At 36.6% G+C, this 57671-nt stretch carries 51 protein-coding genes and 1 riboswitch (1 of these 52 running past the window's edge); of the genes, 21 read left to right on the top strand and 30 right to left on the bottom strand.

All coding sequences use genetic code 11. The features are described from left to right. The 4 genes from BW946_RS00255 to BW946_RS00240 form a co-directional block, all read right to left on the bottom strand. Nucleotides 1-40, bottom strand: the 5' portion of a protein-coding gene (locus BW946_RS00255) for a pirin family protein (RefSeq protein WP_076594254.1). 689 nt of this gene lie to the left of the window's left edge; 40 of the gene's 729 nt are visible here — the first part of the coding sequence; it begins with the start codon at nucleotides 38-40; its stop codon lies off the left edge, out of view. A 586-nt stretch (nucleotides 41-626) separates the two neighbouring features. Then, entirely contained in the window at nucleotides 627-2045 is a 1419-nt protein-coding gene (locus BW946_RS00250) for an MFS transporter (protein WP_076594253.1), read from the bottom strand. Then, entirely contained in the window at nucleotides 2045-2563 is a 519-nt protein-coding gene (locus BW946_RS00245) for a nuclear transport factor 2 family protein (protein WP_076594252.1), read from the bottom strand. Before BW946_RS00245 ends, BW946_RS00250 begins: the two co-directional genes overlap by 1 nt. A gap of 9 nt (nucleotides 2564-2572) precedes the next feature. Then, on the bottom strand, nucleotides 2573-4432 hold the full coding sequence (locus tag BW946_RS00240) for a glycoside hydrolase family 13 protein (RefSeq protein WP_076594251.1): 1860 nt from the start codon (nucleotides 4430-4432) through the stop codon (nucleotides 2573-2575). Between the two features lie 153 nt (nucleotides 4433-4585). Between BW946_RS00240 and BW946_RS00235 the strand changes: the two genes are divergently transcribed. Continuing rightward, nucleotides 4586-5509: a sterol desaturase family protein gene (locus tag BW946_RS00235; protein WP_076594250.1), complete on the top strand. Its 924-nt coding sequence runs from the start codon at nucleotides 4586-4588 to the stop codon at nucleotides 5507-5509. Nucleotides 5510-5583: 74 nt separating this feature from the next. On the opposite strand, the gene BW946_RS00230 is transcribed toward BW946_RS00235, so the two are convergent. From BW946_RS00230 to BW946_RS00190, 9 genes are all read right to left on the bottom strand, one after another. Continuing rightward, nucleotides 5584-6729 (bottom strand): hypothetical protein, encoded by a 1146-nt coding sequence (locus BW946_RS00230; protein WP_139325941.1) that lies wholly within the window; start codon nucleotides 6727-6729, stop codon nucleotides 5584-5586. A gap of 18 nt (nucleotides 6730-6747) precedes the next feature. After that, nucleotides 6748-7620, bottom strand: a complete 873-nt coding sequence (locus tag BW946_RS00225) for a hypothetical protein (protein ID WP_076594527.1) — start codon at nucleotides 7618-7620, stop codon at nucleotides 6748-6750. Nucleotides 7621-7625: 5 nt separating this feature from the next. Beyond that, nucleotides 7626-8459 carry a hypothetical protein gene (locus tag BW946_RS00220; RefSeq protein ID WP_076594249.1) on the bottom strand — a complete coding sequence of 278 codons (834 nt, stop codon included), beginning with the start codon at nucleotides 8457-8459 and terminating at the stop codon, nucleotides 7626-7628. Further along, on the bottom strand, nucleotides 8456-9700 hold the full coding sequence (locus BW946_RS00215) for a radical SAM protein (protein ID WP_076594248.1): 1245 nt from the start codon (nucleotides 9698-9700) through the stop codon (nucleotides 8456-8458). The genes BW946_RS00220 and BW946_RS00215 overlap by 4 nt, the downstream gene beginning before the upstream one ends. A 63-nt stretch (nucleotides 9701-9763) precedes the next feature. Further along, the gene (locus BW946_RS00210; protein WP_076594247.1) at nucleotides 9764-9982 is read right to left on the bottom strand and encodes a hypothetical protein; all 219 of its coding nucleotides are present in this window, start codon (nucleotides 9980-9982) and stop codon (nucleotides 9764-9766) included. A gap of 84 nt (nucleotides 9983-10066) precedes the next feature. After that, nucleotides 10067-12220, bottom strand: coding sequence for a glycoside hydrolase family 97 protein (locus tag BW946_RS00205; protein ID WP_076594246.1), 2154 nt, complete (start codon nucleotides 12218-12220; stop codon nucleotides 10067-10069). A 71-nt stretch (nucleotides 12221-12291) separates the two neighbouring features. After that, on the bottom strand, nucleotides 12292-13407 hold the full coding sequence (locus BW946_RS00200) for a SusE domain-containing protein (RefSeq protein ID WP_076594245.1): 1116 nt from the start codon (nucleotides 13405-13407) through the stop codon (nucleotides 12292-12294). An 18-nt stretch (nucleotides 13408-13425) separates the two neighbouring features. Next, nucleotides 13426-15027: a RagB/SusD family nutrient uptake outer membrane protein gene (locus BW946_RS00195; RefSeq protein ID WP_083688746.1), complete on the bottom strand. Its 1602-nt coding sequence runs from the start codon at nucleotides 15025-15027 to the stop codon at nucleotides 13426-13428. Between the two features lie 11 nt (nucleotides 15028-15038). Further along, nucleotides 15039-17792, bottom strand: a complete 2754-nt coding sequence (locus BW946_RS00190; RefSeq protein ID WP_076594244.1) for a SusC/RagA family TonB-linked outer membrane protein — start codon at nucleotides 17790-17792, stop codon at nucleotides 15039-15041. A 335-nt stretch (nucleotides 17793-18127) separates the two neighbouring features. On the opposite strand from BW946_RS00190, the gene metG reads away from it, so the two are divergent. Next, nucleotides 18128-20164: a methionine--tRNA ligase gene (metG, locus tag BW946_RS00185; protein ID WP_076594243.1), complete on the top strand. Its 2037-nt coding sequence runs from the start codon at nucleotides 18128-18130 to the stop codon at nucleotides 20162-20164. Nucleotides 20165-20228: 64 nt separating this feature from the next. Continuing rightward, the gene (locus BW946_RS00180) at nucleotides 20229-20897 is read left to right on the top strand and encodes a hypothetical protein (RefSeq protein WP_076594242.1); all 669 of its coding nucleotides are present in this window, start codon (nucleotides 20229-20231) and stop codon (nucleotides 20895-20897) included. A gap of 184 nt (nucleotides 20898-21081) precedes the next feature. On the opposite strand, the gene BW946_RS00175 is transcribed toward BW946_RS00180, so the two are convergent. From BW946_RS00175 to BW946_RS00155, 5 genes are all read right to left on the bottom strand, one after another. After that, a complete protein-coding gene (locus BW946_RS00175) occupies nucleotides 21082-21786 on the bottom strand; it encodes a class I SAM-dependent methyltransferase (RefSeq protein ID WP_076594241.1) in 705 nt (234 codons plus the stop codon). A gap of 339 nt (nucleotides 21787-22125) precedes the next feature. Further along, nucleotides 22126-23718, bottom strand: a complete 1593-nt coding sequence (locus BW946_RS00170) for an MFS transporter (RefSeq protein WP_076594240.1) — start codon at nucleotides 23716-23718, stop codon at nucleotides 22126-22128. Between the two features lie 96 nt (nucleotides 23719-23814). Continuing rightward, nucleotides 23815-24933: an HlyD family secretion protein gene (locus BW946_RS00165; RefSeq protein ID WP_076594239.1), complete on the bottom strand. Its 1119-nt coding sequence runs from the start codon at nucleotides 24931-24933 to the stop codon at nucleotides 23815-23817. Between the two features lie 24 nt (nucleotides 24934-24957). Beyond that, nucleotides 24958-26268 (bottom strand): TolC family protein, encoded by a 1311-nt coding sequence (locus BW946_RS00160; protein ID WP_076594238.1) that lies wholly within the window; start codon nucleotides 26266-26268, stop codon nucleotides 24958-24960. Between the two features lie 89 nt (nucleotides 26269-26357). Beyond that, nucleotides 26358-27203: a helix-turn-helix domain-containing protein gene (locus BW946_RS00155; RefSeq protein ID WP_076594237.1), complete on the bottom strand. Its 846-nt coding sequence runs from the start codon at nucleotides 27201-27203 to the stop codon at nucleotides 26358-26360. Between the two features lie 74 nt (nucleotides 27204-27277). On the opposite strand from BW946_RS00155, the gene BW946_RS00150 reads away from it, so the two are divergent. Beyond that, entirely contained in the window at nucleotides 27278-27751 is a 474-nt protein-coding gene (locus BW946_RS00150; RefSeq protein ID WP_076594236.1) for an Mpo1 family 2-hydroxy fatty acid dioxygenase, read from the top strand. Here the strand turns inward: BW946_RS00150 and BW946_RS00145 are convergent. After that, nucleotides 27748-28815, bottom strand: coding sequence for a DUF2891 domain-containing protein (locus tag BW946_RS00145; protein ID WP_076594235.1), 1068 nt, complete (start codon nucleotides 28813-28815; stop codon nucleotides 27748-27750). The two genes, BW946_RS00150 and BW946_RS00145, sit on opposite strands and share 4 nt — an antisense overlap. 166 nt (nucleotides 28816-28981) lie before the next feature. Here BW946_RS00145 and BW946_RS00140 point away from each other — a divergent pair, with 166 nt between their 5' ends. Beyond that, a complete protein-coding gene (locus BW946_RS00140; protein WP_076594234.1) occupies nucleotides 28982-29842 on the top strand; it encodes a DUF4349 domain-containing protein in 861 nt (286 codons plus the stop codon). Nucleotides 29843-30159: 317 nt separating this feature from the next. Here the strand turns inward: BW946_RS00140 and BW946_RS00135 are convergent, their stop codons facing one another. From BW946_RS00135 to dnaA, 4 genes are all read right to left on the bottom strand, one after another. Then, nucleotides 30160-31962 carry a lytic polysaccharide monooxygenase gene (locus BW946_RS00135; protein ID WP_076594233.1) on the bottom strand — a complete coding sequence of 601 codons (1803 nt, stop codon included), beginning with the start codon at nucleotides 31960-31962 and terminating at the stop codon, nucleotides 30160-30162. Between the two features lie 459 nt (nucleotides 31963-32421). After that, complete coding sequence (locus BW946_RS00130) at nucleotides 32422-33120, bottom strand: SAM-dependent methyltransferase (protein WP_076594232.1); 699 nt, start codon at nucleotides 33118-33120, stop codon at nucleotides 32422-32424. A gap of 63 nt (nucleotides 33121-33183) precedes the next feature. Then, nucleotides 33184-33633: a low molecular weight protein-tyrosine-phosphatase gene (locus BW946_RS00125; protein WP_076594231.1), complete on the bottom strand. Its 450-nt coding sequence runs from the start codon at nucleotides 33631-33633 to the stop codon at nucleotides 33184-33186. A 101-nt stretch (nucleotides 33634-33734) separates the two neighbouring features. Then, nucleotides 33735-35189 (bottom strand): chromosomal replication initiator protein DnaA, encoded by a 1455-nt coding sequence (gene dnaA / locus BW946_RS00120; RefSeq protein ID WP_076594230.1) that lies wholly within the window; start codon nucleotides 35187-35189, stop codon nucleotides 33735-33737. Between the two features lie 136 nt (nucleotides 35190-35325). On the opposite strand from dnaA, the gene BW946_RS00115 reads away from it, so the two are divergent. From BW946_RS00115 to BW946_RS00095, 5 genes are all read left to right on the top strand, one after another. Beyond that, nucleotides 35326-35736 carry an acyl-CoA thioesterase gene (locus BW946_RS00115; protein ID WP_076594229.1) on the top strand — a complete coding sequence of 137 codons (411 nt, stop codon included), beginning with the start codon at nucleotides 35326-35328 and terminating at the stop codon, nucleotides 35734-35736. Nucleotides 35737-36014: 278 nt separating this feature from the next. Further along, nucleotides 36015-36863, top strand: a complete 849-nt coding sequence (gene pheA, locus BW946_RS00110; RefSeq protein ID WP_076594228.1) for a prephenate dehydratase — start codon at nucleotides 36015-36017, stop codon at nucleotides 36861-36863. A 362-nt stretch (nucleotides 36864-37225) separates the two neighbouring features. Beyond that, nucleotides 37226-37936, top strand: a complete 711-nt coding sequence (locus BW946_RS00105) for a hypothetical protein (protein ID WP_076594227.1) — start codon at nucleotides 37226-37228, stop codon at nucleotides 37934-37936. 112 nt (nucleotides 37937-38048) lie between these two features. Beyond that, nucleotides 38049-40283, top strand: a complete 2235-nt coding sequence (locus tag BW946_RS00100; protein WP_076594226.1) for a DUF2339 domain-containing protein — start codon at nucleotides 38049-38051, stop codon at nucleotides 40281-40283. Nucleotides 40284-40399: 116 nt separating this feature from the next. Continuing rightward, a complete protein-coding gene (locus tag BW946_RS00095; protein ID WP_076594225.1) occupies nucleotides 40400-40837 on the top strand; it encodes a hypothetical protein in 438 nt (145 codons plus the stop codon). Nucleotides 40838-40883: 46 nt separating this feature from the next. On the opposite strand, the gene BW946_RS00090 is transcribed toward BW946_RS00095, so the two are convergent. After that, a complete protein-coding gene (locus BW946_RS00090; RefSeq protein ID WP_076594224.1) occupies nucleotides 40884-42161 on the bottom strand; it encodes a replication-associated recombination protein A in 1278 nt (425 codons plus the stop codon). Nucleotides 42162-42261: 100 nt separating this feature from the next. On the opposite strand from BW946_RS00090, the gene yidD reads away from it, so the two are divergent. Together yidD and lgt are read left to right on the top strand one after the other, a co-directional pair. Beyond that, nucleotides 42262-42513, top strand: coding sequence for a membrane protein insertion efficiency factor YidD (gene yidD / locus BW946_RS00085; protein ID WP_034695943.1), 252 nt, complete (start codon nucleotides 42262-42264; stop codon nucleotides 42511-42513). A 450-nt stretch (nucleotides 42514-42963) separates the two neighbouring features. Further along, nucleotides 42964-43812 carry a prolipoprotein diacylglyceryl transferase gene (gene lgt / locus BW946_RS00080; RefSeq protein ID WP_076594525.1) on the top strand — a complete coding sequence of 283 codons (849 nt, stop codon included), beginning with the start codon at nucleotides 42964-42966 and terminating at the stop codon, nucleotides 43810-43812. Between the two features lie 114 nt (nucleotides 43813-43926). Here lgt and BW946_RS00075 read toward each other — a convergent pair whose 3' ends face one another. After that, a complete protein-coding gene (locus tag BW946_RS00075) occupies nucleotides 43927-45444 on the bottom strand; it encodes a bifunctional ADP-dependent NAD(P)H-hydrate dehydratase/NAD(P)H-hydrate epimerase (RefSeq protein WP_076594223.1) in 1518 nt (505 codons plus the stop codon). A gap of 246 nt (nucleotides 45445-45690) precedes the next feature. On the opposite strand from BW946_RS00075, the gene mscL reads away from it, so the two are divergent. After that, complete coding sequence (gene mscL, locus BW946_RS00070; RefSeq protein WP_076594222.1) at nucleotides 45691-46068, top strand: large conductance mechanosensitive channel protein MscL; 378 nt, start codon at nucleotides 45691-45693, stop codon at nucleotides 46066-46068. 77 nt (nucleotides 46069-46145) lie between these two features. Here the strand turns inward: mscL and BW946_RS00065 are convergent, their stop codons facing one another. Beyond that, nucleotides 46146-47105, bottom strand: coding sequence for a D-2-hydroxyacid dehydrogenase (locus BW946_RS00065; protein WP_076594221.1), 960 nt, complete (start codon nucleotides 47103-47105; stop codon nucleotides 46146-46148). A gap of 86 nt (nucleotides 47106-47191) precedes the next feature. Then, nucleotides 47192-47602: an LNS2 domain-containing protein gene (locus tag BW946_RS00060; RefSeq protein WP_076594524.1), complete on the bottom strand. Its 411-nt coding sequence runs from the start codon at nucleotides 47600-47602 to the stop codon at nucleotides 47192-47194. Nucleotides 47603-48160: 558 nt separating this feature from the next. Between BW946_RS00060 and idi the strand changes: the two genes are divergently transcribed. The 3 genes from idi to gcvT are packed head-to-tail and all read left to right on the top strand — an operon-like array spanning nucleotide 48161 to nucleotide 50229. Further along, nucleotides 48161-48670 (top strand): isopentenyl-diphosphate Delta-isomerase, encoded by a 510-nt coding sequence (idi, locus tag BW946_RS00055; RefSeq protein WP_076594220.1) that lies wholly within the window; start codon nucleotides 48161-48163, stop codon nucleotides 48668-48670. After that, nucleotides 48670-49143, top strand: a complete 474-nt coding sequence (locus BW946_RS00050) for a hypothetical protein (protein WP_076594219.1) — start codon at nucleotides 48670-48672, stop codon at nucleotides 49141-49143. The genes idi and BW946_RS00050 overlap by 1 nt, the downstream gene beginning before the upstream one ends. A gap of 9 nt (nucleotides 49144-49152) precedes the next feature. Continuing rightward, nucleotides 49153-50229 carry a glycine cleavage system aminomethyltransferase GcvT gene (gene gcvT / locus BW946_RS00045; protein ID WP_076594218.1) on the top strand — a complete coding sequence of 359 codons (1077 nt, stop codon included), beginning with the start codon at nucleotides 49153-49155 and terminating at the stop codon, nucleotides 50227-50229. 124 nt (nucleotides 50230-50353) lie between these two features. Here the strand turns inward: gcvT and BW946_RS00040 are convergent, their stop codons facing one another. After that, complete coding sequence (locus BW946_RS00040) at nucleotides 50354-50710, bottom strand: arsenate reductase family protein (protein ID WP_076594217.1); 357 nt, start codon at nucleotides 50708-50710, stop codon at nucleotides 50354-50356. 121 nt (nucleotides 50711-50831) lie between these two features. On the opposite strand from BW946_RS00040, the gene BW946_RS00035 reads away from it, so the two are divergent. The 5 genes from BW946_RS00035 to BW946_RS00015 all read left to right on the top strand — a co-directional run bounded on the left by BW946_RS00035 (nucleotide 50832) and on the right by BW946_RS00015 (nucleotide 55815). After that, a complete protein-coding gene (locus BW946_RS00035; RefSeq protein WP_047423514.1) occupies nucleotides 50832-51299 on the top strand; it encodes an acyl-CoA thioesterase in 468 nt (155 codons plus the stop codon). A gap of 160 nt (nucleotides 51300-51459) precedes the next feature. After that, nucleotides 51460-51527: riboswitch (Fluoride riboswitch) on the top strand. Nucleotides 51528-51558: 31 nt separating this feature from the next. Then, the gene (locus BW946_RS00030) at nucleotides 51559-52866 is read left to right on the top strand and encodes a voltage-gated chloride channel family protein (RefSeq protein WP_170872030.1); all 1308 of its coding nucleotides are present in this window, start codon (nucleotides 51559-51561) and stop codon (nucleotides 52864-52866) included. 129 nt (nucleotides 52867-52995) lie between these two features. After that, a complete protein-coding gene (locus BW946_RS00025; protein ID WP_076594216.1) occupies nucleotides 52996-53871 on the top strand; it encodes a LysR family transcriptional regulator in 876 nt (291 codons plus the stop codon). A 185-nt stretch (nucleotides 53872-54056) separates the two neighbouring features. Next, complete coding sequence (locus BW946_RS00020; protein ID WP_076594215.1) at nucleotides 54057-54992, top strand: YeiH family protein; 936 nt, start codon at nucleotides 54057-54059, stop codon at nucleotides 54990-54992. Nucleotides 54993-55182: 190 nt separating this feature from the next. Then, the gene (locus BW946_RS00015; RefSeq protein WP_139325940.1) at nucleotides 55183-55815 is read left to right on the top strand and encodes a hypothetical protein; all 633 of its coding nucleotides are present in this window, start codon (nucleotides 55183-55185) and stop codon (nucleotides 55813-55815) included. Nucleotides 55816-55925: 110 nt separating this feature from the next. Here the strand turns inward: BW946_RS00015 and BW946_RS00010 are convergent, their stop codons facing one another. Both BW946_RS00010 and BW946_RS00005 read right to left on the bottom strand, forming a co-directional pair. Then, nucleotides 55926-56108, bottom strand: a complete 183-nt coding sequence (locus tag BW946_RS00010; protein WP_076594213.1) for a hypothetical protein — start codon at nucleotides 56106-56108, stop codon at nucleotides 55926-55928. Nucleotides 56109-56276: 168 nt separating this feature from the next. After that, nucleotides 56277-57518 carry an MFS transporter gene (locus BW946_RS00005; RefSeq protein ID WP_076594212.1) on the bottom strand — a complete coding sequence of 414 codons (1242 nt, stop codon included), beginning with the start codon at nucleotides 57516-57518 and terminating at the stop codon, nucleotides 56277-56279. Between the last annotated feature and the right edge of the window lie 153 nt (nucleotides 57519-57671).

The raw sequence follows: 57671 nt of genomic DNA, 5'->3' as shown, positions 1-57671 counted from the left end.
CATGGCCTCTTGAATCTGCTTTATGATATACTGTTTTCATTTCTGTGATTATTTATAGTACAAATGTACGGTATGCGGATGTTTAAAAAGTTGATGTAGGTTAAGAAAGGAAATTTGGAGAAATTAAAAAGGTTGAGAGAGCTCAGAAAGTGAGGATCATTTTATAGGTTAGATTACGCAAAGACGCGATTTTTTTATTTTCAATATGTTTTTAAGGCACAAAGATTTTATGTGGGATAAAATTTTATAAGGGATATTTTTTCTTCCAATGATTAAACAAGTGCAAGCATCCGTGTTATCTGTGAAAATCTGTGGGAGATTATTGCAATCTTGGATCAAAAAAATAATAAGTATACGAAGGATAGATTTTAAGTTTTGGCTAAAGCCAATTGATGAATGTTTAAAAGAAAAGCGGGCTAAAGCCCGCTCCTATTGATACTTGTTTAAACCAGTTAACTTATTCCTAATACTCGAGATTAATGATTAACAAAGGTCTTCTTATTAATACCCCTTCGACAGGCTCAGGGTGACAACCCGAATACCAACCTAAATTTTAAGCGATGTCAGACAGGGACTATCGAAACTATTATGACTAAAACGAATAGGTCAATACAACTATTTATTTTTTAAAAGTGTACCTGCTTGATTTCTTCTTCGATTTCTTTTGGAGTTTCATCTTCAGATTTTACAAAAATCATGGTTACTACAGCTCCAATCAGCATGCAGACACCTCCTACAACCACATAATCCATCGCCTGCTTTCCGAAAATCCCGCTTACGATGGGACCTCCGAACAAACCATTGATGATCTGTGGAATCACAATAAAGAAATTGAATATTCCCATATAAACACCCATTTTTCTTTGTGGAATCACCTCAATAAGCATTGCATAAGGCATTGCTAAAATACTTGCCCAGGCAAAACCTAATCCGATCATGGAGATCCATAAATTATTGACATCTTTAATGAAATACATTGAAACCAATCCCAAACCTCCACACAATAAGGCTAAAGCATGGGTTTGTTTTTTACCGATCAGTTTAGCAATAGGTGTCAGCAGAAAAGCAAACGGAATTGCCCAGAGATTATACATCCCGAAGAGCTTTCCGGTAAGATCTCCGGCATCATTAAATACCTTGGAATGAGTATCTTCCTGAGAAAGACCAAAATGATGGGTGGCCAGTGCGCTTGTTGTAAATACCCACATGGTAAATAAGGCAAACCAGGAAAAAAACTGAACAATTCCCAGCTTTTTCATTTGTACAGGAATCGCAGCAAAATCTTTAAATATATCTGAAAATTTAGACTCCTGTTGTTCTGCTTCTTTTCCATCTTCAAAATCAGCAAATTCCTGTGGAGAATATTCTCTGGTTGTCATGATGGTATACAGAATTGATATAATAAGCAATCCTGCCCCGATATAAAAAGAATAAATAACATTATCGGCGACAAAACCTGCTGGTGCTTCGTTTGAAATTCCCAGTTTTGTTAACCAGTCAGGCAAATATGAACCCAGTACTGCCCCGATTCCAATCAGAATGGTTTGTACCGAGAACCCTATTGTCCCCTGATGTTTAGGGAGCATATCTCCCACCAAAGCTCTGAAAGGCTCCATGGCGATATTGACCGAAGCATCCATCATGGCGAGGAATATTACGGCTAACAAAAGTGCATTGGCAGCAAACATTTGAGTAACAGAAGCTGCATTAGGAAGTAAAACCAACCCTATTGCACACAAGACCGCTCCAATCAGGAAATAAGGTTTTCTTCTACCCAACGGACTCCATGTATTATCCCCCATATGACCGATAATAGGCTGAACGATCAAGCCTGTAATGGGAGCTACAAGCCAGAACCAGGACAGCTCGTGAACATCTGCTCCTAAATTCCCCAGAATACGGCTGGCATTTCCGTTTTGTAATCCGAACGCCATCTGAATTCCCAGGAATCCCATGCTCATATTAATAATCTGGAGCATGGATAAGTCCGGTTTTTTTCTTTTTCCTACTGCTCCTGTATCATATTTCCCCATCATTATTGCCATTATGATTTCAGTTTTTTAATTAATGCATCTTCAATAGGTGCTTTTTCTGTAACTACTTTATCTACCACTTCATTGGGAACAGTCATGGAAAGAACATACTGTTTTACTTTCCAGCTTCCGTTGATTTTTTCCACTACCCCCGAACCTCTGCAAATTTTCATCTGGGTATCCAGTAATTCATCAAACCAGGCCAGTTTTCCGTCTTTACTGAAATAAATATTTCTTTTAAGGGCTTTAAAATTCCAGGTTTTCTTTTTATCGAAATAAGGTTTTGCCCATACCATAAATGCTTTTTTATCCCAGATTTCAGTAGCATCTGTTCCAATAAAGGTAGATTCCTCTGCAAACAGATTAAAATAGGCAATGTAATCGGCCTTTGCTGCCATAGCATTGAAGGTATCAAGCATGGTAGTGATTTCCGATTTTTCTTTTTCAAATCCGGTCGTCGATTGTGCTGTAAGTAAAGAAAAACCCATTAAAAAAAGGATTAATGTATAAGCAGTCGTTAGTTTATTCATAGGGTATTATTATTTTTCTAGTTCAATGATCAGTGGAGTTTTGGCAGGAATATTCATGCTTTTTTGTAATGAAATTTCTTTGTCTGAAATAATCTCTTTTCCTTGTGTAAATCCGTTAAGTGATTCTGCAAACCGTTTCAAATCTAACGTCTGATCTTTTTCATTATTGTTGACCACCACCATTACACTTTCTTTTTCATTATATCTGAAATATACAAAGACCCCATCCTGAGGAACGAAATTTTTAGTCTTTCCATTATGAATCACCTCTTTGCCTTTTCTCCAGTTCAGTAGTTTTTGGGTAAACCGGAAAAATTCTTTCTGCTCCGGGGTCTGAGAGGAGGGATTAAAAGCGTTTTGTGTATCAGATTTCCAGCCTCCCGGAAAGTCTCTGCGGATATCTGCATCGCCTCCCGTCTTTTTATCACCTCTCATTCCTATTTCTGATCCGTAATAAATCTGTGGAATTCCTCTTACTGTGGAAATCAGAGTAAGTCCTATTTTGTAAGCTTCCGGATTGGCGTTAAAGATTTCATTCCATCTTTCGGTATCATGATTTTCTAAGAAAACAAGCAGGTTATTGATATCCGGATACAGGAAATCGCTGGTAAAAGAGTCATAAATTCTAATCATCCCTTTATCCCAGCTTTCTTTTTCACTAAGGGCTTTAGGCATATTTTCAAAGAGCATAAAATCCATTACCGACGGTAAATTTGAATTATAATTTTCTATCGCCCCTATTTTCGAATTTTTCTGCCACGCTGCAATTTGCGCTGCTGTATACAGCCATGTTTCTCCTACGATATTGAATTTCGGATATTCATCCGTAATTGCTTTAGCCCATTTTGCCATGGCTTCTTTATCATTATATGGATAAGTATCTACACGGAATCCTCCCAGCTCAGCATATTCGATCCACCAGATTGCATTTTGGGTCAGATATTTAAGAACCAATGGATTTTTCTGGTTAATATCAGGCATGGTGGTATCAAACCAACCATCCAGTGCATATTTTTTATCTATATCAGAAGCATTGGTATCAAACTGTGTTGTCGTTTTGTAGTTGGACCTTTTAAATCCTTTTTCTCCTTCATCAAACCAGTGGATCCAGTCTTTGGAAGGCAGATCTTTAATCATCCAGTGTGACCCGCCCCAATGGTTGGTTACATAATCCATCACGAGCTTCATATTTCGTTTATTCAGCTCCCGGGATAATGTTTTATAATCTTCATTGGTTCCATAGCGGCCGTCTATTTTATAGAGATCAGTCTGGGCATAGCCGTGATAGGAATATACTTTTTCGTTGTCTTCATTCACAGGAGTAAGCCAGACAGCGGTAGCTCCCAGATTCTGGATATAATCAAGGTTGTTGATAATTCCCCGAAGATCTCCGCCATGCCTGCCATTGGGAAGGGTGCGATCTGCTTTTTCGGTAAGTTCCGGTCTTGAATCGTTCTTTTCATCACCATTGGCAAATCGGTCCGGCATGATCAGATACATAAAGTCTTTTGAAGTAAAAGACTCACGATTGGCAGATCCGGGATTTCTTTGTTTTAACTCATAGGTATATGAACCAAGATTCTTTTTATCTTTTTTAATATTGATAATAAACTTCGGAATGTTTATTTCCCGGGTATCCACCGTAACAAAAACATAGTTAGGATTATCCACTTTCCGGATGTCTTTGATCTGTATCCCATCTGAAAGCGTAATCTCGTGATTGGCTACATCTTTTCCATAAACAAGGATCTGAAGTTCAGGATTTTTCATTCCCTTCCACCAGAAAGCCGGCTCTACTCTTTCCAGATTTTTCTGGGAAGAAGCAAAGGAAGCTATCGAAAGGGCGAATGCTGCATATATTGTCTTCATATTAGTGTTCAATTTAGCATTAAATTTTTATATATGCATCCAAAAACACAACAGAAAGTGTATTTTTTTTACAATGAATACTTAAATTTTTCATAAAAAATTCATGCATAAAATTAATTTCCCACGCTTTTTATGTTTAGTTTTATAGAAAAAATGTTGGATTTCAGCAATATGTTCAAAACTGAAGGACCGGATGTTGTTTACACATGGACGATTCCTGTGTTTGCTGCTATAATTTTCCTGGAAATGGTCTACAGCCACTTTAATAAAGAGAAAATATATGAAACTAAAGATGTAGCAACAAACGTTCTTTTCGCCCTGCTTAATTATGGATTGGATATCATTATGAAAGGTTTTTCCTTATTCGTGATGATGTTTTTCTACCAACACCGTCTTTTTGACTGGCAGGAAGGCATATGGTATTGGATTGCGGTATTTCTGGCTCAGGACTTTGCGTATTATGTTCATCATTATGTAGATCATCATTCCAGGGTTTTCTGGGCGGTACATATTACACACCATAATTCTGATTATTTCAATATCAGCACAGGATTCAGAAGCCCTGTTTTTCAACCATTGTACAGATATCTGTTTTTCTCTCCATTAGCTTTCATGGGCTTTCATCCGTGGCATATTCTGGTAGCTTATTCTTCTATACAGATTTATGGCACTTTTGTTCATACCCAATCGATTAAAAGTATGGGATTTTTGGAATATATCCTGGTTACGCCTTCCCACCACAGGGTACATCATGCGTGTAACATCAAATATCTGGATCGTAATATGGGAATGGGACTTATTATCTGGGACAAAATTTTTGGAACTTTTGAAAAAGAAGACCCTGAAGTTCCTGTGAAATATGGTGTATATCCAAAAATAAAATCCAAAGATCCTGCTACGATGCTTTTCTATGAATGGAGAAGAATCGGAAAAGATATCAGACAGCCGGGAATTTCTTTTAAGGACCGGATAAAATATCTTTTTTATTCGCCGGGATGGAGGCACGACGGCTCCGGGAAAACGGTAAAGCAGTATCAGAAGGAATATAAAGAAAAGGTAAAAAACATTCCCAATTAAAGAATAAACAGTCTACAGAGCATGAACCTGTAGACTGTTTTGTTATAGTGGATTAAAAATATCAGACTAAAAATTTATTTACTTTCTATGTAAGTTACATTAACCAATTGATTAGGCTTCATATAAACGACATTTTTTTGAAAATCTAAAAATACGTTGAATCTCTTTAGTATTTCATTCCCTAAAATATTCATCCTGGTACCCGTTACTGGTCTGCTTTGAGATAATAGCTGTACAGGAATATTTTTTAGTTTTGTTTTTCCTAATGATAAAGACTGAAGATTGGAGGTCATCACCGGAATTTCATTACCCTGAGCCCCTTTCATGATTACTTTTTTAATGACCGTCATTTTACCGGCAGGAAAACCCTGTTCATTCAATAAAGGGCCGTCCAGCATGGCCGTTCTTTGATATCCTGTATCAAACAGGTACCAATCTTTGTTTTTAACCTTATCCTGCGTGATGCCTACCTGCACCAGAAAGACGTTATTAAAATATTTTATCGGAACCGAAGAATATTGAGATTTCACATCAGATGGAAGCTGAGAATGTACCACCATTAAACCTTTGTCATAATTTAATTCTACAATCATGCCATCAAACAGATCCCATCCAAACCTACCATCTGTACCATGGCCTGTAAGCTGTGCAGGATAAATGGTAAATCCCTTATATTCTCTATTTCCAATCTGCAGAATATTGGTCCCTGATTTTAATGAACTTTTGATTTTATTCTTAAGTGTTTCCTGGGTAAGGACAAGATCACTTGTACCGGTATCAAAGTTGAGCAAAAGAGTATCTGTTTTATTGAGTACTGTTTTTACGAATATGGTATTCTGCTCATTGATATGAAGCTTCATCGTATCTTTAAAAGACCTGTTACTGAAGTCTTTTGGCGGCAGAGATTCTATTCTTGTCAAAGCGGAATCTTTATCTTTTAGAAGAATGATAATATCTTTTTTTTCTCCTTTTTTGAGGTCTACGGCAAGAGAATCTATATCTGTTTTTATGATAACCCTTTTATTGGAAGTGGCTATTTTGGATACTGTATAGACATCCGGTTTAATTTTAGGATCTATATTCCAATCTGTTTTTAAGCCATTGTCTTTTTCATAAATAACGGCTTTAGGTCCATTTGCTTTCAGAACAGGTAACTTAGTCTGAGCCCATGAAAAGGACGTTAAAAATGAGACCATACATAATGATAAAAAAAACTTCATACCTCAATACTATTTAAATTAAATACAAAATTTTCCTAAATAGGTCATTACCACATCTATGGCAGTATTTCCTATTGTAGTACCGTCATGAAAACAGTTATCTGTAGGAGCAATGTAAAACTGATAAGGTTCTTGTTTTACTTTAATAACAGGATAGTCAGGATAATGCTCCAGAAAATAATCAGTAATGTTTTCATTGGTGATCTCTGCATCCTTAAGTTCTTCTTTTTCTTTAAGCATTTTATATGCCTGCTTCATGGTAAGATTAACAAACAAAAAATAGCGGGCCTGTTCTCCTAAATTAATGGTAAATCTATTCCCATACCGGTAGCAGGTGTGTAAAGTCATATCTTTGGAACTGTCTTTATGAACACCAATAAAATGAATATCCTTAAAGGTAAAATTTTCAGGCAGTTTTCTCTTGTTCAAAGAAACCACTTCACTGTTGGGATAGTTGGTTGCAATACTCATAAAGCGGTAAGGAGCCAATGAAATTTCGTCCAACACCCCATTGAGATGGGTATTTAATTCATGAACCAACTCTTTATTATTCATAAATTTCTGAAATGCGTCACCATCCGAAGTGGCTGAATGAAGATTCAGTTTATGGAACATATCTTTTAATTCTTCCGGAATTTCTCCTATAAAAACGGAGTTATAATCTTTCTTATTAACGTGATCTCCTTTCAGTGTACCAAGTTCCTGCTCAGAAAGCTTTCTCCAGTCTCTTTTTGCCAGATAGGCATTGGGCTCATATTGTGCTTTGAACTTAATGTTTTTAAATGCAATTTCTACAGGCTTCTGCTTTGAATGATGAACAAGCCCGGAATTGATTTCCAGGACCTCTTCTAAATGCTCACCGTATATTTTAATTCCTGATTTTAGTTTCATAATCATTAGTAATTATTAAATTCTCCCACAAATACCATGGTTATATCAAACTTTTTGTTTCCCAGTGTACTTCCGTCATGAATGAAATTATCTGTTGGTGCAATATAATACTGATACGGTTTTATTTCTATCCGGATAATCGGGTAATCAGGATATAATGAAAAAAACAATTCCACAATATTATCTGAGGTAATAGTAACATCCTGATAATGTTTCTTAACAGCAATATAAATTTGTTTCAGTGTTAAATTTACAAAATACAGATATCTGGATTCTTCACTGATATTGATAGATATCCTATTGTCTGATTTATAAGCAGTATTGGGGGTAAATTTTGTACTCTGATCTATATGTAAACCTGTATACTTTATATGCTCTCTGTTATGGAGATGAAAAGTAGTGGTATGCATATCCGGAAGACATCTTGTAATGCGGTGAAAATTATATCTTTGGGTATCAGATTTCTGATTTAGAAACTGATTTAAAACTTTATTAAGTTGTAGTGTGAGTTTTTCATCTTCCTGAAATTTAGGCTGAACCTCAAAAAGTGTCTTGCACTCTTCCAGCTTTACGGCTTTAAACAGCGTCTTTAATTCATTGGGAATTTCACCCAATCCCAATGTATTGAACATTTTATTCCCTTTCTCTGAATAAGAAAGAATTTTATATTCAGATTCGGTAAGATCCCGCCATTCATCATCTGGTAGATAAGCATTATCAAAATACCCGATTCCTGTATTGACAACTTTTTCAGCCACTACTCCTCTATTAATTCTAAGCTGATTTTTCCAATTAAAACAAGAATCCCCAGCTAAGTACATTCCTTTCTTCAGATTCATGTTAAACGATAATGCATTAATTTTTCTTTAACTTCGGATTCAATCATAATTTCCCCGTTGTCAAATTCCAGCTCATGTACTATATCATCATAAGAAACTTTCGACAGCTCCATTTCCTCTCGTGTTTCCTGCGGAATATCATCTATAATATCATTCTGAATGTAGGTAATAAGTTTAATCATATCGTGACAATAAATAGTGGGGTTATCAAAACCTCTTTCGTTAGAATAACGGTTTCCTAAAAATCCACCCCCGCAAAAATCATAAACAGAACAGTTAAGGCATTTCTGTGATACCATTGCGTGCGCATTCATATACACATCAAAAAGCCTGTCATTGAAAACATCCCCGATAGAATGGGTATGAATATTAATATCGTTTCTGGTAATTCCTTCATAACAAGCCCTTATAAAGTCTGCTACTTCCAAATTACCATTGGTTTCCAGTACAGCAACACCATTAATATTTTTACCTAAAATCTGATCTCCTTCATCCTCGCCCACAATAAGATCAATAAGGGTTTTAAAAAATCTTACACTCACCCTTTCCGGGTCGTTCTTCCAGATCTTAAACAGCTCTATAAGCCAGTCTGCATAGGGCGTATAATTTTTTGTATTAACCCATTCCTTTTCCATTCCGTCAGGAAGCTGATCAAAGTGGCCATCCGGCAGAAGAATATTAAGGCCTTTTACCTGAAGACTCTTCACTTCATCATAAAGTTCCTGAGGAGGAATTTTAATGTTTATAACAGACAGAACTCCGTTAAGCCCATAATTCTGTCCCAGCATAACTGCTTTTTTCACCTCATCATAAGAGCCTTTTCCGTTATGAAAAACACGGTATTTGTCATGATATTCTCTGGGACCGTCTATACTTATTCCCACTCTGATATCCAAATCATTAAAGAGTTGATACCACTCATCATCCAATCCAACCCCATTGGTCTGGATTACAAAATCAAAGTAATGACCGGGAAGTATTTCTTTGAAAATTTTAACAGATTCACGATAAAAATCTTTGGATATCAAAAGAGGTTCTCCTCCGTGAAAAACAATCTGTATATTATTCAAATTATTTTCCAGGCTATATTGATTAAGTTTGGTGGCGAAAGCTTTTATGGTATCAATTGACATGAATTTAGGCTGTTTTAAATAAGTCTTATCACCCAAATTATACATGTAACAATATGAACAGTTAAGATTGCATCTACTTGCAACCTTTAATACAAAAGATGTAATCATATCTTATCAGATAAAAAAATAGTTCTCCGCTATAGCGGAGAACTGCAAATTTTGATTTAGCGATTATAGCTTAGTGGTAGCCAATAAAAATTGATCAGCTCTGTTATAAGCTGCCGAAGCTCCAGATATAGCTGTTACTGTACAGTTATTTGGTGCTACTATAACAGTATCTTTCCCACCGAAAATAGATTTGTATAAATCTACATTTTCAGAAGACTGCATCGCTTTTTTAAGAATGTTCTTTTGCTCTAAGTTACTGGTAATTTTCAGTTTCTTTTTCATGATAAATAGTTTTGGTTAGTAAATTATAATAATTCTCCAAATATAGAAATTTTATCAAATGAAAAATAACTTTTTACGAAATAATTACTTTTTTTTAATTGTTATTGCAAAACCACCACTTCTTGCCATCTTAAATTTAATTTTTGATTTAGTTGTAATCTCTTTCTTATAGATATTATAGCTTTGAGGATTATCAATATAATCAGCATCTTTTCCATCTTCATAGATTGTTGCTTCATATTTTGTTCCTTTATCCAGGAATGAGAAGTCTACAGTATATTCACGTTTGTTCTCATCTGTAATACCTCCTACAAACCAGTTATCAGTACCTTTTGCTTTCCTTGCTGTCACCACATAATCACCAGGTTCTGCGGACAAAATCCTGGTATCATCCCAATCTGCTGCTACATCTTTGATGAACTGGAATGCATCCATATGTTTTTTGTAGTTTTCAGGAAGGTCTGCAGCCATCTGAAGCGGCATATACATGGTTACATAAAGAGCCAGCTGTTTTACCAGCGTAGTTTTTACAAAACGTGTATCTCCAGGGAAATAATAATCAAGTTTTGTCTGGAAAATTCCTGGTGTGTAGTCCATAGAACCTCCCATCCATCTTGTAAACGGAAGAACGGTCTGGTGATCCGGCTTATTTCCTCCGAACGCTTCATATTCTGTTCCACGTGCTGCTTCTGCGGAGATATAGTTCGGATAGGTACGGCTTTCTCCTGTAGGACGTACAGATTCGTGAGAATTCACCATGATTTTATAGTCATTTGCTTTTTCCGCAATTCTATAATAATGATTAATGGTCCATTGAGAATAGTGATGTTCTCCTCTAGGAATGATATCTCCTACATATCCTGTTTTCACAGCATCATAGCCATATTTATTCATTGTCTGGAAGGCTTTATCCGCCCATCTTTCATAGTTCGTGGCAGAACCTGAAGTTTCATGGTGCATGATTAGTTTAATTCCTTTCGAATGAGCATATTCATTCAGCATTTTAATATCAAAATCCGGATAAGGGGTAATGAAATCGAAAACAAATTCTTTTGAGTGTCCGAACCAATCTTCCCAACCGATATTCCAACCCTCGATCAATAATCCCTGGAATCCGTTTTCTGCAGCAAAGTCAATATATTCTTTAACCTTTGTATTGTTGGCTGCATGTTTTCCGTTGGGAGTCAGCTTTGTAAAATCTGTTTTCCCTAAGTGAACATTTTCTGCAGTAGAATACGCCCACTGTGATTTTCCAATAATCATTTCCCACCAGACTCCCATGTATTTTGTGGGGTGTATGTAAGAAGTATCAGTGTACTTTGTAGGCTCATTAAGATTGAAGATCATTTTAGAATCCATTACCTGTTCTGCTTTCGGAGCTACAATAATGGTTCTCCAAGGCGTTACCGATGGAGTCTGGATATACCCTTTCGCTCCTTGTCTGTCTGCAGTTAAATGTGTTTTAAACTTAAAATTCTGCGCATCTACTTCAAGATGTGAAGCCGGATAATCCAATACTGCTGCTTCTGCAACGTTGATGTACAAAGGTTCTTTTCCTTCTTTTTTAAGCATCAACGGAGACTGAACTGCATTTTTCACCAATGACTGTGAAGCGTTGGCATCATATGCTTTGTCCCATTTTGCCGGAATTTCAGAAACTTTTGTTTCCTGGTACTGATATTCCTGAGAGTCGTAATCTGCAACAATCCACCATGCCTTCATATCGGTAGGGAAATCAATTTCAGAATCTTCTTCTCTGATCACAAAATAATTAAGATTTTTTTGCTGTGGGAATTCATATCTGAATCCCAGCCCATCATTGAATAATCTGAACTTTACCACAATACTTCTGTCTGTAGAAGCCTGATTCAGGGTAACTGCCAGTTCGTTGTAATGGTTGATATAATTTTTCTTTTCTCCTAAAACCGGCTGCCAGGTTTCATTTTTGGAGTCTCTTTTTTCATCTGTCTTTGCAAAACCGTTGTTCAGATCGTATTTTGCATCTTCCGGTTTGGCTATTTCGGAAGCAAATTTTATGGCTGTGTCTTTAAATAATCTCAAACCCAATTTAGAATCTTCCACAACAACTGTACCATTATACTTAAGGTTGTAGTAAGGCACTCCTTCTTTCAACTGGAAATTCATTTCAAATTTCCCGTCCGGAGATTTTAAAGATTGGGCTTTCACACCTGTAAACATCATTGAGAGCAAAAGCGCTCCAACTGTAATTTTCTTCATAATGACTATTTAATTAACTTAAAAAATAAAGTGCTGCGGTAAAACAGCACTTTGCTTTATTTTAGTTTGATTTACAATTTCGTAACAGTTAGTTTGTAATATGCTGAATTGTGTAAATCCAGTTCAATTTTATAATTGCCTGCCTGTGAAACTTTATATCCAGGATCTCCTGTAACAGTTCCTTCTGAGCTTAAATAGGATTGAACACCTGTTCCTGAAACCAGAGTCTGCTCTGCATCTTTTGGCTGGAACTTTATGGCCCAGTCATCATTGGCTCTGAATTTAAATACTCCGGTATTGGATAAGGCAATAGAATTGATTACAAACGTTTTGGTTGCAGGATTGTATACAAAGTCAGTATCTGATCCCCATCCTGTAGGCGTTGCATCACCAATAACTCCGAAGTTTGCTAACACCGCAGAATAAGTATTTGCTGCCCAGTCTACTTTCATGTAATAAGTTCCTGCTGCTGCCGGAACTATATCTGAACCATCAACTTTTAGTTTTCCGGTATTAGTCCCATCATCTCCTTTATTTCCCGGCCAATCCTGATTGATCGCAAATTTATATTTCCCATTATCACCTGAAGCATCTTTGATGAAGATAAATCCTCTGTATTTATCATTTTTCTCAGGAGAGAACAGATTCGGTGAATTAGATGGAGTCCAGTTTGCATAGCCGGCTGCTCCCGCATATGCTCCCGGTACATTGATCTTTGGATACACTAAATCCGGGTTTGGAGTATAAGGGGTTACTTTAAGAGCAATTACATTGGAATAAAAAGCTGCTGATCCTACTGAAGTCTTCAATCTTACTTCGATATCGTTTACAACATCCGGAACTGCTCCAATAGCAAACATAGCAGCATTCATAGCGGCATGCGTTGCAGAACCTGAAGTCATATCATTAGAAAAGTCAATGGTAGCACTTTTTTTGAAACCATTCCCTTTCATCCCGAATTCTACTTTCTGATTGGGAACTACGGCAATACTAAATGATGGTTTTGTCCATGTAAAGTTGATTACAGCATCATTTGCATTAAGTTCATTAAGAACTATTGCACTTTTATCCGCAGCTATTTTACCAGCAGATGTCTCGTTGATAATTGCTTGATCTTCGTCTTTTTCGCAGGAAATAACTAAAAGTCCGGTAAAAACCAGGACCAATATTTTGAATAAATTTTTCATTTTAAACAGGATTTAAAATTAATACCCAGGATTCTGAATCAAATTTGGATTTGCTACAATATCTTTAGCAGGAATCGGGAAAAGATTTCTGTAGCTCTCTACAGCTTTACCATCTTTTACATTTCCTTTCCATGGCCATAAATAATCACCTGTAGTGAACTTATTGAAACGAATAAGATCACTTCTCCTAGTCATTTCCCAAGATAATTCTCTTCCTCTTTCATCTAAAATGAAATTAAGATTGATAGAAGATACATCTCCACTTGTATTTCCATAGGCACGCTCTCTCAGTTGATTAATATATCCAATTGCTGTAGCCTGATTTCCACCAACTCCTCCTCTCAATACGGCTTCTGCATACATCAGATAAATATCTGCCAAACGGTATAATGGGATATCTGCTTCAACCCAGTTTGGATGTGCTCCAATTGATCCGTTACTTTTAACATTTTTAAATTTGATAAAAGCATAACCATCTGTGAATGAACCCAAATCATTAATTTCTAAATTTTGCCCTGAAGTAAAGAATCTTCCTCTCTTATCACTTCCATTGGACGGAAATAGACCTACAAATGCTTTTGTAGTTCTTAAACCACTCCATCCTCCATTCACTCCAAAGTCAGCAGCTTTCATATCACCTCCTATGGCAGCATGAACAAGGAAAGTAGTTCCACCATTGGTTTGTGTATTAATTCCGTCAAAGTTTACACTTAAAATCTGTTCCGGGTTATTGATATTGTTATCCGCCAGGAATAAATCATCATATTTTGGTTTTAAAGAATAACCAGCTGCAATTACTTTGTTACAGTATGTGATACAATCTGTATTTCTCTGAGTTCCCGTATAAACTTCAGCATTCAAGTATAATTTTGCCAATAATGACCATACAGCTGCTTTATCTGCTCTTCCGTACTCATTGGTTTTAGGATCTTTTAATTCTCCTGCGATCGCAAGCAATTCAGACTCTATATAATTAAACAATGCTTTTCTTTCTATTCTTTGTGGTGGATTGATAGATCCAGGTAAATAGGATTCATCTACAAAAGGAACATTCCCGAACATATCGATCGCATGGTAATAAGACTGTGCCCTCAGGAAGCGAGCTTCTGCTCTCATCAATTTCGCCTGAGTAAGGTTGTCTCCTGTAATATTATTGGAAGCTAATTTTTCATCCGTTACATTTCTAAGAAATTCATTACAAAAAGCAATTTCTGTATATACTCTGTAATACATCGCAGCGATGAACTCGTTGGAAGCATCCCAAGTCATTTTGTGAAGCGTATGAAGATTACCATCATTCCATCCGATAACTGCTTCATCAGTGGTTACTACATTCAGATTATACATCAATCTGGTATATTGGGAGAATCCACCGTTGATACCATTAATATCACTATCCGGCTGATCTCCGTCTCCACTTACCTGACCTCCCATGGCAAGCCCTCCGTAAAGTTTTGCCAGAACATTTTTATAGTTGGCAAAATCCTTATAAATACTGGCCGAAGTAACATCTGTGATAGGCTCTCTTTCAAGATCTTTCACACAAGAGGTTGCTGTCAATAAAAATACTGCTGAAAGAGGCAATACTATATTTTTAAGTTTAATTCTATTTAGTTTCATTGAATTCTTATTTAAAATTGGAAGTTAAAACCTAAAGAATAAATCTTAGGCATTTGGTAGTAACCGTTATCTATTCCCCCAAAAACTTCAGGATCTACTCCAGAGTATTTAGTGATCACAAAAACATTCTGCGCCATCGCATATACTTTCAGATTGCTTCCTTTGGTGAAGATTTCTCCGAAATTGTATCCGACATTAATATTATCAAGTCTCAGGAATGAAGCATTCTCAACATAAATATCAGATTTGTACTGAGGAACCGCAAACTTATACTGAGGAGCTGTAGAGAATACGTTCTGAAGGTATTCGTTGGTAGATGCCGACTGCAGTGAACTATTTGAAGCTGCATTATTATATACATAGTTTCCTAATACTGCTCTTGCACTTAATGCAAAATCCCAATTCTTATGAGATACTTTGGTAGAGAAACCTAAAATTGCATCAGGTGTAGTAGATTTGTAATAATACATATCTTTTGTATTGATTACTCCATCTGCGTTTCTGTCTACAAAAGCTCCATCAACAGGTTTTCCGTTATTATCATATACCTGCTGATATACCCAGAATGAATTAGGTGCATATCCTACTGCATGAGCCTGAATTCTGTTTCCTGAACCTCCTTCAATTCCTCCTACTTCCATATTAAAGGATTCATCAGCTCTGTCTTTAAGCTTAGTGACAACAGGTTTATAGTGAGTAGCATTAAAGCTTACTTCCCAGGTTGTATTCTGATTTTTAACAGGAATTACTGTAATACTTCCCTCAATCCCCTCATTTTTCATATCACCTACGTTCTGCCAGCTGGCATTACTTAAACCTCCTGCGGGCTCGTCAGCATATACAAGAAGATCTTTTGTATCTTTTCTGAAGACATCTATCGATCCTGTGATTCTGTTTTTATTAAAACCGAAATCTAATCCTAAGTTTTTAGTAGTGGTCGTTTCCCAGGTAAGATTTGGGTTATAGTTAGCAGGCCTGAACATAAAATAGAATTCATTTCCGAACTGATATCCTGCTCCCTGATAACTTGGATTGTAGGCAGCAAAAGCCGGGTAATTATTAGGCTTGTTACCGTTAAGTGCAGGCAATTCCTGCTGACCTGTTTTACCCCATCCCGCTCTTAGTTTTAATGTACTGATAGAAGATATATTTTTGATGAAATTTTCTTCATTAAGCTTCCATGCTAAGGAAACTCCAGGGAAAACTCCCCATACATTATCTCTTGTACCGTTAAAGAATCTTGAAGAACCATCTTTACGAACTGATCCTGAAATAATATATTTATTAGCTATGGTAAAAATAGCTCTTCCATAGAATGAGATCAATGTATTTTGAGTTTTGAAGTCTAAATCTTGCGAGTTAATTCCTGTTCCTCTATAAGTAATAGCTCCTGGAAGATAAATATTGAAGTCCTGATAGGAGTAACCTGCAGTAATATCAACACCAGTATTAATAGCACTGATGTTTTTCACATAATTAAAATAGGTTTCCAAAAGCTTGTTTTTCTTTTCCATAGAATAGAAGTTTGAGCTTCCTTTATCTTCAAAACCTGGTCTCAGACGAGCATCTTTAAACTTGTGCCCGTCACTTTTTGTATAATCGTATCCGGCATTTACATTGAAATGAAGATCCGGAAGAAAGTGAAACTTATAATCTAACTGAATATTTCCCAATCCTCTTAATACAGAAGAAACATCTCTTACCCCATTAATCATCCCAAGAGGGTTTGAATTGGCATTTACATTATAGCCTGTTGCAGATCCGGAATCCAGCCATTCATAGTAGCCTCCATAATTAGAGTTTCCTGAATATACCGGTTGTGTAGGATCAAAATAAGTAGCCGCTTTAATAACTCCTCCGTCTACAAATCTGTTATCGGTAAATGTTCCCTTTGCATTTACATTCACTGATAAATGATTATCAAAGAATTTAGGGTTTAAGTTCAAACCTACTGAAGTTCTGCGGAAAGAATTTGATTTTACAATACCGTTCTGCTCATTATACCCTAATGATAAACGATATGGCAGACCTTTAATCCCTCCCGAAAGCGTAACGTTATTATCTGTGCCCCATGCTGCCTGATAAATTTGATCCTGCCAATCGGTATTGGAGTTTCCAAGTTTGGTTTTATAACCAGCAGGAGCATAAGTATTAACAAAATCTCTGAATTCCTGAGCGTTCAATACATCTACCTTTCCCATTTTAGTAGAAACCGAAGTAACTGTTGAGAAATTAACTTTAAACTTTCCTGCTGTTCCTTTCTTGGTTGTAATGAGAATAACACCATTGGAAGCTCTGTTACCATAAATAGCAGTAGCGGAAGCATCCTTAAGGATATCAAACGTTTCAATATCGTTCGGGTTAATTAATGATAAAGGATCAGAAACCCCATTCATTCCAACGAAATCCTGAGGAACTCCATCAATTACGATCAATGGAGAGTTTTCACCACTTAAAGAAGAAGTTCCTCTGATTCTGATTTTTGTACCAGAGCCTGGCGCTCCACTATTGTTGGTAATCTGTACCCCTGGTGTTTTACCCTGGATCAGCTGCCCGGCAGAAGTAGCTCCTCCGTTGAAGTCTTTAGCCGTAACAGAAGTTATAGAACCGGTAAGGTCAGATTTCTTCTGTTTTCCATATCCGATTAATACAACCTCGTCAATCTTCTTCTCCTGAGGAAGAGAATCTTTTTTCTGCGCATGTATTACTGTACTGGCCAGTAAAAAAGCGGGCGCAATTTTTAATACTGTTGTAAAATTCTTCACAATCTTATTTTTTTATAGTTTCGTTTTTCAGTCATATTTTGGCCTTATGCCAGACTTGCAATTTAAAAAAAAAATAGAATTATCATAAATTTAATATAATTTTAGTTAAAATTATGTATATTACGAAACCCATTTTAGTTAGTTTTTTAAATTCCAATATTTTACAACGTCTTATGTATTACATACTATTTGTTTTAATTTAAGAAAATGTTAAACAATTGTTTAACTTAATTTCATATCCAGTCTTTCAAATTTGCATTCTGGAGCATAATAACACCTTCAATAGCGGTATTCAGCAGATATTCCTTATCTTTGCAGTTAAAACTTTACTATAAATGTCAAACAGAAAGATGATTACGGCAGCTTTGCCTTATGCAAACGGGCCGGTTCATATAGGACATTTGGCAGGTGTTTATATTCCTGCGGATGTTTACGCAAGATTTCAGAGAAGATTAGGAAAAGATGTAGCGTTTATCTGTGGTTCGGATGAGCACGGGATTCCTATTACCATAAGAGCTAAAAAAGAAGGGGTAACTCCTCAGGATATCGTGGACAAATATCACGAGATCATTAAAAAGTCTTTTGCTGATCTGGGAATTTCATTTGATGAATACTCCAGAACAACGTCTAAAAACCATTATGAAACCAGTCAGGATTTCTTCAAAGTTTTATACGAAAAAGGAAAATTCACTGAAGAAATTTCTGAACAGTATTTTGATGAGCAGGCAGGAGAATTCCTTGCTGACCGTTATATTGTAGGAACTTGCCCTAATTGTGGTAATGAAAACGCTTACGGAGATCAGTGTGAAAAATGTGGTTCTACCCTTTCTCCTTCTGAGCTGATTAATCCGAAATCAATGCTTAGCGGAAATGTTCCTATCCTTAAAGAAACAAAAAACTGGTATCTTCCGTTAAATGAATACGAAGACTTCTTAAATGAATGGATCATTGAAGGTCATAAAGATGACTGGAAGCCTAACGTATACGGACAGGTTAAATCATGGTTGAATGACGGCCTTAAGCCTCGTGCCATGACCAGAGACCTGAACTGGGGTGTTCCTGTTCCACTTCCCAATGCAGAAGGAAAAGTATTATACGTATGGTTTGATGCTCCTATCGGGTATATTTCTTTTACCAAAGAATGGGCAGAGAAAAACGGAAAAGACTGGAAAGACTACTGGCAGAGTGAAAACAGTGACCTGGTACATTTTATCGGAAAGGATAATATTGTATTCCACTGTATTATTTTCCCTTCAATGATGAAAGCTCACGGAGATTATATCATGCCTAAAAATGTTCCTGCTTTTGAATTCCTGAACCTTGAGAACGATAAGATCTCGACTTCAAGAAACTGGGCAGTATGGGCTCATGAATATGTAGAAGACTTCCCCGGACAGCAGGATGTTTTAAGATATGCTCTTCTTTCATCGGCTCCGGAAACTAAAGATAATAATTTTACATGGAAGGATTTCCAGACTAAGAATAATTCTGAATTGGTAGGGATCTTCGGAAACTTCATCAACAGAGTTGCTGTTCTTATTCATAAATATTATGATGGTGTAGTTCCGCAAGGAGATGTAAACAGTCCAGAATTGCAGGAAATAAGTAAATCTGCAAAAGAAATTTCAGGATTCCTTGAAAATTATGAGTTCAGAAATTCGTTAACTGCATTAATGAACCTTGCCCGTTTTGGAAACCAGTATCTTCAGACGGAAGAGCCTTGGAAAACCATTAAAGACAATCCTGAAAAAGCAGCTCAATCTTTATTCGTTGGGGCGCAAATAGCTGTTGCATTAGCTCAGTTATGTGAACCTTTCATGCCTTTCAGCTCTGAAAAGCTATTGAATATGTTCAATGTTGAGAAGAAAGACTGGAACACTATTGAAAATCAATCTGTATTGATTGAAACTGGTCATAAAATCAACGAATCATCTCTTCTTTTCTCAAAAATTGAGGATGATGTCATTGAAGCTCAAATTCAGAAATTAGAAGACACTAAACAAAACAATAAAAAAACAAACCCTAACGCCAACCCTATGAAAGAGGAGATCACGTTTGATGACTTTACTAAAATAGACCTTAGAACAGCAACCATTTTAGAAGCTGAAAAAGTAGAAAAAGCAGATAAATTATTAAAACTTACTGTAGATACAGGAGTAGATGTAAGAACTGTTGTTTCGGGGATTGCAGAAAGTTTCACTCCTGAGGAAGTAATCGGGAAGCAGGTGATGATCCTTCTGAACCTTGCTCCTAGAAAGATCAGAGGAATTGAATCTCAGGGAATGTTATTATTAACAACAAAACCAGACGGAAAATTATCTTTCGTAACACCGGATGACAGAAATGTTGAAAACGGTATTGAGATCGGGTAATTAAAATCCTTATAAAGATCACAGGCTGTTTCATTAGAAGCAGCCTTTCTTTTATATACAGCTTATGGTCAGTAAAAATGTTTTAAGAAAGCTTTCCAATCAGGAATTGGAGGGATATTTAAAAGAAGGCAACCGCTTTGTTCCGGAGGCTGTTCAGGCAGCTTTTGAAATTCTGGAAGAAAGAGGGCGGGTTTTCAATGAGCAGGAAAAAACAGCTGTTCAGCAATTGATTCAAAATAAAAAGGAAGAAGAGCAAGCAAAACATACAGAAGAGGTTGAAGTCTGGAAAGATCATGTTACAGAAGATCCCAATGCCGTTAAGCTCCATTCAAGAATTACGATTCTTGTAGTCAGTGTTTTTTTTGGCACCATTCCGGGAGCCATTCTACTTTTTCTGAATTTAATACAATTAAAAAAGTATCCTGCCGCCATCTTGGCGCTGATATATGGATTTCTTTTTTTCATGGTGCAAAAATATGTTCTGTTATCCAATTTTGATCCCAATTCAATCTCACGGTTGAGCCCGGAAATAGGCGTTATAGCCGTAGGAGCACTTGGATTAATCATTATTTGGGTTGTGGCTACTCCAAAAAAGTTGCCATACCGCCAAAAATCCTACGTTCTTCCAGTGATTTTATGTGTAGCAAGCGCTGTTCTGATGTATTTTTATTTTCAGGAATGGTTTTCTTACTATCCGCTTGCAAGAACCATTCATCTATTCAGACAATGGTAAGGAGCTTATTCCCGCTATCCACTTTTACTCCTCGCGCCTGCCTAAATGGCTAACTCTTGCTGTGGGGTAACCGTTTCTATCGGGGCTAGGAACAGGCACAACAAAAGTCATTCCGGTGTACAGAATGACAATGTATTATTTTTTGAGATTGCTTCGCTTTCAGCTCGCAATGACTTGTTGTTAATTATTTCTTAGTAAGTTTCGCTAAGTAAGCATCTTCGTCTTTCAATACTCTTTCTATTTTGAAACCATTATTTGTGGCAGCATTTTTCAAGGTATTAAAATCAAGATACAGCCAGGTAATCGGTTCTTCGGATTCGCCTTTATAATGCACTATATACTCCAGTTCTCCGTAATACCCGCCTGCCGGAATATACACTCCTCCATCATTATCACGGTCAAACATATAAAGTATATCCGTACTGTCGATCAGAATTTGTCCTTTATCATTTAACAAGGCGTAAAGCTTCTGAAGATAAGTATCAATTTTAGCCAGACTTTCAAAAACTCCTGTACCGTTCATCAACAGTAAAATCGTATCAAAAGTCTCTCCTGAAAAATCCAGCATATTTTCGCAAACTGCCTTTTTAATCCCTCTCAGCTTACAAACCTCGATAGATTTTGGTGAAATATCCAATGCAGTTACCTCAAGATTTTTTTCATTCTGAAGGTATAAAGAATGAGAACCAGCACCCGCTCCGATATCCAGAACTTTTCCTCTGGACAAATGCAGTGCTTTTTGTTCAATATCATTCATTTCTTCAAAATCTCTGAATAAATAATCCACCGGAAGCTCATCCAGCTCAGAGATTGATGTTTCAGTCTGCAAATCTTCCGGATTTTCATTGTGGTAATAATCCCAGATCGCTCTGCCCATTAAATCTTTCATAGTGCAAAGATACAGCTTCAGAAACTAAAGTTCAAAGCTGGTGATTCACGTTTTTGAGTTACGGACTCTTGTTGTTTTTCATTATAGCGTTTGGGTACATTATTAGATCGCAATTTTTTGAAGATGCTCATACTCTTTTAAGGAAAGTTGGAAGTTTATGATGTACATCCAATAAAATTATAATAACTTCTTTTAAGATAAAGAGGTTACATAAAACAAATAGCTATAACCCGGCTTTCAGTACTTCCCACTTCCAGCATCCAGCTTCCCTCGCTAGAAAACGTAAAATCCCAGCCCAATGAAGGACCAGGATTTTACTGGTGAAAAACAAGGTATTCTTTATACTGCAGGCCCTGCAGCGTCTTTTATCTCTTCCAATAATTTTTTTCTTTCGCGAAGTCTTCTTCTTGCAATAACGGATTTACCACCAAGAACCCTTACAAGTCTGAAATACTGAAAACGTTTGGCACCAAAATGATGGGTAGCAACATAAATAAGCACTCCAAATCCGACCAGAATAATATATCCAAATATCTTTTTGGCAGCTATGATGACTGCATTGAGCTGGATGGCTTTCATATTGGCGGCTACATTCTGAGGAGTAATAGTCATTCCGTCCATATAAACTGCAAGATCACCCATTGCTGTAAGCTGAAAACGGTACTGAAACCATGAATAGAGTGTTGAAAAAATTCCTACGGCAAGGAAAGTTCTCCAAACCAATACAAGTCCGATGGCTGCCAGCATTTCATCCATTTCAAGCTTATCCAGCGTATAAAACCATACGGAAATAAACAATGAACACATTCCATAACCTTTTAAGAACATCGGCAGATACCAGTTGTCATAACTGAACTCCAACACCATTGAAAAGTACATGATAATGGCATATCCTACCATTGAGGCAAAACCGGAAAAAATGTACATTTTCAAAGGTTTTTCTTTTTTGAACCAGAAAATGGCAATGACACCGGCTAAAATAATTCCCGGAATCATCAGCAAACTCAATCTGGTATTCGTCAATTGATCATATCCTAAAACGCCTACTGCAAAAGTATTCTGAAGAGAAGCAGTTCCCAGAAACATTCCCAGCCAGAAAAGCATGAATAAGCCGTGCTGTACATTATTTTTTGTGAAAATTTTAAATGAAAGGTATGGTCGTTTTAAAGTCAGCTGACGGATAGAAAGCAGTGCAAAACTTACAAAAGCGGCAATACTCGCATTCATTATATTCTGGGAATTAAACCAATCCTGCTGTCTTCCAAATGAATATACATACGCCGAAAACATAAATGTGGAAATGAAAAGCAAAATACTCAGCCAGTCAATATAATGCAGAGGAACTTTTAACGCAAAATATTTATTATGCATAAAAATCCAGTGTATTAAAGCTAAAATAAAGCATAAAACGGCTGTGAGCAGGTAAAATTGCTGCCAGTTATAAAGAAGGGCAAACTCAGCCGCATAGTAGGTAGCTACCTGGTTCATTACCAGAACGAAGGTATAGAAAGCTCCGTAAAATATTCCCCTGTTTCCGATCATAACCATCAATGGCAGGAAAAGCTCTATGGTAACCGTCATTTTCATAAAACCAATCAATAAAGAAGTAAAAATAAAAATCATAGGCTGTAAAGTCGTCCCATTCACGTAGCTCAGCACTCCTAAAAGCATCAGGAGCACAACCATCTTATCTCTTACTTTGAATCTCATTTTGATTCTGAGAACAACAGGCATACAGGCTCCCATCCCAATGGTAGTGGCGTAATTGGCCCACATAAAATACTCTGTCATGGCTCCGGTACCGCTTACCAGAGAACTGATATTTCCGGTATACACCCCACCGATTGGCATTACCACAATAAGCAGCAATACAATCAACAGCAGCTGTACGGGTTTGGGTACCCAGTCGTTATATAATCCTTTATTGTACATTTTTTAGGTAATAGATTTCAGATATCAGATAACAGACTTTCATCATCAGCCTTATTTTTCCGCAGCATAGGTCCGGAATCTGATACCTTTCATCTTTTAGTCTTTATTAATATTCACATTCATATTCATTCCGGCACTCAGTTTATCCAGATCTTCTTTTTTGTTGGAAGCTGTAAACTCTATTCTTACAGGGATTCTCTGCTGTACTTTGATAAAGTTTCCGGTAGAATTGTCTGTAGGCACGCTTGAATACCTTGATCCGGTAGCCGCTGAAACTGCAGTCACAATTCCTTCAAATTTTTTCCCTCCCAAAGCATCAGCCGCCATGGAAATTTTTTCTCCGACTTTGATATTCGGCATCTGGCTTTCCAGGAAGTTGGCAGTTACCCACTTCTGACCATTCAAAACAATCGTGGCAACCTGCTGTCCGGGTTGAATCAACTGACCTTCAGAGATTGTTCTTCTTCCCATTACTCCATCATAAGGTGCTGTAATTACAGTATACGAAAGATTAATTTTCGCCATATCCAAAGCAGATTTTGTTCTTTTAATTTCAGCATCATTAATTCCCAATCTGCTTTTTACTTCGGTAGTGGAAAGGTTAGCAGATTGTTTTTGGTTCACTAAGGTCTCATAAGCAGCTTTTTGCGCATCATATTCAGTTTTCACCTGATCATATTGCTGTCTGGTAACTGCTTCGGCTGCCAGAAGGTTTTTATATCGGTTTAAATTCTGTTCAGCATTCCATAATCTTGCTTTTGCTCCTGCGATATTGGACTGCATTACATTGATATTGTTGGAAACTGTATTCACGGAAGAGCTGGTAGCTGTTTTTTGTGCCATCGCATTTTGATAAGCTGCTTCTGCCTGCCCCAGCTGTGTAAGAATTTCGCGATCATCAAGTATTACCAGAGTATCTCCTTTTTTAACACGCTGATGTTCAATGAACTTGATTTCTTTGATATAAGCAGAAACTCTCGTATTGATAGGGTTAATAAATTCCTCTACCTGAGCCGCTTCCGTATAGGTTTTGCTTCCGATATGGAAATATTCACGTATTAACCAGAATAACCCGAAACCGATCACCACAAAAACGATGATATTGGAGATGATAGCTCTGATTTTATTGGTTTTATTTTTCTTTTTTTTATTCTCTGCGGTGGATGCTGCCGGATTTGGTGTTGTATTTTGAGTGGTTTGTCCCTTGTTTCCCATTGTATTGATTTTCAGTTTTAAAAATTAAAGTGTTCCTGTAGATTTCAAAAGGTTGTAATACTGATACAGAACATTGATTTCAGCGTTGGCATAATCAAGCTCTGCCTGCAGTTTTTGGTTCTGCGCATCAATCATTTCTGCCTGTACAGCCAGTTGATTCAGATATTTGGCTTCCGTAATCTTATAGTTTTCTTCCGCCAGTCTTTTGGAATCATTCAGAATATCAGCCTGCTGAATCGCTTCCTGGTATTTGGTATACGCTGCATTCACCGCCATATCTACATTCTGCTGAACCAGAGTCAGTGCGTCATTCGCCTGATCCTTTTGTAGTTCCCCTAATTTTACTTTCTCTTTTGTTTTATAAAGCGTATCAATGTTGTAGCTCAAAGAAACCCCTGTCTGCCAGCCCCCTGAATACATATCCAAAACAGGATTTCTTGTCGTGATAGGTCTTTGCAGCGTATATCCGCCAAATCCGGCAAGTGTAGGTGAATTGTCTGTTTTGATGATTTCAATATTTTTATCTGCAACAGCAATGTTTTTTTGAGCAGATTTCAGTAATGGATTGCTTTCGTGAGCCAACTCTCTGTAATACTCCATACCGATTCCGGATTCTTTATTCTCCAGACTTTCCGTAGGGATAATCTCCGTATCGGAAGATAAACCTAAAGCAATGTTCAGATTATAATTAAGAATTTTTTTATTGTTGGTAAGGGTAAGAATTCCCTGATCCAGGTTTTTGATGGCCAATTCTCCACGAATGACCTCATTTCTTGTGACCATTCCCTGCTGATAGAATTTCTGGATATTTTTCAGACGTTCCTGAGCCAGTTTTTTATTATTCTGAAATACCTCTTCCTGATTAATGATTTTATAGACATCCAGATAATTGGAAATCACTAAGAATTTCACGTCCTGTTTGTTTTTCTCTAAATCCAGTTCGGAAAGCTGCTCGCGAAGCCCCGCCATTTCGATAGATTTATTTACCAATCCTCCTTTGAAGATCAGCTGCGTGGCCTGTACCGCATACGAACTTCCGTAATGCGGCATCGGAACGTTTGTAGAATTCGAAAAGTCTTTATCAATAGCGACTGCATCTCCCAAATAGAACTGACTTGTAGAAGCGGTAATCGTAGGAAGTTTCTGAAGCTTAACGACATTCATATTTTGTTTTGCTATACCAATATTCTGCGCAGAAACCTTGAGCTGCTGATGATTCTGAACAGCGAGTTCCGCCACCTCACCTGCGGTCATCTGTTTGATCTGTTGTGAAAAAAACAGTGCAGGAAAAGCTGCTATCAGTACAGATAGTGCTGTTTTTATTTTCTTTGTCATTTTACCTTGTTTTACAGATGCAAAGTTAGATCAACAACAAAATCAATCAAATGTTTGATTTTTGGAAAAAGATGTTCAAATGTAAGATTTTAATTTTCGAACTGATGTCTGTACTGTGTAGGACTTACCTCCAGATGCTTCTTAAAAAAGTGAGAAAACGAGTATTGATCACTGAATCCGAGAATAGAAGAAATCTCTGAAACCGGTTTATTGGAAGAGTTTAGGAGCACTTTCGCCTCGTTGATCACAATTAAGGCGATGATCTGGCTTGCAGATTTTCCCGTGATCGCCTTTACTACAGAAGAAAGATGTCTGGTTGTAATTGACTGCCGTTCGGCATAGAACTCAACGGTTCTCTCGGTAAGATGATGCTCTGCGAGGTCGGTAAGAAATACGAATACAATCTCTTCCTGTCTGGACATCTGGTTCATAGAGCTGTTATCTTCCTTAGAAATAATTCCTGCCATCTGATAGCAGAAAACGGAGAAAAGATGCTCCACCATTTCCTTTTTATAAAGCATTTCGGTATCAGAATCCAGAATATATTTCAGAAAATTGACACTTTTCCATACGACCTCCATTTCGTCCTCATGAAAAGGAACTCCTTTATTCATCTGCTGCCTGAAATATCGATACGTAATCAGACGGTTAAATTTCAATGATAAGGCAGAAATAAATTCTCTTTTGTAAGAAACCATCCTCGACTGAAAATCATCAGTTACTCCCACCACTTCGTAAATGGTTTGCGGATCGGTTACCATAAACATATTGGCAGAAACCTCCAGATCACTGAAGTGCTGACGGAGTTTTATAGTTCCTGATTTAATAAAAATAAAAGCAGGATTTTCGGGGCGAAACGGTTTACCCACAGCTATTCGCTCGAAAATATTATGTTCGGTAAAAATATCAACGCCAAATTTTTCCAGGGCAGACATAAGACAAATGTAAGCAATCTTACCAGTGATTACAAAATTTTATTATTTTAGCAGGAATCCAATTTCCCTTCAGCATGAGAAAGGTTGATCTATTATTTGCCGAATACAGTAAAAGCCATAGAAACGCGACTAACAAGTTCATTCACTGGATTTGTGTGCCCTTAATTTTCTGGACAATTCTGGGGTTCGCCTCCCTGATTCCCTCACCACATTTCTGCACTTCCTACTTCGGATGTGCAAGTATTATAAGCCTTTTGGTGATTACTCTGATCACTCTGTTCTATGTAAGGCTCTCTTTATTGATCGCTATTATAATGATCGTGATCATGCTTATGATGGAACATTTCATCTATCTGACCAATATTAGTTTCGGAAAACAATCATGGATGGTTTACCTTTCTGTATTTATCATCACATGGATTTTTCAGTTTATAGGCCATAAAATTGAAGGAAAAAAGCCTAGTTTCCTTAAAGATCTGCAGTTTCTTCTGATAGGACCCATATGGCTGTTAGGCTTTGTTCTTAAAAAAGCAGGAATCAGATATTAATCTTCCAGCGCATAAACAGCAAAACTGGCCAGCCAGTGATCTCCACCGTAATTTCCCTGGAAAAGCAGCGGCAATCCGTTATTTAGAAATACATCTGCTGTTTTCCTGAAATCTTTTTTCAGAGGATGATTGGCAGGAAGTGCATTGGAAATTCCTTTCATACACCATGCTTTGGAAAAAGATAATCCTACAAGGTGAACGGTCTGATAATCGCTCAGATCACTCACTACCGGAATTCTTTCAACATTTTCAAGACTTCTTTTTTCGTAGAAGGCATTCAGCCACTGTACAAATTCTTTTTGAGGAAGGACTCTACGCATCAGATCAGCAATTTCCAGACTAGGCGAAAAGAAATCCGACCCATCCGGTTCCAGATAAGCAGGCGTTTTCTGATCTTTTAAGAAAAAGTATTTAGCCTTTTCCATCAGCTGATTTTCGAATTCTTTATCTTTATTTGCTCTTGCCCAGTCTATAGCAAAAGCCATTGCAAATGCAGTGTTTGGGTGAACTCCGGTTCTGTTTGGGTAAGTTTGTTTTGGAAGATAGGTTTTCCAGGACTTCAGGATCTGATCTGTAAGCGGTTTCAGGTTTTGATGCCATATTGTAGCTTTCGGATGATCCCAGTTGGTCAGTTCTTCATCCAGCTTTAAGATCCACGCCCAGCCATAGGTTCTTTCAAAAGTTCCCGTCAGCTGATATTTTGTAAAATAATCTGCTTCTGCTTGCAGTTTCTCTTTCTGAAATGATTCGTCAAGAATTTTTTCAATGTCTTTGGCATTAGAGAGATTGGGTTTTGTTTTCAAAAGCCTTGTCAGCATCCAATGTCCATGAACAGAGCTATGCCAGTCGAAACATCCGTAGAAACTGGGGTGAAGATCTTTTGGAGTTAAAGGAACTTCGCCTGCATTATTGATGATGTGGGCCGTTTTATTCGGATATTCCTGGTTGATACAGTGAAGAGGTTTGTCAGATAATTTCATCGCCATATCGTCTGTAAGTTTCGGAGCTTCCTGGGCATACATCAGAAATGGAGAAAACACAAATGCTAAAAGACTTTTTTTCATGATTTAAAAATAAAAATAATTTATCAGTCTCAGCAATTTTCAGATCGGTTTTAGAGCTATTTATTGATTTTGTATTAACATTCTTTCGTTTTAAATTTTCATTCATTTTACAAATGGTCATTTTTGAGCACACTTTTTGATCGTATCCATAAAAAACTAACTAGCCATGAAAAAAATGATTTTCCTGTTATCAGGTCTTATCCTAATCAATTGCAGCAAATCAGGGGGTGAACAACAGGAAGTGAAAGCCGACCTGATGGAAGTTCTAACCGAAGATAAAGCCCCTTCTCCTGCAGCGGCACCTCCACCTCCACCACTTTCTGTCTCCGAAAAGCTGGTATCTGATGAAAATGTTACAAACAAAGAAACTTATATCCCTAAGAAAACAGATACGATCTCTAAAAAAATCATCAAAAACGGAGATATGAAGATTCAGGTGGGTGATATCAAAAAGACACAGAATAAGGTCTATGAGATCATCAAGAAAAACAATGCTTACATCCAGAAAGAAGAGTTTCAAAATACGGATATGGATGATAATCTAAGCCTGATTATCCGCGTGCCTCATAAAAATTTTGATGCTCTGATCCATTCATTTTCGGATGGTGTAGGAACTGTTTTGTCTAAAAATATTTCATCTAATGATGTAACGGAAGAATATACGGATATAGCCATAAAGCTGGCCAATAAAAAGATATATCTGGAAAAATACCGTGACCTGCTTAAAAAGGCAGCTACCACAAAAGATATGCTTGAAATTCAGGAAAACATACGCGATCTGGAAGATGAGATTGATGTGGCAGAAGGGAGTCTTCGTTTTATTGATGACCGTGTGAATTACAGTACACTGAATTTGAATTTATACAAAGAAAAAGTGAGAAGTTCAGCAACCTCAAAAATAGGTTTTGGAAGCCGGTTTGTAGATTCGGTAACGGAAGGCTGGAACAGTTTTGTAAGCTTTATGCTCGGAATCATTTCTCTGTGGCCATTCTTTTTGCTTATTCCTGTTATTATTTTTATTTGGTGAAAATGGAAATTAAAGAAAGAAGATTAAAATTAACTTATTAAGAATCCGGGCATCTTTGATGCCCGGATTTTCACTGCATTACCAGCATTTTATTCCGTTTCCAGTGTTTGTTTAAAATCAATAACAATGCAATAGTCTTGTTAACGGCTGTTAAATATTTTTGAAAAAAGAAATTGTCTCAAAAGTCAAACTATTTGCATTTCGCCATTCTGACGAAGGAATAGTCTTATTCACAATTTGTAATATGAGATTCTTCATTACGTTGCATTTCATTCAGAATGACACTTTTGAGACCACCTTTTTGTTTATTCTTTTTACTATTTTCTGATGGTTTTGGTCATATTTCTTCCATCTTTATAGTGGATCTTTATAAAATAGATTCCAGGCTGAAGGCGGCTGATATCCATGTTGTCTTTTTCTGGATTCATAAAAGTCATTATCTGAAGTCCATGTGGAGTAATAATATCTATTCTGCTTATTTTATCATAGAAGTTTTCAGGTGCAAAATTGATCAAATGCTCAGATACTATGATTGAAAGATCATTTTCTTTACTGGCAAGAACAGATGTTTTACAACCCTGCCCTTCATTACAGTCGCTTACAAATTTCCAGACAGCATTACTTCCCGGCGCTTCTCCCGGATTCACGTACCATTTGTTTTCCCAGATTTTACAGGCATTGAATACTTTAGTTCCTGCTGTTGAATACGTTTTTGCCGGATTATATTCCTGTGCTCCGCAATACGTAACCGGACCGCCTGATTCACAGCCAGAACCTTCTGTACATACACTTACTTCCTCCCAAACCATATTCGCTCCCGGAAGTTCTCCAGGATTTGCGTACCATTTATTTTTCCAGATTTTACAAGAGTAAAAAACTTTCACTCCGGCTGTAGGATATGCATTAGCAGCATTATACTGCTCTGCTCCGCAATAGGATTGCCCATTTCCTGGTGTAACTTTTTTTGTTCTGACTTTTAATTCATTACCCATATCCGAAAGCTGATCGTTCATTGCAACAGATCTTACGGTATAGGTATATTCTGTGTCTTGTGATAATCCTGTCCGTAAAAAGCTTGTTTGTACAGTCTCTCCTACTTTGATTCCGTTTTCAAAGACCTGATAATTTTTAATTCCCTGTGTATGAGTGGATGCCATCCACATTAGGGAAACGGAGTTTTCGGTAACTCCCATTGAATGAAGGTTTGAGGGTGCTGTAGGTTTTTCAGGAATACCTTCACTGTTTGTCTTTACATTGAGTGGTGAACTTTTCGGTGAAGTAAGTCCGGAAGAGCCTTTTGCCTGTATTTCATATATATAAACTGTATTGGCAGTTAAACCTGTATCCTGAAATGAAGGTGTGCTTACCTGCTGAACATTCTGTCCGTTGCGGAAAACGTTATAAGATACCGCATCAGATTGTGGATTCCAGCTTATTTTAGCAGTAGAATTGGTTACTCCTATTTGTGATAATCCTGTTGGGGTGGCAGGAGCAGAAACTCCTGTTCCGGAGGTTACGTTAACATCAATCACATTATAAAATGCATTGGTAGTATCCGCTACATCCCAGACCGCTAAAATAATATGGTAGCCGGTACGGTTTGCAGGAACGATAATCTGGTGAGAAACATTATCCTGGGGTGGTGTTCCATTATGTGCAACTGTTCCAATAAGCTCAAGATCCTGACGGGAAAGAGGCTGGTTGGGATTCCAACCCTGCTTTGTCATATAATAATGCCATTTCGCTGTCGCATGATACGCCGAGTATTTCCAGATAAAGGCATTCACACCCATGGAGATATTTGTTTTCTTCCATCTGTCGGCAGTCTGGATATCCAGTGTAGTGTCTCCTCCTATACTTCCATTAGCGGAGGCAATCTTTCCGTCGGCAGGACCCAACGCAGGAAACCCTTTCGGAGCTTCCAGAGATCCCGGTTCATTAATGACAGATCCATAGATTCCAAATGCTGCAGAATAACCGAGTGTGGCCTTGTCCAGGCTTCCCTGATATCCTCTGGAGGCAGGACTCAGTACATATCCGTGTGCAGACAGATGAATTAAAGATGGTACCAGCATAGCCAGCATCAGCAATACCGGAAAAAAAATTTTACGTGTCATCATATTTTAATATTTTGGTGTTGATTGGTTTGATCGCTTTTAAGCAAAACTGAATTTAAATCATCTGTAATTCAATAAATACAAGCGAAATTAACTTATATCATTAAAAGTAACTCAATTATAATATGTATAATAAAAATTAAACGAAACAACTAAAGTATAACAATATCATTCATTTTATTAAAAAATATAAATCCATAATGCATTATATCTGGATATAAAATTAGGATTTTTTATATTATAAAACCATATAAACCCCATGATATTTATCACCAATTATTGAAATATTATTATTTGAAACTCCTATTGAATCGCTGAAAGGAAGAGAAAATAGAAGTTTAGAAAGCCTATTCACAAAATTCAAACCTCATTTTAAATAAAAAAAAGGCTGCGATCAATAATCACAGCCTTTTCACAGTCTTCTAAAAAACGCCTATCTATTATAGACTATAAGAGCAGGTTCTACTTCCCAAGTACAAATACTGCGGGAATTTTATGAAGTTCCGGCTTTTGTTTCTGCCAGTCTTTTATGGTTTTTGTTTTGATGAACTCATGTTCCGGATCGTTGATATTGGCAGCGATACAAAGTTTTGTATTGGGTGACAAAAACCTACATAAATCCTCCAACAGCTGGTTATTTCTGTAAGGTGTTTCCATGAAAATCTGTGAATATCCGGTCTTCTGAACAAGGTTTTCGAGGTTCATGATCTGTTTCTTTTTTTCACTTTTATCAATAGGAAGATAGCCGTGAAAAGTAAATTCCTGCCCATTGAATCCACTTGAGATCAAGGCAAGGATAATGGATGAAGGCCCTGAAATTGGAATCACTCTGATATTTTTCTCATGACACCATTTCACCATCAGATTTCCCGGGTCTGCAATACATGGCAACCCTGCTTCAGACAGCAGTCCGAAGTCCTGCCCTTTCAGCATAAGCTCCCGGGCTTCCTTGATATCTGTGCTTTCCGTGTATTTATCCAATAAAAACAATTTCAGATCAGCCTGCTTTTTTTCCGGAGCAAAAAATTTAACGACCTTTCGGGCAGTTTTCTCATTTTCCACAAAGAAATAATCGGTCTGCATGATATAATCCTTCACAACAGGTGAAAAATGGTTGATAGAAGTGTTTTCTGATAAATAAGCAGGGAGTAAAAAAAGCATTGTATTATTTTTAGTTCTTTCGTTGAGTGATGTTTATAGAAATATTTTACATTTTCATGTTTATTATTTTGACAGCTGGTTTTTGATAGCTTCACATCCTTTATCCAAAAGTTGGAAAACCGCTTCAAAATCTTTCATGTCTCCCCAATACGGATCGGGAATCTCAGTATTTTTACGATCTCCCATTACTTCTAAAAACAAAGATACTTTCTGACGTTCTTCTTCATTTTTGGTTTTAGAAACAACATCATCCAACACATCAATATCCATACAGTAGATCTTATCAAAGACTTCAAAATCTTTCCTGGTGATAGGTCTTGATCTTTGCTGCGATATATCTATATCATGATTAGCGGCAGTTTTAACAGCTCTTTTGTCCGGATGCTCCCCTTCATGCAAGGAAATGGTTCCGGCTGAATCTACCATATAATCCTCCGGCAGTTTTGTTTTCATAATTCCTTCTGCCAATGGGCTTCTGCATATATTTCCCAGACAAACCATTAATATTTTCATGTTCCGTTTTATTTAAAAAAAGTCTTTTACTATAACAAAACTAAATAAAAAATGAAGAATACAACTATCCTTCATTTTAATTTATGTAAGCTCACCCTTACTTATTGTTTGATTCTTTCAGTAAGATCTTTTACGTATTTCTTGATTTCTTTATCAATTTTCGAAACGTCTTTGATAGTATCACAAGCATACATTACTGTTGAGTGATCTTTTCCTCCCATTTCTTCACCGATTTTAGTAAATGTAGAATTGGTGAATTCTTTGGAGAAGTACATGGCAAGCTGTCTTGGTAATGCGATCTCTCTTTTTCTTGTTTTTGAAAGCAGCTGCTCTTTTTTGATTCCAAAATAATCACAGACCACTTCCTGAATATAAGGAATATTGATCACCTTTTTCTGGTTAGCTGCAATTCTGTTGATGGTTTCCTTAAGCAACTCAAGACTAAGATCTCTCTTGTATACGGTAGAGTAAGCGATCACGGAGTTAATAACCCCTATAAGCTCTCTCACATTGGTTTTCGTTTCAACAGCAAGGAAATCAAGCATATCATCGGGAAGAACGATCCCATCCCTACTTAGCTTATCCTCGATAATTTGTCTTCTTGTGGATAAATCAGGAGATTTTATTTCTGCGGAAAGCCCCCATTTGAAACGGGAAACAATTCTGTCCTGGATATCCATAATATCTGCAGGCGCTTTATCTGAGGTAAGGATAATCTGTTTTCCATTCTGATGCAGGTGGTCAAAAATATGGAAGAAACTATCCTGAGTAGCAGATTTACCAGACAGGAACTGAATATCATCAATAATCAGTACATCTACCATTTGATAGAAGTTTGCAAATTCAGTCTGTTTATGAGCTTTAGCAGCAGAGATAAACTGCTGGATAAATTTTTCAGAAGACAGATAAAGAACGACTTTATCCGGAAACTGATTTTTTACTTCAAGTCCAACAGCCTGTCCCAGGTGGGTTTTTCCAACTCCGTAACCTCCATATAAGAATAATGGGTTAAAAGCTGTTGCTCCAGGTCTTTTTGCAATGGATCTGGCTACAGTGGCTGCAAATTTATTGCTTTCTCCTTCCACATAACTATCAAATGAATAGTCAGGCTTCAGGTTAGAATCTATATTTACTTTTCTAATTCCAGGAACTACAAACGGATTTACAATATTAGCAGAGAATCCTTGTGGCATAGTTTCCTGTGTTTTTGGAGTAGGAACGCTTTGTCCTTTGATGTTCATGGTAACAGGTTTTTCTTCACCTTTTGGTCTGTTTTCCATCACAGAATACCATAATTTCACTCCTTTTCCAATATTTTTCTTCAGGGCAGCAGAAAGTAAGGACAGGTAATTGTCCTCTATATATTCCTTGTAAAAATCGCTCGGCACGATCAACGTAAGGTTGTTGGCCACCAATGAAAGCGGCTGAACCTTATCGAATAGCATATCGAAAGATTTTTCAAGTTTTTTAAGGTCAGAATTGTCTTCAGCAGCGTTCAGGTTATCGCGCATAAACTGAAGGCATTTCTGCCATATCATCATTAAATTGTCATCCATTTTTTAAGCCCCGATTATTCTTTGTTTGTACTGTGTTTAGAAGGAAGACAAAGGTCCAATATTTTCTTTTCAAAAAAAAATATTGCAGGTATTGATTATTTAAAAATATATTTGTATGTATAATTTAACATCTAAAATGATACACACAACCCACTCAATACGAGTACGTTACGCGGAGACAGACCCAATGAAATATGTATACTATGGCAATTACGCAACGTACTTCGAAGTAGCGAGAGTTGAGCTCTTCAGAAGCATAGGAATTTCATACGATGAAATTGAAAACCAAGGAATTTGGCTGCCCGTTTCGGACTACAAAATTAAATATATCCGGCCTGCTTTGTACGATCAAAAATTAGAAATTCATACTTATGTAAAAAAAATTCCAGGGGTGAGGCTTGAATTTGAGTATGAAATTTACAATGAAGAGCATATTAAAATAACCGAAGCTTCCACTACTCTATTCTTTCTCGACGCAAAAACCAATAAAGTGATCAAGTGCCCGGATTTCCTGATGGAACTTATTGAGAAGAACTGGAAGAAATAGATCGTAGGTTGCAGGTTGTAGGAATTAGAGAAATTACTCTGTGAAATATTAATGCAGGAGTATTGATGTCAATGATCAATTTTGCTTCGCAAGTGAAAGGTGAATGTTTTAACGCAATTAAGATATATTTATCTCTACTTAACTAATAACAAAAGAAACCAGCAACAAAATAAACCAGCAACTCTCATCCGTAACAAAACACCCCACAATACGTATTCTATTTATGAATTAATTCGCACCTTTGTACCTTTATTTTAACCTCCTTTATATTATATATTATGAAGATTGCATTTTTGGGACCTCATGCCAGTTTTACCCAGCTTGCCGCAGCACAGCTTTTCCCTGATGACGAAATAGTACCACAGGCCAGCATTCTGGACTGTTTTAATGCTGTTGAAAGAGGAGAAGCATTAAAAGCCGTTGTACCTTTGGAAAACTCTATTGAAGGAACCGTCTCAATGACACTGGATTATTTATATAAAACTCCGTCTATTAAGATAGAAGCAGAAGCTGTAATGCCTATTGCCCATCATCTGATGATTCATCCGGGAAATTCTGTTGAGCATATGGAAAGAATATATTCTCACCCACAGGCTCTCGCACAGAGTTTTCATTTTCTGGACACTCATTATAAAGAAATTCCCAAACAGGACTTTTCCTCCACAGCAGCTGCAGCAAAATTTGTTTCTGAGAATCCCGAAACTCCAATTGCGGCAGTAGCCAATCAGTTTGCAGCCAATTTATATGGTTTGAAAATCGTAAACCGGAATATTCAGGATTTTGAACAGAACCATACCCGATTTATTATCATTTCCAAGGAGCAGAATAAATACCAAAATGATAAATTGGAAACACTGGGTGAAAAATCAGGAATGCTGATTACTCTTCCGGAAGATCATCCCGGTGGATTACATCAGGTTTTATCAGTTTTTGCATGGAGAAAAATGAATCTCAGTAAGATTGAATCCAGAACATTAAAAACAGGACTGGGAAATTACTTCTTCTTCATCAATGTTCAAGGGCCATGGAAAAAAGTCTTACATGAAAACGCCTTAAAAGAACTTGAATCTATCAATGCCAATGTAGATTTCCTTGGAAATTATAAAGAATTTCTTCTTGAAAGCTAGAAAAATCCATAAATCCATAAAAAGCACTGCCTTAACAGCAGTGTTTTTTTATTCATACTAAACAAAAGAAATAAAATTCAAATAACTTTTATAATAAATTATTTCACAAACAGCACATTCTGTCTGATAAAAAATAACCCACACAACAGAGAGAATTGTTTTTTATTAAAACACTGATAAACAACCAATTAATTTAAAAAACAAATATAATAAACAGTAATTAAATTATATACAATTATTAATCAAAATATAAACATATGTTTAAAAATATCACATTATATTAATACAAATATTACAAATACAACAATTCAGGGTATGGTTTTTGTTGTATATTTGTCTAGCAACTAATTAAAATATTGATCATGAAAACTAAACTTTACAGCTTAATGTTAGCATGTGCTGCGTTACTATTATTCTCGCAAGTTGGTATCAATACAGCTAGCCCATCCGCAACCTTAGACGTAAATGGAACTATGAAAGTTCGTGTTACCCCTGCAGCTACAGCACTACCGGGATATCAAATTTTAGCACTCAATCAGGGAACTAATCAGGTTTTCTCCATGGATCCATCCTTAATAACAGCCGCTGCAGGAACCAATACTTCTGTCTATTCCGCAAAAAAAACAACAGGTATAACGCTCTTGAATCTAGGAGTTTTACCTTCTGATTTTCAACCTGTAAGCTTTGTACAAACTGATAGAACTATAGGAAGCGCTGCTTTGTTTACCAATGCTGACGGTTCTTATAATATTCCATCCACTGGAGTATATGCTGTTGGGTTCGCATTCAGATATGGAACAGGATTACAAGCTTCTTTATTATCAGGAGCTCCTGGTATCGCAATTGCAAGAACCAGATCCGGAATAACAACTCTTATAGACACACGTCCGTTCAGCGGTGTTAATCTTGCATTAGCAGTTAACTTAACACTTTCCGATTCCAGTATTAATTCTTTGTATTCATTTCAGGCAGGTGACAAAGTATCTTTCGGAATTGTAGATTCCGGTATTGTTTCAGCAGGATTATTAGGATCCAGTATTGCATCCTTCTACATTTATAAAGTATCAAACTAGTAAAAACATATTGTTAGTTATCTATACCATTTAGCCCATCGTTTATACCACGATGGGTTAATTTTTTTAATAGCATACAAAACATTTCTTTATATTTGATAAAACTAATGAAATGAATGAATTTGTTGCGGTCATCATCTTTATAATTATCTTCATTATTTTCAATAATCTGAATACCAAAATCAGAAAATTGGAGAAGGAGATTTCAGATCTTAATTATAAAATCAATAATATCCCTCCGGCTCAGACTGAAGTAATCTCTGAGAAAACTTCAACGGAAGAGACATTTATCCCACAACAAGGACAGCCTCAACAGGTTCATTTTGAAAACATAAAGCACGGCGAAGAAAGTGAAAAACTTCCAACAACAGGTCAAAAAGACCGGCTCACTCCTGTTTTTGATTTTTTAAAACAAAATGCGCTTACCATTATTGGTATTTTCACACTTGTTCTCGGAATCGGTTATTTTGTAAAATATGCCATTGATAAAAACTGGATTGGTGAAGCAGCAAGAGCAGGAATTGGTTTTTGTACCGGTGCAGGAATTATCATAACCGCCCATTTTCTCAGAAAAAATTACCAGGCCTTTTCTTCCATCATTACAGGAGGTGGTGTTGCTGTTCTGTATTTCACTGCCACCATTGCCTTCCGTGAATACCATCTGTTTACCCAGAATACGGCATTTATCATCACGGTACTGATTACTGCAGCCTCTATTATTCTATCCTATTATTATAAAAGTGAAGTACTGATTATCTTTTCGCTCATAGGAGGTTTTGCAGCTCCTCTCATGATAAGCACAGGACAAAGTAACTATCTTTTCCTTTTTATTTATATTACTCTTTTAAATACCGGAATGCTGGCCGCCTCTTTTCTGCAGCACTGGAAAAGCGTGGGATGGACAGCTTATATTTTTACCACAGGTTATCTTCTATCCTGGACTCATAAAAGCCCTGAGCTTTTAAACATCACCTTTTATCTTATCAGTTATGCAATTTTCTACATTTTTGCCCTGAATGACTATTTCAAAAGAAATATACTTTCAACCTCAGATATTTTAATACTTGCTCTCGCTAATTTTTCAAGTATTCTGGGGCTGCTTTATATTTTTGATACATTAAAATACGAACCTCCCATTATTTTTCCTCTTATCTTTACTGCTGTCAATTCTGTTCTGCTGTTTAGAGAATATAAACGGAAAGATTCCGGAGTTGCCTATTCCGTATTCGCAGGACTTGTTACCAGTCTTATTACAATTGCAGTTGCTATTCAGTTTAAAACCCACCTCATTACCAGCATTTGGGCAATAGAAACTACTCTTCTTCTTTTTATCTGGAAAAAAACCGGTCAGAAGATTTTCAAGATTTTCTTTTATATCCTGTTTCCATTAGTGATGATTGCCCAGCTCGTAACATGGACTGATTATTTTGAAACAAAAGATCTCAATATCATATTCAATCCTCCGTTTATCACCAGTTCGTTTACCATTGTTTCCATAATAATTAATTTGTATTTATTAAGGAACTTCTCCAAAGAGTCCAATGGAAAAGAGAGTAACTTTTTTGAAGATCTTATTACGGTGATTAGCTATGGGGTCATTTACATCGCTTTCCTTCTTGAGATTACGTACCATGTTTCAGAAATGCCATGGTCAGCCGTTGCCAGCACAGGACTTTTATTCAGTATTTATTATATTTTTGTTTTATTGCTTTTCAGAAAACTACTGAACATCAGAAACGACATCCAAAATATACTGATGTATCTGTTTTTTTTCCTGATTGCAATAAACACCTCTGTATCTACGCTTCCCGTTGTGACGGCTATCTTAACAAAGACACTCCATTTAAGTTTTTATTTCCTGCATCTGCTACAATGGATTCCTTTTATATATGTATGGTACAGGATTATTCCTTCTTCAGCGTTCCACAAACAACAGGTTTCTTACTGGATGCTATCTTTAGCACTCATTATCTCTGTAAGTTGCGAATTTCATCATGCTTATATTTTAATGACCTCCAATGACCTTCCTCATTCTTACAAAGCAAGTGAACATTTCAATATTCTTTATCTTCCTATTATATGGACAATTCTTGCCAGCATCTTTATTTATACCGGCTTGAAAAAGAATATTCAGGAATACAACAAGATTGGCTTTGCATTGGTAGGCCTTATGGTATTAAAACTTTATGGTTACGATGTGTGGCAGATGGATAATATTTCAAGAATCAGCGCCTTTATTATTCTCGGAATTATTTTATTGCTAAGCTCTTTCACTTTTCAGCGCCTGAAAAACATGATCAGAAATATGGTGGATAAAAAAGATAAAAAGGAAGAAAGCACAGACTAACAATAATGGTAAAAGTTTTTATTTCTAAATAATATTTAAAACAATTCAATATTTTATTCAAATTTTACAAAAAATAACTATATTTATCACGTTTTTAACAGTTACATATTCTGATTATGAAAAAATTACTCTATTCTTTTTTACTCCTGTCCTCAGCTGCTCTATTTGCCCAGCAAAAAAATCCTGCTGTGAAGTTCGCAGTGGCTGATAACGCCATTGGGACAGTAGAATTATTCAATACAAAAAAGAACGCATTACAGGTTTTAAAAGTATACAATACTCCCTCAGGCTTTCCCCAAAGTTTAAAAAAATACAGTTCTGTTTTTACAAAAGGAGTTACCGAATATAAGTTCAAAAACGGAGAAAATATTCTGGACAGAATGCCATTATCGTCCATCAACGTACAATACAATATTCCGGCAGACAATCCGGTATTTATTGAAGGATATGAATTTACGGATACCAACACTATGATCTATCCTGAAATCAAAAAAAGGACAGAAACAAAAGATTATAACGGTAAGAAAACATTATTTATTTATACTACCGAATAATTGAATACTATAAAAAAGGATGCTAAAAAACAGCATCCTTTTTATTTTAATATTTATTGTTCCATTTTTTCTTGAGTTCCTCATAGATTTTCTTCTCCGTAGCATTATTTCCCGGTTCGTACAGTTTGACATTTCTTATTTCTTCCGGAAGAAAATCCTGTTCTACAAAGTTTCCTTCGTAGGAATGGGCATATTTATATTCTTTTCCATAATCCAGATCTTTCATTAGTTTGGTAGGCGCATTTCTCAAATGAAGCGGCACAGGCAGATTTCCCGTCTGTTTTACCAAAGCTAAAGCCTCATTGATAGCCATATATGCAGAATTGCTTTTAGGTGAAACCGCCAGATACACCGCTGTTTCACTTAATATAATCCTTGCTTCAGGATTCCCGATTACATTAATCGCCTGAAAACAGCTGTTGGCAACCACCAAAGCATTGGGATTAGCCAAACCCACATCTTCAGCTGCCAAAATAAGCATTCTCCTTGCAATAAACTTAATATCTTCTCCTCCGGCAATCATTCTGGCCAGCCAATACACCGCTCCGTTCGGATCACCTCCACGCATAGATTTGATAAAAGCTGAAATGATATCATAATGCTGTTCTCCGTTTTTATCATAAAGAGCCATTGTCTCCTGCAAAACTTCCAGTACATCAGAATTAATAATTTCTGTTGTCCCGGAATTTTTATATTGATTCAAAACCAGTTCTACGGAATTGATCAGTTTTCTCGCATCACCGCCGGAATACTGGATGAAAGCTTCTTTTTCAAGGATTGTAAAATCTGTTCCTTCATCTTTATTGTATCTTTCTGAAGCGATATCAATTAGCTCCTCCAGCTTTTCGTAGCTTAAGGCTTTTAAAACATAGACCTGGCTTCTTGACAGGAGTGCCGAGACCACCTCAAAACTTGGATTCTCGGTAGTTGCTCCAATCAAAACAATCCATCCTTTCTCTACTGCATGTAATAATGAATCCTGCTGCGACTTATTAAACCGGTGAATCTCATCAATAAATAAGATAGGTGATTTCCCAGAGAACAGATTCTGTTTTTTGGCATCTTCAATTACATCCCTTACGTCTTTTACCCCTGAAGAAACTGCCGAAAGTTTATAAAACTTCCTCCCAGAATGTTCTGAGATAATTTCAGCCAGCGTAGTTTTTCCTGTTCCGGGAGGTCCCCAGAATATCAGTGAATTGAGGGTATTATTTTCAATCATTTTTCTGATTGTTCCTTTATCGCCGGTAAGGTGCTCCTGTCCCAATACATCGTTAAGGGTTTTAGGTCTTAATTTTTCAGCTAATGGAATATTTTGATTCAAAGTAATTCTTTTTTTAAGATCAATGTCCGGATTTCTGATCTCCGAAACTTATAACAAATTTAAACTAATTTTCATTTTTTTACCCTATTTTTGCATTGTTTTGAAACTTACATTCAATAAAATCATTACATTTCCGCTGGTAATTTTGATCAAATTTTACCAATGGTTCATCTCGCCCTTACTTCCCAAAAACTGCCGTTACGAACCTACCTGTTCTCATTATATGATTGAGTCCCTTCAGGTACATGGTGTTTTTAAAGGTTTCTGGCTGGGATTTAAAAGAATTTTAAGATGCCATCCTTGGGGAGGAAGCGGTTATGATCCTGTTCCACCCAAACATAAATGTCAATAATCAAACTATTAAATCAATAGAAAAATGAATACTATCTTTTTCAGAATTTATCTTGTGCTGTTTGCGTTTACAACGCAGCTTCTTTTTGCACAGGAATACCCTGGGGGTTTATCTGACGGAACTTTAGATATCAATGGAAGCAATATTCCTGTAAAAATCTATTCTACTACAGAGATGGGAGACCTTACGGCTTTTCCGGACAGAGAATCAGATAAGAACCAGTCTTTTGTTGTCATCCTTAATGAATCTAGTTTTGAACCTGCTTATTATAATTATGGAGCTTCCACTTTAGCAAAGTACAAAGATTCAAAATATCAGTTTTTCGATAAAAATTTTAAACTGATTGATACCGGTGTTACCAAAGAAAACATCACCACTTTTAAATATGCTGTAAAATCTGTAAAACCTATCACTGATTCTGATAAAGTAGAGCTTAAAACTTCTTTTAAAATATGGGATCCTTCAAAGGGTATTCACATTGGATCATTTACGCTTCACTTTTATAGTTTGATGTTTGTTTTTGCATTTGGTTTCGGCTATGTTTTAATGATGAGAATCTTTAAGATTGATAATGTGAATCAAAAATACCTTGAACCTCTGTTCACATGGACATTAATCGGGACTATTCTGGGAGCAAGATTAGGACATGTTATCTTTTATCAGCCGGAATTATTTAAAGAAGATTTCTGGAGCGTATTTTTACCCATCAGCACAAAAAACGGGTTTAAGTTTACAGGATTTTCAGGATTGGCAAGCCACGGAGCTACCATTGCTTTGATTTTCACTACGCTGTATTATTCATTTAAAATTATTAAGAAAAATCCTTTCTGGGTATATGACAGATTGGGTATTGTAGTAGCTTTAGGAGGAGCATTTGTAAGAATGGGGAACTTTTTCAACTCTGAAATTGTTGGTAAACCAGCTGATCCCAACTCTCCGTTTGCTCTTCTTTTCCCGCAGCAGAGCAGTGAGTATGGTCTTACTGTACCCCGTTATCCAAGCCAGTTATTTGAGGCAGCAGGATATGTTCTTCTCTTTATTTTATTGTGGGTACTTTACAGAAAAACAGATAAAAAATATCAGCAGGGATGGTTATTCGGTCTGTTCTTTATCATTCTTTGGGCTATCAGATTCTTTGTAGAGTTCCTTAAAGAGCCACAGGGAGATGAGTTTATCCAGATTGGAGGTCTGAATACAGGTCAGGTTCTTTCAATTCCTTTTATGATTGCAGGGGTTGTCATCATGATTGTTTCCAAGAAATTTAAAATCACAGAAGAAGAGAACGCAAAGCCGGAATAATTGAAGACTAAACGTTTTATTCAGCAATAAAAAAATAAAAAGGCAAATTTGTAAAATACAGATTTGCCTTTTTAAATATTTTAAAATCATTGACTTCTTTGTCTGTTCGCCTTATTACAGATTCCTTTCTGCTTTCCTGTTCAGTTCCTCAAAAACAGTCCCCAACGCATCAATAACATCAGTAGGCAGCATCGATTCTTTTGAATGCTTTTCTGAAGCTACATCCGCAGCTCTGCCATGTAACCACACACCAAGAATACAAGTCTCTTCCTCGGAATATTTCTGGGCCAGCAGCGAAGTAAGAATTCCGGTAAGAATATCTCCGCTTCCGCCCTTTGCCAGCCCTGCATTTCCCGTTATATTGTAAAATACCTTCCCATGCGGAGTAATGATCTGCGTGTGATGATCTTTCAGAATGATATAAAGATTAAGTTCTTTTGCCTTTTTTCTAGCCAGTTCAAGTCTTTTAAAAGAATTGTCTGTATTTCCGAAAAGTCGCTCAAACTCTTTCGGATGAGGGGTTATGATTGATTTTTTGGGAATCAGTTTCAAATTCTTCTGATCTTTTGAAATAATATTCAACGCATCTGCATCCAGAACCAACGGCTGAGAATGGCTTTTCAAAAAACTCAAAAAGCTTTTCTCTGTTCCGGAATGAGTTCCCAAACCGGGTCCTACACCACAGGTAACATCTTTATCAGTCTCAAAATTGAATATAAATGTATCCCCTCCTTTTATAAACATGGCCTCAGGACAAGAGAGCTGCAAAATGTCATACCCACATTCCGGAGCGAGTGTAAAGGTAAGCCCTGCCCCTGTTTTCAACGCCGATCGTGTTGCCAGCACTGCAGCTCCTATTTTTCCGTAGCTGCCTCCTACGATAACTGCCTTACCATAAGTTCCTTTATGAGAAAATTCCTGTCTCGGAATGAATATCGAACCAATCAGCTGATCATCAATCACAGAGTAATCAGAACCGGTTGTTTCTGCGTATGTTTTACTTAAATCAATATCCAGCAGTACTACTTTTCCTGTATATTTTCCGGTTTCAGGATGAAGAAAGGTTCTTTTCCAACATTGGAAAGTCAACGTATAATCAGCTTTCAGAATAACAGAACTATCATCAAATATTCCATCTGCAGACAATCCTGAAGGGATATCGATGGATATTTTACTATTTTTTTTATTATTCAATTGTTCAACAAGCTTTTTATTATCTCCTTCCAATGGTCTGGATAATCCTGTTCCAAAAAGAGCATCTACAATAATTGTTTTCTCATCGAAATTATAGTGTTCACCGGGGCTCAATTTTCTGACCGAAATTCCCGACAAATCGCGAAGTCTTTTCAAATTTACAGAAGCATCTTCTGAAAATTTCCTTTTGGAATCACCAACAAATACATCCACATCAAAACCTTTCAGATAAAGTATTCTTGCGACAGCCAGGCCGTCACCTCCGTTATTTCCGTTACCACAGAATACAGCAAGTTTCTTATGGTTTTTACAGTGCTCCGAAATCCAATGAGCTGCAGCCATTGAAGCTCTTTCCATTAATTGAATAGAAGAAACAGGCTCATGGGAGATGGTAAACTGATCCCAGCTGCGTATCTGTTCTGCGGTGAAAACTTTCATAGGTAAAACAAACTTTTAAGCAAATTACAAAAGATTTTTTATTATGATATCACGTCATTAATAAAAATAAAAAGTCATCATTAATGAAATAATGTATTGATATAATGTTGGCATATTCATTAAAACAGATGATAGAAATTCTGCATAAAATTCAATATTTTGGGAACAAAAAACTATAAAAACGTAGTGTTTTTTACATTTTTTAATTATATTTTTGTGTTTATGCTAATTAAAAAAATATAAATTATGGGATTTGTAAAAGAATTTAAAGAGTTTGCCTTTAAGGGTAATGTTCTCGATCTTGCTGTCGGTGTGATCATTGGGGCAGCATTTGGTAAAATTGTTTCCTCTTTAGTGGAAGATGTAATCACTCCTCTGATACTCAACCCGGCATTAAAAGCAGCCGGTGCAGAAAACATTTCAAAACTTTCATGGAATGGTGTTGCTTATGGAAATTTTATTTCCGCAGTAATCAGTTTTCTTTGTATTGCGATGGTTCTTTTCTGGATCATTAAATTCGCCAATAAAGTAAACAAAAAAGAGGCTCCAGCTCCTGCCGGACCTACAGAAGATCAAAAATTACTGATGGAGATCAGAGATTTGCTGAAAAGCAAAAATATCTAGTCTGCAAACAACAGTTTAAAATAAAAAAGCACCTCGGTTAGCAGACCGAGGTGCTTTTATTTATGATCCATTTCAAATTATTGAATCTGTAAGATACTTGAAATCTGCTCTGCAAGGGAAAGCCCTATTCGATCCTGTGCTTCAAGAGTAGAGGCTCCTGTGTGCGGGGTAAGAGAGATTTTGGAATGAGTAAGAATTTCTTTGGATGGTGTTGGCTCATTAATGAAAACATCTAATCCGGCAAATCTTACTTTGCCTGAGTCCAAAGCCTCAATTAAAGCCGCTTCATCAATAACCCCACCTCTTGAACAGTTTACAATAGCCACTCCGTCTTTCATGATTTCAAATTCATTCTTTCCGATCATGTAACCGTCCTTCTGTGCAGGAACGTGTAAAGTAATGAAATCTGAATGTTTTAAAACATCCTGTAACGGCTCTGTTTCGATATCAACATTGATGAACTGATTGTTGTAAAATTTCACTTTGATACTTGCTCTTCCTACATTATTATCAGCAGCAACCACTCTCATCCCAAGTCCTAAAGCAATTCTTGCCACTTCCTGACCGATCCTTCCCATTCCTACAATTCCAATGGTTTTTCCTCTCAATTCGATACCTGCAGCATATGCTTTTTTAAGACCTGCAAATTCAGTATCTCCTACAACCGGCATTCTTCTGTTCGAATCCTGAAGGAATCTTGCCCCGGAAAACAAATGGGCAAAAACAAGCTCCGCCACAGATTCCGAAGAAGCTGAAGGGGTATTGATCACATGGATTCCTTTTTCTCTTGCATAATCTACGTCAATATTATCCATACCAACACCTCCTCTCCCAATAATGTCGATGGACGGACATCCGTCTATAATATCTTTTCTTACCTGTGTAGCACTTCTAACCAATAATGTGCGGATTTTGTGTTCATTAATATAATCTACTAAAAACTCCTGTGGAACTTTTGTAGTGATCACTTCAAAGCCTTTTTCTGTCAATGCATCTATTCCAGATTGATCCAGGCCGTCGTTTGCTAAAACTTTCATAAAATATCAAGTATATTAAAAAATGAAAGATTTAAAAATTAAAGGAACAGGTTCGCATTTAATCTTTAAATCTTTGAATTATATTTTTATTCTCCGTCTTCTTTGAATACTTCAATGGTTACTTGTTTTTCTACCAAATCCGTAAATCTTCCTTTGTATCTTGTAGCTCTTACCAGGTGGTTGTCTATCCAGTGATAATTTCCTCCTCTAGGTTTTCCGCAAAGCACGCTGTGGTATTTGAAGCCATTCTTATCCAGCCAGTCGATTGTGATTTGTTTCAGATTTTCGGTTCTTGAAGTAAAAAAGCAGATCTGATGTCCTTCGTCATACCATCTGTTGATCGTTTCCAGGGCATCAGGATATGGTTCGCAGGTAACCATTCTTTCGGGCTCTTCATTGGGAACGTCATCAGTAATGGTTCCGTCGATATCTATTAAGTAATTTTTTATTCCATCCTTTAGAATAGGACTAATGTGTTCAATGTATTCTAATTCCATCATTAAATATTAAGTAACAAAGTTAGCGTTTTTACAACTATCAGGCATGATAATCTCGCTTTATGTTAATATTTTACTATAAAAACTATTATTTAAAGAATAATATCAATATTTTATTCGTTATTTAACTGCAAATGGTTAAAATTTTTCGTTTTTAATTTTCTTTTAATAAAAAGTTGTTAAAACTTTACCCAACCACAAAAGTCACAAAAGGTTTTAATTTAAAATGATACCGCAGAAAAGTTCACACAAGAGGAATATTTCGACTTCGCTCAATAGGCAAAGATTTTCGCAAAACCTGAGTGTACATATTAAGCATAAGGCTTGGTTCTGAAAACTTAAGTGTTTAAAACTTTTGTGTCTTTTGTGGTTAAAATAATGAATATAAAGTTTAAACAACCTCAAAGTAAATCAGGATTACAGATAAAACAAATCGGAGAATGATAATTTTACCCGTTACTTTTTATGTTTCCCTTTATCTTGTTATCATTATTATAAAAAGCATGATGTTTATCTAAAAATTTCCAAAATACATTTATTACTCTTACATTTGTAGGAATGGAAGAATTTGTCGTTTTAGTAAACCCTGAAGATGAAATTTTAGGACTGATGGAAAAACAGCAGGCTCACATCAATGGCCTGTTACACCGTGCTTTTTCTGTATTTCTTTTCAACAGTAAAGGAGAAATGCTTCTTCAGAAAAGGGCTTCAGGGAAGTATCATTCTCCCAACCAATGGACCAATGCGGTTTGCTCACACCCGCGAGAAGGGGAAACTTATAAGGAAGGAGCGGTACGAAGGCTGAAGGAAGAACTGGGAATTGAAGCGGAACTTTCAGAAAAATTCAATTTTATTTACAAAGCAGATGTAGGCGGTGGTCTGTGGGAACACGAGGTGGATCATGTGTTTGTGGGAAGTCATGAAGCTGATTTCAATTTAAATAAAGAAGAAGTGGAAGAAGTAAGATTCATTTCCATGGAAGAGCTGGACAAGGAAATTTCCGAACATCCTGAAAATTTTACGGAATGGTTTAAAATCATCCTCGAAGAATATAAACACCATTTTTAATGATGAAAAAAATATTGTTCTTTTCTGCTCTTTTGACAGGAAGTCTGTTTTTTGCCCAAAAAGCAGGTGTATTTGACACTCCAAATTACTCTATCAATGTTCCTGAAGGCTGGAAATCCACTAATGACAGCGAGATTATCAACATTTTCCCTACCAGCCAGATCGGAGCTATTACCATTTCGGAATACCATGATCTTCCGCTGCCCAAGGAAGAAGTAAAAAAATTCATCCTGGCCCTTTATCAATCCCATGATGAAGAGAAAAAAGTAAAAGAAAAGAAGAGCCAGAAAGGGTATACAGAATATTTCTATGAACATTTCGATGAAAAAGAGAAGCTGTTCTGGATCACCAAAGCTTTTCAGAAAGACAAAAACTTATATTTAGTTTCCATCAATTGTGGCCAGAAGTTCTGGAACGGAAACTATATGACCTTATTCAATGAGACTTTTAACAGTTTTAAAATAAAGAAATAAAAATTAAATATGAAGAAAACAGCCTTGTACGACAAACATGTTTCTTTGGGAGCTAAGATCGTACCTTTCGCAGGTTTTGAAATGCCTGTTCAATACTCAGGGGTTACAGAAGAGCACTTTGCCGTAAGAGAAAAAGCAGGATTATTTGATGTTTCCCACATGGGACAGTTTTTCATCGAAGGACCAGGCTCAAAAGATCTTTTACAATTGGTAACTACCAATAATGTAGATGCTCTTGAAAACGGAAAAGCACAGTATTCTTGTCTTCCGAACGAAAACGGAGGAATTGTAGATGACCTTATCGTTTACAAAATGGAAGATGACAAATATTTTGTGGTAGTAAATGCATCCAACATCGACAAAGACTGGAATCATATTTCAAAATATAACACTTTCGGAGCTAAAATGACCAACGCTTCTGATGAGATGTCTTTATTGGCAGTTCAGGGGCCTAAAGCTACTGAAATCCTTCAAAAACTTACAGATGTAAACCTTTCAGAAATCCCTTACTATCATTTCACTGTAGGAAGTGTTGCAGGAGAAAATAATGTGATCATTTCAAACACCGGATACACAGGAAGCGGAGGTTTTGAGATTTATTTCAACAATGCCAGTGCTGAAAAACTTTGGGATGCTGTAATGGAAGCTGGTAAAGAAGAAGGAATGATTCCTTGCGGATTGGCTGCCAGAGATACTTTAAGATTAGAAAAAGGATTCTGTCTGTACGGAAATGATATCGATGATACTACCTCTCCTATTGAAGCTGGTTTAGGATGGATCACTAAGTTTGATAAAGACTTCGTTTCTAAAGATGTTTTCGCAAAACAGAAAGAAGAAGGTATTACAAGAAAATTAGTAGGTTTTGAACTTACAGATAAAGGAGTTCCAAGACACGACTATCCTGTAGTGGATGCAGAAGGAAACGTAATCGGAAAAGTAACTTCAGGAACACAGTCTCCAATGAAAAAACTAGGTTTGGGCCTTGCTTATGTGGACAAACCTCACTTCAAATTAGGGTCTGAGATCTTTATTCAGGTAAGAAACAAGAACATTCCTGCAAAAGTGGTGAAAGCTCCTTTTGTATAATTGAAAAAAATAGCAAAAAAGAGGCTGTGATTTGTTCACAGCCTCTTTTGGGTTTATATCCAAACCTTATAGGTCTTAAAAACCTGTAAGGTTTATTATTTGCAAAATCAGTCTCCGGTTAAATTTATTCATTTACCCCAAAGAACTTCTGCAATTCTTCCACATTCTTTTTATCATTTCCAACAAAAATCTCTTTGTCTGTTATAAAGACAGGTCTTTTAAGGAATGTATAGTGATCCAGCAATAATTCTTTAAAATCTTTTTCTGTCAGTGATTTCACATCCAGTCCTCTCAATTTGATCTGAGTAGATTTTTTGCTGAACAATGCTTCGTATGATTTTGTTTTCTTATGCATTTCTGCCAATTCCTCTTTCGTGACAGGTTCTTTTTTTATTTCGCGAAGTTCCCAGTCTGTAAGATCAAATTGGGCTAAAATTTTTCTGCAGGTATCACAGGTGTTGAGATAAAATACTTTCTTCATTACTGTTGCTAAATCTGTTATTGGTTAAAATTCCCTTTCATTGAAAGTTTCGTCTTTCAAAAGTAGGATTTAATCTAAAACTTTGGAAATTATTAAATAACTTTATTCAAATTTTATAAAGATGCAGAACAAGCCTATTACTTTTCAGTTTATTTCGGAACCTTCAGATGTTAATTACGGAGGAAATGTACATGGAGGAAGTGTCATGAAATGGATTGACCAGGCCGGTTATGCATGCGCGACAACCTGGAGCGGTAATTATTCTGTCACAGTATATGTAGGTGGAATCCGTTTTTATGATCCCATTAAAATTGGTGAAGTTGTAAAAGTAGACGCACAGGTGATCTATACCGGAACTTCAAGCATGCATATCGCCATTAATGTCTTTTCAAGAAACCTGAAACAGCCAAACTTTGAGAAAAAAACCCACTGTATCATCGTTTTTGTAGCTGTAGATGAAAATGGAAAAAAGCTGCCTGTACCGAAATGGACACCGGAAACAGAAGAAGAGAAACAACAGGAAATATATGCAAAGCGCCTGATGGAGCTGAGAACACAGATTGAAGATGAGATGAAGCCTTTTTTGTAATACGTGAGATGCGGAGTTTGGGTTTGAGAGTTTAAGGATGAAAGTTAAATGTTAAATGTTCAAAGTTTAAGATTTAAAGTTTCTGGGTAATCAGTAGCCCAAAAACAACCAGCAAACAAGAAATTCTTTTTGAAAAACAAATTCTTCTTTTTATATTTGCACTATCAAAGGAAATGGTGTTCTTCCTTACCCAACCGCTTTACAAAAGCTGATGACGCCTGATTAAAAGATTATTAACAAATAACTAATCAGGAGTATTATGTCAAAAAGTCAACCAACACTTGTTAAAAAAGCAGTTTTTCACACTCATTTTTTCTTCAGAAAATTTCCGGCGTTTCTCTATATTTTAAAATGGTTGTGTATCAGTATCATTATTGGTGCTTTGGCAGGAACAGCTTCTGCAGGGTTTCTTCAGTCATTGGAATGGGCAACGAACTTCAGGGAAAATCATTTATGGCTGATTGCTTTACTTCCTGTTGCAGGATTTCTGATAGGACTTCTCTATTATTATTTCGGAAAAGATGTTGAGGCCGGAAACAATTTGCTGATTGATACAATCCATGAGCCTAAGGGAATCATTCCTTTCAAAATGGCACCTTTTGTTTATCTGGGGACAATTGTAACTCATTTTTTCGGAGGTTCAGCAGGCCGTGAAGGAACCGCACTTCAAATGGCAGGGGCTATTGCCGACCAGCTTACCAGACCTTTTAAACTTGACAGAAACGAAAGAAAAATATTGATTATTGCAGCTATTGCAGCTGGATTTGGTTCTGTATTCGGAACTCCACTGGCCGGCGCTGTTTTTGGTCTTGAGGTTTTTCTGATGGGAAGAATTCGCTACAATGCTATCTTTCCGGCATTTGCTTCTGCAATTCTGGCGGACTGGGCTACCAATCTCTGGAATGTACAACACACCCATTATCATATTGATTTTATACCCAAACTTGAACTGCTGCCAATCCTCTACAGTATTCTTGCAGGAATAGCCTTCGGAATCTGTGCCGCTGCTTTCAGCAAAATAATTCATTGGATGGGTTCTGTTTTCAAATCAAAAATCAAATATCCTCCGTTTCGTCCCGTTGTGGGAGGAATTATTATTGCACTTGCCGTTTTTGCAATGGACACAACCCGCTATATTGGATTAGGAATTCCTGTGATTGCAGAATCTTTTGAAAAGCAGCTTCCGTTGTATGATTTTGCTTTAAAAATGATCTTTACGATTGTGACGCTTTCAGCTGGATTCAAAGGTGGGGAAGTTACTCCTTTGTTCTTTATCGGAGCTACATTAGGCAGTGCTTTGTCTCTGTTTATTCCTCTGCCTTTCGGATTATTGGCAGGAATGGGATTTGTGGCTGTATTTGCCGGAGCAACCAATACTCCACTAGCCTGTATGCTGATGGGAATTGAATTGTTCGGAGCAGAATCTGGTGTGTATGTAGCCATCGCCTGTGTAGTTTCTTATCTTCTCTCAGGACATAACAGTATTTATACAAAACAGAAGATTGGAGAGGCAAAAAACAGTAGGTTTGAAAACCAGCAGGACAGATCTATTTCGGATTTTTTATAAAGGTTTCGGGTTTAGGGATGCGAAGTACGTATTTCGCATCCCGAAACCCGAAAACTCTCGAATTCTCCAACTCTCAAACTCACCAATTCCCTCACTCCATTTCCAACTTTAATTCGTAATTTTACTCCCATGTTCGATTACAGATTAAAAGTTTTCCACACGGTGGCTACGCGATTAAGCTTCACTAAGGCTTCAGAAGAGCTGCATATTTCACAACCCGCTGTTACTAAACATATTAAAGAGATTGAAACTCAGATAGGCGCTAAATTATTTGACCGTAAAGGAACTTCTATCCAACTGACCCAAAGCGGAAAAATTTTGTTTGAGCATGCAGAGAAGATCAGAAATATCTACCGTGACATGGAATTTGAGATCAGCCAGATCAGTCAGCAGCATAAAGGAAAATTGATTATCGGGGCAAGTACAACTGTAGCACAGTATATTTTACCGGAAATTTTAGCCAAATTCAATTCGTATTACAGAGATATTAAGATTGAACTTCTTACAGGAAATACAGAAACGATCTCAACGCTTTTAAAAGAAGAAAAGATTGATCTGGGTATCATTGAAGGAGAATCGCAGTCTTCTTATTTTGAATATAAAACTTTTAAGCCGGATGAAATTGTTTTGGCAGCAAAGTCAGATCATCCTCTTGCTCATAAAACTTTAAACTTAAAAGATCTCTATCAACTGGATCTTATCTTCAGAGAGCAAGGTTCCGGGACTTTAGAGTTTATACAAAACAGACTCAGAGAAAAAGAAATTAATATCCATGAGCTGAATACCGTCATGCAGCTGGGAAGCAGTGAAAGTATTAAAAATTATCTTCTTCATTCGGAATGTATGGCATTTCTTTCCATCAGCACCATCCTGAATGAGCTTAAAAACAATATATTGACCGTTATTGATATTAAAAATTTCAGTATTGAAAGAGATTTTCATTTTATATTACCTAAAGGAGACCAGTCTGAACTTATCAAACTTTTCCTGAGATTTGCAGAATGACAGGTGATAAATGATAAATGATAAGTGATAAGTGATAAGTGATAAGTGATAAGTGATAAGTGATAAGTGATAAGTGATAAGTGATAAGCAAAGATATAACTTCTAGTTATCCAATATAACAAAATACGATTTACTTTGTAATACTATTTTCCGGAATTTTGGTGCAGATTTTAAAAATTCGCATTATGAAAGATTTCATTCAAAATGAAACGATACGGAAAGTTTTTTTTATTGTATTGGCAGTTTTATGTCTTACACCATTTATATCTTCACCTATAGCCCTGATTTTAGGATTTGTACTGGCTGTTCTCATAGGAAATCCTTTTGAAAAACATCTGCATCATTATATCCATTTGCTGTTGCAGATTTCAATTGTTGGGCTGGGATTCGGGCTGAAACTGGATGAAGCACTTCACGCAGGAAAAGAAGGTTTACTATTAACGGTTGTAAGTATTTTTACAGTCATGATTCTGGGGTATTTGCTGGGAAAAGCATTTAAACTGGAAAGACCTTTATCCTATCTTCTCTCTGCTGGAACAGCTATTTGTGGAGGGAGCGCAATTGCAGCAGTATCTCCTATTATTAAACCAAGCACCAAGCAGATCTCTCTTGCCCTGGCGATCGTCTTTACCCTAAATTCTATTGCATTATTCATTTACCCTGCCGTAGGGCATCTTCTGAATCTTTCCCAGGAACAGTTTGGACTCTGGTGTGCAGTAGGAATTCATGATACAAGTTCTGTAGTAGGTGCCGCCGGTAAGTATGGAGATGAAGCTTTGAAAATTGCAACTACAGTAAAACTCGCCCGTGCTTTATGGATCATCCCTGTTTCGTTGATTACCATGTTTATTTTTAAAAGTAAGGATTCCAAAATAAAGATTCCGTGGTTTATTGGTTATTTTATTGTGGCGATTCTTTTGAATACTTACTTCCCGTTTCTTGACCGTTTCAGTGCTTCCATTACAGTTTTGGCAAAATCAGGATTGAATCTGACCTTATTTTTCATTGGTTCTACCCTTTCTATTCAAACGTTGAGATCAATAGGATTAAAACCTTTATTAGTCGCAGTAATTCTATGGGTTGTTATCAGTACAGGAAGTCTGGTCTATATTATAGGATAATTATCTCTGTCGTTTATATTTTTTTCTTGATCTAGTTGTTTCTCTTCATGTACATCATTATTCAAAAAAAGCACCTATTAATAAATCATAGATAAGTGATGTATATTTGATGTATGTTTTTATTATTACGTTTTCGAAGGTATTATATAAATTCGCAATCAGAATGATTTTTATTTCTAAAAAACAACAAATGAAAAAAACAATTGTAAACCTGTCATTTATATTACTGCCTGGACTTGCCTTTTCACAGATAGGTATAAAGACAGCACAGCCTACAGAGTCTATTGATGTGGCCAGTGGAAATATCAGAATAAGGGATATCAATTCAAACATCAGTACTGATTCTACAGACAAATTGGTCGTTACAGATCCCAACGGGGTATTAAAAGTAAAAAGCAGTTTATTTATTCCCAGCACTTCGGTAATAGGAAGTAAAACAACAAAAAGCTCTAATATTGCTGCGAACTTACAAGCAACTGTTATTTTTAATACCAATCCGCTTCTTAATAATTTTACTTATGCCTCAGCTACCGGTTTATATACAGCTTTAAAACAGGGATATTATCAAATTACAGCAACCGTAAACAAAGATGTCAGTATGAATAATCCAACTGATGGATCATCGGCTGTTAGCTTATTAGTCAACAACATTGTCGTAAATATTATAATCAACGGATATCTTCCTGGAACACAATCAACTAATCAGAATTTCACCTATGTAGTATATTTAAACCCTGGTGATACTTTCAAACTTACTACTGATTACACCAGAACTTCTTCCATTACCTCAGCTCAGATTTCAGTAGTGGCTTTGGGGGGATAAGGAAATAATAAGATCCAGCCTAAACCTTTGAACAACAAAAGCCTTTTGGAGTTTCAAAAGGCTTTTGCATATTAAATGTGGAAATGTTTATTTCGTATTGAAATAATTTCTTAGATCTCACCACAAGTATAAACCTGTGGACAGCCTATGTATGTTGAGCAATAATCAGGACCAGTTACAGATCCAGAACAGCTGCATCCGCAAAGAGATAAATCCGGCTTACCGCTTACTCCTCCAGTAATATTTTTCAAGTCTTGTTTTCTCAGTTTTTTAGCATTTTTCATAATGTTCATGTAGTTTAGTTTTGATTAAAAATAAAGTTTTAGTTACTTCCCAAAGTTAAACAAATATTAATTACTCGCAACAAAAATCAATATAAAAATTAATAAATTATTGATTATAACTTAATTATTACATCCAAAACAAGGATTATCAATATATTATTTATTAAACAATTTAAATTATTCTGTAAATTCAAGATCTCTGTCGTGGGTTTCTGAAATGGTAAGTGAAGAATAAAATGCCAGCGCGAATACTACCACTCCTACTATGGCAGCACTTTCCACCACCGCGAAATGACCTTTAAGGGAATCAAAAGCAAATATCATTACCGGCACCAATCCTCTTACCATATTGGGAACGGTGGTGGTTGCTGTATTTCTGATATTCGTTCCGAACTGTTCTGCCGCCAGTGTCACAAACATGGCCCAATATCCTGTTCCAAATCCCAGCCATACACAAAACAGGTAATATTTTGTTTCCGTATTGGTATTCCCGAATAACATAATTGCTACACCTATCAGGGTAAAGATCAGCATATAAAAGATAGCCATTTTCCTTGATTTTAAAGCATGGGAAATAAAACCACTCAAGAGATCACCCACAGAAATACCTATATAAGCCCACATAATTGCTTTTCCGGGGTTAATATCCTTTATTCCTAATTCAGGAGCAAACTGATTGGCTAACACAGCCAGAATCCCTATGCAGTACCATGTAGGTAATCCTACCGCAATACATTTTAAATATCTTACCAACCGGTCTTTATTGGTAAAAAAGGATAGAAAATTCCCCTTGGAAACATTTTTATGTACAATATTCTTATAAATTCCGGATTCGGATACGCTGATTCTTAACAGCAAAAGTAAGATTCCCATTATTCCGCCAATGATGTAAGAGATATTCCAACCTCCGGCCAGTTCTACGGTAAGCTGCGCTACCACAGCACCCATTAATCCGAATCCTGCAACAACCGATGTTCCGATTGCCCTTAAGTTCTTCGGCAGACTTTCAGAAACCAACGTAATTCCCGCTCCAAGCTCTCCGGCAAGCCCTATACCTGCAATGAATCTTAACCCGGCATATTGGTACACCAAATGCTCTTTTGGAAAATAAGGAAGAAAGCCACAGGCGATGTTGGCTAATGAATACACTAAAATAGATCCAAAAAGAACAGAAAGCCTCCCTTTTTTATCTCCGAAAATCCCCCAGAAAACACCTCCTATGAGCAGCCCAACCATCTGGCAGTTCAGAATAAAGGTTCCGTCTGCATCAGGATTAAGCCCCAATGCCTTTAAACTGGGAATCCTAACGATTCCGAACAAAAGGAGGTCATAAATATCTACAAAATAGCCTAAGGCGGAAATAATAACGGGAATAGAAAAAATGTACTTCAGTTTTGAAGACAGGGACAGTTCTTGCATTTTTAAGTTTTGATAAAAATAAAAAACCTTTCAATTTCTTGAAAGGTTTTTATCAAATTGTCTCGTCCTGAAAAAGGTTGACTAAAAAACCATAAAATTAGTCACCCTTATGAATCTAAAAAAAACATCGTCCCCTGTCCAAGAATACAGTGA

The organism is Chryseobacterium sp. RU33C (assembly GCF_900156015.1).
Classification (GTDB): domain Bacteria; phylum Bacteroidota; class Bacteroidia; order Flavobacteriales; family Weeksellaceae; genus Chryseobacterium; species Chryseobacterium candidae.
Note: the sequence above shows the minus strand (reverse complement) of the source record. Positions and strands in the feature narration are given on the sequence as shown.

Excerpts from the sequence above, each read along its gene's own strand:
- BW946_RS00230 (WP_139325941.1), bottom strand. The coding sequence starts at position 6,729 with ATGAAGTTTTTTTTATCATTATGTATGGTCTCATTTTTAACGTCCTTT.
- BW946_RS00210 (WP_076594247.1), bottom strand. The coding sequence starts at position 9,982 with ATGAAAAAGAAACTGAAAATTACCAGTAACTTAGAGCAAAAGAACATT.
- pheA (WP_076594228.1), top strand. The coding sequence starts at position 36,015 with ATGAAGATTGCATTTTTGGGACCTCATGCCAGTTTTACCCAGCTTGCC.
- BW946_RS00025 (WP_076594216.1), top strand. The coding sequence starts at position 52,996 with ATGTTCGATTACAGATTAAAAGTTTTCCACACGGTGGCTACGCGATTA.
- mscL (WP_076594222.1), top strand. The coding sequence starts at position 45,691 with ATGGGATTTGTAAAAGAATTTAAAGAGTTTGCCTTTAAGGGTAATGTT.
- BW946_RS00140 (WP_076594234.1), top strand. The coding sequence starts at position 28,982 with ATGAAAAAAATGATTTTCCTGTTATCAGGTCTTATCCTAATCAATTGC.
- BW946_RS00100 (WP_076594226.1), top strand. The coding sequence starts at position 38,049 with ATGAATGAATTTGTTGCGGTCATCATCTTTATAATTATCTTCATTATT.
- BW946_RS00150 (WP_076594236.1), top strand. The coding sequence starts at position 27,278 with ATGAGAAAGGTTGATCTATTATTTGCCGAATACAGTAAAAGCCATAGA.
- idi (WP_076594220.1), top strand. The coding sequence starts at position 48,161 with ATGGAAGAATTTGTCGTTTTAGTAAACCCTGAAGATGAAATTTTAGGA.
- BW946_RS00065 (WP_076594221.1), bottom strand. The coding sequence starts at position 47,105 with ATGAAAGTTTTAGCAAACGACGGCCTGGATCAATCTGGAATAGATGCA.
- BW946_RS00175 (WP_076594241.1), bottom strand. The coding sequence starts at position 21,786 with ATGAAAGATTTAATGGGCAGAGCGATCTGGGATTATTACCACAATGAA.
- BW946_RS00165 (WP_076594239.1), bottom strand. The coding sequence starts at position 24,933 with ATGGGAAACAAGGGACAAACCACTCAAAATACAACACCAAATCCGGCA.
- BW946_RS00225 (WP_076594527.1), bottom strand. The coding sequence starts at position 7,620 with ATGAAACTAAAATCAGGAATTAAAATATACGGTGAGCATTTAGAAGAG.
- metG (WP_076594243.1), top strand. The coding sequence starts at position 18,128 with ATGTCAAACAGAAAGATGATTACGGCAGCTTTGCCTTATGCAAACGGG.
- BW946_RS00170 (WP_076594240.1), bottom strand. The coding sequence starts at position 23,718 with ATGTACAATAAAGGATTATATAACGACTGGGTACCCAAACCCGTACAG.
- BW946_RS00220 (WP_076594249.1), bottom strand. The coding sequence starts at position 8,459 with ATGAATCTGAAGAAAGGAATGTACTTAGCTGGGGATTCTTGTTTTAAT.
- BW946_RS00245 (WP_076594252.1), bottom strand. The coding sequence starts at position 2,563 with ATGAATAAACTAACGACTGCTTATACATTAATCCTTTTTTTAATGGGT.
- BW946_RS00205 (WP_076594246.1), bottom strand. The coding sequence starts at position 12,220 with ATGAAGAAAATTACAGTTGGAGCGCTTTTGCTCTCAATGATGTTTACA.
- BW946_RS00020 (WP_076594215.1), top strand. The coding sequence starts at position 54,057 with ATGAAAGATTTCATTCAAAATGAAACGATACGGAAAGTTTTTTTTATT.
- BW946_RS00075 (WP_076594223.1), bottom strand. The coding sequence starts at position 45,444 with ATGAAAGTTTTCACCGCAGAACAGATACGCAGCTGGGATCAGTTTACC.
- BW946_RS00250 (WP_076594253.1), bottom strand. The coding sequence starts at position 2,045 with ATGGCAATAATGATGGGGAAATATGATACAGGAGCAGTAGGAAAAAGA.
- BW946_RS00050 (WP_076594219.1), top strand. The coding sequence starts at position 48,670 with ATGATGAAAAAAATATTGTTCTTTTCTGCTCTTTTGACAGGAAGTCTG.
- BW946_RS00105 (WP_076594227.1), top strand. The coding sequence starts at position 37,226 with ATGAAAACTAAACTTTACAGCTTAATGTTAGCATGTGCTGCGTTACTA.
- BW946_RS00235 (WP_076594250.1), top strand. The coding sequence starts at position 4,586 with ATGTTGGATTTCAGCAATATGTTCAAAACTGAAGGACCGGATGTTGTT.
- BW946_RS00135 (WP_076594233.1), bottom strand. The coding sequence starts at position 31,962 with ATGATGACACGTAAAATTTTTTTTCCGGTATTGCTGATGCTGGCTATG.
- BW946_RS00130 (WP_076594232.1), bottom strand. The coding sequence starts at position 33,120 with ATGCTTTTTTTACTCCCTGCTTATTTATCAGAAAACACTTCTATCAAC.
- BW946_RS00005 (WP_076594212.1), bottom strand. The coding sequence starts at position 57,518 with ATGCAAGAACTGTCCCTGTCTTCAAAACTGAAGTACATTTTTTCTATT.
- BW946_RS00035 (WP_047423514.1), top strand. The coding sequence starts at position 50,832 with ATGCAGAACAAGCCTATTACTTTTCAGTTTATTTCGGAACCTTCAGAT.
- BW946_RS00240 (WP_076594251.1), bottom strand. The coding sequence starts at position 4,432 with ATGAAGACAATATATGCAGCATTCGCCCTTTCGATAGCTTCCTTTGCT.
- BW946_RS00180 (WP_076594242.1), top strand. The coding sequence starts at position 20,229 with ATGGTCAGTAAAAATGTTTTAAGAAAGCTTTCCAATCAGGAATTGGAG.
- BW946_RS00015 (WP_139325940.1), top strand. The coding sequence starts at position 55,183 with ATGAAAAAAACAATTGTAAACCTGTCATTTATATTACTGCCTGGACTT.
- BW946_RS00030 (WP_170872030.1), top strand. The coding sequence starts at position 51,559 with ATGTCAAAAAGTCAACCAACACTTGTTAAAAAAGCAGTTTTTCACACT.
- BW946_RS00115 (WP_076594229.1), top strand. The coding sequence starts at position 35,326 with ATGATACACACAACCCACTCAATACGAGTACGTTACGCGGAGACAGAC.
- BW946_RS00060 (WP_076594524.1), bottom strand. The coding sequence starts at position 47,602 with ATGGAATTAGAATACATTGAACACATTAGTCCTATTCTAAAGGATGGA.
- BW946_RS00200 (WP_076594245.1), bottom strand. The coding sequence starts at position 13,407 with ATGAAAAATTTATTCAAAATATTGGTCCTGGTTTTTACCGGACTTTTA.
- BW946_RS00040 (WP_076594217.1), bottom strand. The coding sequence starts at position 50,710 with ATGAAGAAAGTATTTTATCTCAACACCTGTGATACCTGCAGAAAAATT.
- BW946_RS00160 (WP_076594238.1), bottom strand. The coding sequence starts at position 26,268 with ATGACAAAGAAAATAAAAACAGCACTATCTGTACTGATAGCAGCTTTT.
- BW946_RS00215 (WP_076594248.1), bottom strand. The coding sequence starts at position 9,700 with ATGATTACATCTTTTGTATTAAAGGTTGCAAGTAGATGCAATCTTAAC.
- BW946_RS00095 (WP_076594225.1), top strand. The coding sequence starts at position 40,400 with ATGAAAAAATTACTCTATTCTTTTTTACTCCTGTCCTCAGCTGCTCTA.
- dnaA (WP_076594230.1), bottom strand. The coding sequence starts at position 35,189 with ATGGATGACAATTTAATGATGATATGGCAGAAATGCCTTCAGTTTATG.
- BW946_RS00010 (WP_076594213.1), bottom strand. The coding sequence starts at position 56,108 with ATGAACATTATGAAAAATGCTAAAAAACTGAGAAAACAAGACTTGAAA.
- gcvT (WP_076594218.1), top strand. The coding sequence starts at position 49,153 with ATGAAGAAAACAGCCTTGTACGACAAACATGTTTCTTTGGGAGCTAAG.
- BW946_RS00125 (WP_076594231.1), bottom strand. The coding sequence starts at position 33,633 with ATGAAAATATTAATGGTTTGTCTGGGAAATATATGCAGAAGCCCATTG.
- BW946_RS00155 (WP_076594237.1), bottom strand. The coding sequence starts at position 27,203 with ATGTCTGCCCTGGAAAAATTTGGCGTTGATATTTTTACCGAACATAAT.
- BW946_RS00195 (WP_083688746.1), bottom strand. The coding sequence starts at position 15,027 with ATGAAACTAAATAGAATTAAACTTAAAAATATAGTATTGCCTCTTTCA.
- BW946_RS00145 (WP_076594235.1), bottom strand. The coding sequence starts at position 28,815 with ATGAAAAAAAGTCTTTTAGCATTTGTGTTTTCTCCATTTCTGATGTAT.